This window comes from Paenibacillus sp. FSL P2-0136, from assembly GCF_037975325.1.
Classification (GTDB): Bacteria; Bacillota; Bacilli; order Paenibacillales; family Paenibacillaceae; genus Paenibacillus_AQ; species Paenibacillus_AQ silagei.
The window spans coordinates 5,994,909-6,052,579 of record NZ_CP150244.1; the positions used below are offsets into that span (position 1 = coordinate 5,994,909).

The window sequence follows — 57,671 nt, forward strand, 5'->3', positions numbered from 1 at the left end:
TCCTTGCGGATAATAATGCCTTGCCGGGAAGCCGGTCTTTCTGTATAGAGACCATAGATTCCCCCGTCCACCGAAGTCTGCTTAAGAATCGCCGCATTCAATTGACTGAGATTCGGAAATTCCGCCAGATAGGGACCAATCTCCCAAAAAGCGCCCGAGCGGATCATATTCTTGACCGGATTATAATCGGTGAATTTCACGAACGTTACTTTGCCGAGGGAGCCGGTGGTCAGTGCGGTATTCATTTTGTCCGTGTAGACGCCTTCCGGCACCCAGGTAATATCGAGCTGAGTCCCGGTCAGTCTCTCAATCTCGGCAATCAGCTCCACTGAAGGCGTCTGCGGAAAATGCAGCGGTGCCAGAATCGAGATCGGTGCCGATGCCCCCGCTGAATCGGAACGCCCAGACTCATCCCCGCTGCAAGCGCTTAATATAATGAACAATAAGAATAGGATGAAGCACCCTGCAAGAGCTTTCTTCCTGCCCGTTAACCGGTTGAACATTCCATAACCCCCTGAAGCGTAATTTTTATATTGATGAATGATCTACAATAAGAATCACTTAGGATAACAATAAAAAGCAAAGAAGCGGAGGGGAAATTTGGAACTGGAGGAGCGGTAGCGTCCGCCTTTGTCAACGGATTTCACCCGCGAAGAGCGGATTGAATCAGGAAATCTGTTGACAACAGCGGCTGGAAGTCCAAATGTTCACCGCAGTGACGATTATGCTTCAAGGTAAAATCTTTAGTGTGTCTTATGTACTCATTGAGAAATTAAACATATTAGCGAATGATTAGAGAAAATGATTATTGCGGCACCAGATGATTATTGTTATTATCCTTCGTGATGCATACACTTAAGACAGTGATTTTTCTATTTCATGCAAAGGTGCTGAACGCTGTTGAAACATCTTAGCTTTCTCAGTAAATTAACTATGTTCGCGTTCGCCATCAGCATCCTGCCGGTGCTGTTCATTGGTTCGTTCTCCTATTTCACATCCTCCAGCGAGATTCAAAAAAATGTTAATGAAAGCAAAAAGGAGCTCATTTTACAAATTACCTCAAATGTAGAGCATAAGCTGAATACTGTCAACCAGACACTGAACCAGGTCGTAAACTCTTCGGTGCTGAAGAAGGCGCTGAACAACCCGCTTAGTGAAAACGATTTCATTTTATATAACGACATCCGCAATGAAATCCGCAATATGCAGTCCTTCGATACGAAGCTGGAGGATGTCATCCTGCTCAATCAGCGCCAGAACTGGATGATCAAGAATTCAGGGCTCTACCGGCTGAATGAATACCGCAATTACGAGCAGCTGACGAATCTGCTGAATGTGGAAGGCAGCTCTTCTTGGGTGCTGAACCCCTCCTCCCTGTTCTACAGTGAAGAGAGCATTAACGTGACCGGCTGCAATTACAGCATCAGCCTGATTAAGAAGCTGCCGACCACCAAGCTGCAGAAATACGGACTGGCTCTGGCCAATATTCCGGCCTGCAGTCTCCAGGACTTCATTAATCCCGATATGCAGCCGCTGGACAGTATTATGGTGCTGGATAAAAGCGGTCGGATTCTGCTGCATCCGGACCGCAAGCTGATCGGAGAGCCTGCCACAGCGGCCGGATTCACGGGATTCGAGCAGATCGCCGCTACCACTGAGCCATCGGGACAATTCAAGACCAAGCTTAATGAAGCTGATTACTCGATCACCTATATGCGTTCCCAGTTGAACGGCTGGATCTATCTGTCGGCCACCTCCATTAAGAGTCTGACCCGCGAATCCGGCAAAATCGGCACTTACACGGTATTCGTCTGCACGTTCATGCTGCTCTTGTCTGTGCTGCTTGCCTGGCTCGGCTCCCGGCGTATGTACACACCCATCGAACGGCTGTTGACCCAGATTGGACTGCGCCGTCCCGGTCTGCGGGCAGGGCGTACGGATGAATTCCAGCTCATCGGTGAGCAGGTCCATTCCCTGTTCCAATCGAAGTCGCAGCTGGAGAAGGAGGTTAGCCAGCATCTCGGACAGGTGCGGACCTTTTTTCTGATTCAGGCGTTCGGAGGTAATCTGAGAAGACGCGAGCTGATGGAGGAGCTTGTGCAATACGGGTACGGTAAGCAAGTCGAGGAATGGAAGACGATGGCTGTCATTACGCTGAGCATCGACTTCTCCGAGGAGAATAGCTATGAGAAAAAGGATCTCAATCTGCTCTTATTTGCAGCGCATAATATGACTCAGGAGCTGGTCTCTGCGCAGCACAGGCTAACCCCTGTGATGATGGGCCATGCCCTGACTGTCGTCATAGGCAGTGAGGAGGAGAGCACGGAAGCTTTTCACCGGATGCTCTATGCGCTGACGGAGAAGCTCCAGCAGGAGATTAACGGGGTCCTGAAGCTGCAGGTCAGCATTGGGCTGAGCCTGCCGTTTCATTCGTTTGACAAAATGTCCATTGCCTACCGGGAAAGCCTGGAGGCTCTGAAGCACCGGATTACCCTGGGCAAAGGCATCATTATCCAGTACGAGAATATCAATTCCGGCAAGCATTATCTCAATTTGAACTACCCGACCCACACGGAAAATGACCTGATGGATGCCATCAAGCTGGCGGACAGCGATAAGGCGAAGGAGCTGCTGCATAAGCTGTTCAAGTGTATTTTTGCGCTGGGACTGTCGCCGCAGGAATATCAGATTCCGCTGACCCGGCTGCTGAACAATACGCTCATTATGATGCAGGAATCGGGAATTACGCTGAATCAGATCTATCACGCGGGCGGTTCCCTGTTCGAGGAGCTGACCGATCTGCATATCGTGGCCGAGATTGAAGACTGGTTCTGGACCATCGTGATCCAGCCGGTCATCGTCATCTTCCACAGCAGGCAGAACGCCCAGTATCATAATATCTCCGAGAAGCTGATCGACATCGTCCAGCATGAGTATGACCAGGATCTGACGCTGGAGGAGTGTGCTTCCCGGCTGCATTATAACGCCAACTACATCAGCAGTGTATTCCGCAAGGAGACGCAGTATTATTTCAGTGATTACCTGACCATGTACCGGTTCAAAATGGCCAAGAAATGGCTGGAGGAGACCGATATGCCCGTGAAGGATATCGCCTCCCGCCTGAGATACAATAATTCACAGAATTTCATCCGTTCCTTCCGTAAGCAGGAGGGGATGACCCCGGGGCAGTACCGGGAGAGCTTCCACACGAAGCTTAGATCGGTCCCGGGCGATGAGTAGGGGCCTTGCCTTCAGGCGGGGCCTTGAGCCTCTTCAGCTTTCTTTTTCTGATAAACCATGTAAGAAATACAGCCAGAATAAGCAAGATGCCGCCTGCAGTAATCGCAATATTCCTGATATCCGGTACATAGACTACCAGCTGAATCGGCTCGGAATCCGCAAGGGACACATGCCAGGTTAACGTGTTGCCGTCTTGCTCGGCCGCATTATTAGCCCCGTATAGATCATAGGGAATCGTTAATTTGAAATCGACGGAGAAGCTGCCCATCAGCAGCCGCACCAGGGACTTAGGCACATTCAAGCTGCCGATGCCGTCGATAATCTCATCGGAGTAGGCGTTCAGCTTAGGCTGGGCCACCACATCGTATTTGGTATACAGCCACCTGTCCGTCTGTCCCACCTTGGCCTCTACAATATCAAAGCCGCTGCTGCTATTCTTCAGCTCCTCCATCGAAGCATACGATTTATGAAATTGATATTCCGTTGATTTGCCGCTTGCTGTCTTCTTCAGCTCTATGCCTGCGGCCGCCAGCCGGGTGGTTAGAAGCTCCTCCACTTTGCCGCTGACCAGCTTCTCTGCCCGGGCATCCAGCATAAGACTGAAGGCCAGATCCAGGGAGCCGTCCTTCTTCACGGTTACATGGGCGGTGCCTTGCGCGCATCCTGTAAGCAGCAGGACAAGCATAAGCATCATCAGTATTGCCTTAATTCGAGTCCCGTTCAACCTGCGTTTCTTCAACCTCTGTCCCTCCATCCGCTGACTGTTGCTACTAGCTTAACCGTACCTTGAAGAAGCGAATCTTCTCTTATGGAGTCAAGCTTAACACATCCCGGGGAGGTACAGAAAGCCCCCAGCCTGCGGATATCCGTAAGCTGGAGGCTTCCATGTGCATAATCCTGTTATTTTTTCAAATGATAAGGGACGGTAGTGATAATTACATTGCGCCGGTACAGCAGATGCGCGCGGATCAGCAGGCTCGACTGGTTATGCAGAATGTTATGCCAGCCCTTCTTCGGTATGAATTGAGGGACAATGACGGTCACCTGATAATTCGACTCGCTGGCCTTGCGCTGAACCGTATCAATGAACTTGGTCAATGGATGAATGATGCTGCGGTAAGGTGAATACAGCGTTACCAGCCGTACTTCAGGATGGAATTTCTTCCACTTCTCTTCGAAAATAGCGTCATCCTCCCGCTCGAACGGGATGTGGACGGCGATAATCTGCTGCGCACTCAGCGACTTAGCATACCGCAAGGAATTCTCCACCACATGGGTAATCCCTGCTACCGGCAGGATGATAATATTCCCTTCAATCGCAAGCGGCGGCTCCCCGCAGGTGGCTACCCGCAATTGATCGGCGACCGATTCATAATGCTTGTAGATGCGGTAGAAGAACAGGATAATCAGCGGCAGGAAGACCAAGACCGGCCAGACCTGCGTGAATTTGGTCAGGAAGAACATCATCGTGACAATGAAGCTGATCAGCGCCCCGATTGCATTGATGATCAGCTTAGGCAGCCAGCCCTCTGGCTTGTGCCGGAGCCATTTGACGATCATGCCTGTCTGCGACAGGGTGAACGGGATGAAGACCCCGACTGCATACAGCGGAATGAGATGCTCCGTCCGCCCCTCAAAGGCAATGATCAGGATAATCGACAGGATGCCCAGGCTGAGAATTCCGTTCGAGTACCCCAGACGGTCTCCGCGCACAGTGAACATCCGGGGAATGAATTTATCCTTCGCCAGATTCACAGCCAACAGCGGAAATGCGGAATATCCCGTGTTCGCCGCCAGAACCAGAATTAAGGCTGTCGTTCCCTGCACGACATAATACATGAAGTTGCGGCCAAAGACATGCTCGGCAATATCGGACACCACCGTAACCTGTTCACGCGGAGCAATGCCGTAATAATACGCCAGGAACACGATGCCTGAGAATAACAGCGCGAGCAGAATTCCCATCGCCGCCAAGGTTTTGGCTGCATTATTCGGTGCCGGTGCCTTGAAATTGGGGATCGCATTCGATATGGCCTCCACCCCAGTCAGCGCCGAGCTGCCTGAGGAGAACGCCCGCAGCAGCAGGAACAGGCTGATTCCGGCCACCGGTGTTCCCAGTGAGGTGTGAAGCTCCGCAGGTACTCTTCCGGTCAGCACATTGAACAGGCCCAGCCCGATCATAATGAACATCGCCAGTACGAACAGATAGACCGGGTACGCCAGGAAAGAGGCCGACTCGGTGACCCCGCGCAGATTCAGTGTCGTGATCAGCAGGACGAAGATGATGGCAATTATCACATTATAAGGATGCAGGCTCGGAAAAGCTGAAGTGATCGCATCCGTTCCCGCAGAGACACTGACCGCTACGGTAAGTATATAATCAACGAGCAAGGAGCCCCCGGCAATCAGACCCGGATATTTACCCAGATTCTCCTTGGATACAACATAAGCTCCGCCGCCTTGAGGATAGGCGAAGATGATCTGCCTATAGGAGAGTATCAGGGCCAGCAGCAGCACGAGTACTCCGCCTGCAATCGGAATGGAATACCAGAATGCGGCTGTACTAACCGTGATCAGCACCAGCAGAATCTGCTCCGGGCCATAGGCCACAGAGGACAAAGCATCTGAGGACAGTATGGCTAGGGCCTTGGTTTTGTTAAGCTTCTGTTCTCCCAGCTGATCGGACTTCAGCGGCCGTCCGATCAGGAACCTTTTTACCGAAGACATCATCATCACTCACCGACTTTTTTATTGTTATATTACCCCTGGTGCACGAATAAAATCTGGACCTTTAATTGGATACAGACACTATTTTTGCTGCCGTTCGATACTACATTAATTCTTTTATCACCATCTGTATATATGCAGATATCCTAGACAAACCCCAAACCATGAATAACAAATGATATTCGCCGAAAGACACAGCAAAAGGGACCAAGCAGGCTTTCCGCTCGGTCCCTTTTGCTTATTTCAGCTTTTTTTGCTATATTCAGCCATTTTCAGGATGTCTTAGAGCCAGTCCTGTGTAAGCAGCGTCCGCAGCAGCTCCACCTGCTCCCTGCCGATCCGTGCCGTGATTTCGGCTTCAATATTCTGCTTGATCTCCAGCATACTCCGGCAAGCCGCTGTCCCCTTCGCAGTGAGCACGATAGGCTTGTCCCGGCTATTCCCTTCCTTAGCAGCAGTATCCACGTAACCTTCAGCCAGCAGATTGTTGATCGTCTTTTGCGTCCCCTGGCGGGAAATGCTGATCAGCCTGCTGATCTCCGAAATGGACAGAACGCCGTGCTGCTCCAGCATCGCCAGAATATGCGTCTCTGTCTTATTCAGCGGCTCGCCGCTCATCTGGTTCACCTTGTCCCGCAGCACCTTATGCTTCTCGCTGATCATATCGACAAGATTCAACCCGCTCATATATTCCTTCATTTACAAGACCTCCATAGATAGAAATGCAGTTCCGTCTAACCGAGAATTACTGTCGCTCCAATTGTCAACCAGGTTGACAATAATCCATCCCACTGCTACTATAAGTGAAGTTTGACAAACTTACATTTAAGGGAGTTCGGAAACATGGGCAGTAACAAAAAGGAAGCTTTAATTTTCACCAGTATGATGTGTTTTTGCATGGTCTTCTTTATGTCTTTTTACAATGTGATTATAGCGAACGGACTCAACAGCAGACTGCTCACGGATGTGGCTGTGGGCTTGCTCCCGGCACTTGCCGTTGCCCTGTTCTGCGACATTGTGGTGGTTGGCAGAATTGCCAAAGGGCTGGCCTTCAAAATAGTGAAGCCGTCCGCACCCCAGATCCGCAAAGTGCTGACGATCTCGTGCTTCATGGTCTGCGGCATGGTCATTCTCATGTCTCTATACGGCACACTAGCACACTTCGGATTCGGGGACAACTTCTTCCGTCATTACTTCGCCATCCTGGGGCTTAATTTCATCTGCGCCCTGCCGCTCCAGCTGCTGGTGGCCGGTCCGCTGACCCGCTTCCTGTTCAGCCGGATGTTTCCGGTCCGTACGGCAGCACCAGGCGTCTAGGGCTGGCTGAAACCAGTCCACCGTTTTTTACTCGAATACGGGCATGGCCTCCAGCCATGGCTGCGGTGTTCCCGCCATACCAAAAAGGGTGCTCAGCAAGCCATGACCTCATGGCTGTGCGGAACACCCTTGTCCGGGATTCATTCTATTGATTATTTATTCCATGAAAGACAGGCGCCCGCCCTGGAGCCGTACACTGCCGCCCTTAGCATAGAAGCTTAGGCCCGAGCAGATGCCTCCAGGGAAGACCAGGCTGGTGATGGCGGCAAGGCCGTCATTGGCGAATACCTCCACCGAACAGGCATCCAGCAGGATACGCAGGCTCTTCAGGCTGCCGATTCCCCCGGTGCTCTGGAGATCGGGAAATATTTCTGAGAAGCCGGTCTCGCCGGACTGATCTCTGTGCAGGGTTAGAGTGTCTTCAGCAGCAGAGTAAATGAGTTCAGTATACTCAGTAGCTGTATGATGAATAATAAGACCGAATTCTTCCGCTTCATTGTCCGTAAGCGTAAGCCGCAGCTCCAGGGCTGAATCCTTGCACTTGATATCCTGGCGCTCGCCCGGTATCAGCAGCATCTCTGGCAATGCCGCAGACTCTGCCGCGAAGTAACGATCCAGCTCTGCTACCGGCTGCTGGCGGATCATCATCCGGCCGTCTGCCGCATCATGGAGCGTCAGTACCCGCGGAATCGTCATCGCTCCGCGCCAGCCCTGGCTTGGAACCTGATTGGCATACCGCCAGTTGCTCATCCAGCCGATGAAGATCCGCCGCCCGTCCGCAGCCGGAATGTCGGAGAAGCTGACCCCTGCGTAATTGTCTTTGCCATAATCCAGCCAGCGGATGTCGCTGTGCTCCGGTGTGAAGACGGAGCCGTCGAAGCCACCGACGAAATATTGCGTCCGCGAGCCGTATCTCGCCCCGCTGTTATCACCGATGCTGACCAGCAGCACCCACTTGCTGTCTCCTGTCCCTTCCACCGGGAGCTCGAAGAGATCCGGGCATTCCCATACGGCATCATGAGAGCCTGCACCCTCACCGAATTCACTCTCCAGGCTCCACTCCCGCAGATTCGGGGAGGAGTAGAACGTGATCGTCTGATCGGTCGCCAGCACCATCACCCATTTCCCGTGAGCTTCAGACCAGAACACCTTCGGATCACGGAAATCGGCCTTGGAAGGATGCGTCAGCACCGGGTTGCCTGCATACTTGATCCAGGTCCGGCCATTGTCATGGCTGTAGGCCAGGCTCTGTCTCTGCACGGCAGGCGACGATTCCGTCGGCTCCTGATGACTGGTATAGATGGCAACGATACCCGGCTTCTCCGGGAACAGCCCGCTGGTATTATTCCAGTCAACGACTGCGCTGCCGGAGAACGCATAGCCGTGATCATCCGGATACAGCGCAATGTTCAGCTCCTCCCAGTTAATCAGATCCTTACTGACGGCATGACCCCAGTGCATCGGCCCCCAGATGGAGGAATGCGGATGATACTGATAGAACAAATGATACTCCCCTTCGTAATAAACCAGTCCATTCGGATCATTCAGCCAATGCTGCTCCGGCGTAAAATGCAGCGCCGGCCTGTGTTTGGTTCTCCCGATAATTTCCACTCCATTACCACCTTTATCTATTTATAAGTTCATCATGTTCCGCGGCTAGTGCAGTCTCAGCCTTTATTCTTGAGATAGCTGTCATATCCTCTTTGCTTGATCTCCAGCCATTTGTCCAGCCCGAGTCTGGACAGCTCTGCCTGGTAATCCTTCCATTCTTCTTCCACTTTCCCGGTCTTGGTCCATTCCGCGCGCTTGCGGTTCACATAAGCGAACAGGTCCGTCTCAATCGCGGTCAATTCCTTCTGATCCTCCAGGGAGTAGAAGACACGCGGGAAGTTGTTATCGGCCTTCATATAAGGCACCAGCTTCTCCTTCATGAGGTCCAGCCGCCAAGCAGCATCATCCGGCTTGGTAGTCACCTTACCGTAGTATTCATCGAGGATCGCCAGCGGACCGCCGATGCTGGTTTTCTGGCGCAATTCAACCGGAGCCGCGCCTTCCAGCGGCAGATGCTTCAGCATTTTGGCCGATTCATCGTATTCAAAAATATTCTGCTGTGTCTCATCCCCATACGTTCCCCAGTTGTCCTCAACCGACTGCTGCGGCTCATAGAGCTGGTCAATCCACTTGGCGGTAAGCTCCAGATTCTTGTTTGAACCGGCAATAACCATCCGTCCACGGTCAAAACCGAAGTTGTTCGTACGGGCTACATTGACCTCTCCGTCCGGTCCGGCAAGCGGCTGCATCAGATCATATTTATCGTTGAACCCGGTAATATTGGCTTTATCCCACTGGAAATAGAGACCGTAGCGCCCGCTCTGCCCTTTGGCCAGATAGGTGTTGTAATCCTGTTCAAACGCCTCTTCGTCGATCAGATCCAGCTGGTACAGCTCGTTCAGATACTTAATGCCCTCTTTATATCCATCCTGACCTGCGGTGAAGACCACTTTGCCGTCATTGGTAACCACCGTGTGATCGCCGTTATCCCCGAGACCGAACGAGCCGAACAGGAAGTTCATATCCTCATTGCCGTTATTCAGCACAAAAGACAGCGGGATCTCATCCTTCTGGCCGTTCCCGTTCGGATCATCATTCTTGAAGGCAACCAGCACCTTCTTCAGCTCCTCCGTCGTAGTTGGCATAGCGAGTCCCAGCTTCTTCAGCCATTCCACATTGATCCACGGCATCCCGTTGACCGAATGAATGCTCTCCTTGCCGGAGCCCAGCTCTTCAATCCATGGAAAAGCATAGATATGCCCGTCCTGCGCAGTCATCATCGATTTGTACTCCGGCGCGGCGGCCAGCACCTTCTGCAGATTCGGCATGTATTTCTCGATCAGCTCCTCCAGCGGCACAATCGTTCCGTCCTTGCCCAGGGTCAGCAGATCATAATCCGAATACGCGGCATCGATGATTGCATCCGGCAGGTCTCCGCTGGCTACAGCCAGATTTCTTTTCTCAATAAAAGCGTCGTTCGTGTAGTTGGTGAAATCGATGTGGACCCCGGACTTCTCCTCCAGCCGCTTGTAGATCAGCTTCTCGTTCGGATCGGCAGGCGCCAGCGCTGAGCTCTGGGACATGAAGTGCAGCGATACCTTCTCTTTAAGAGGCAGCGTCACATTCTCCAGCTTGTAATCCTCCGAAGCCGAGGAATTGTCGCCCCCTCCGCCGCAGCCCGCAAGCACGGAAGCCGAGAGTGCCAGCACAGACAAGGTTTGCAATGTTTTTTTCATATGAGATTCCCCCTAATATTATTTAATGGAGCCGACCATGGCGCCCTTCTCGAAGTATTTCTGGAAGAACGGATACATCACGATAAGCGGCAGACTGGAGATAACAATGGCAGAATATTTGATCATTTCAGACAATTTCTTAAGCTCCGCCTGGGCCAGTGCATCGGCAATCATGCCGGGCTGCACCTGATTCTGAATCAGGATCGAACGCAGCACCAGCTGCAGCGGGAACAGCCGGGAATCGTCCAGATAAATCATGGCATCGAAATAAGAGTTCCACTGCCCCACGAAGGCATATAAAGCCAGCACGAAGATAATTGGTTTGGACAGCGGCAATACAATCCGGAAGAAAATGCCCAGATCAGACGCCCCGTCGATACTCGCCGCCTGAAACAGCTCCTTGGGCAGGCCCTGGAAATAGGTCTTCGCCAGAATAATATTGAACACGCTGATCGCCCCCGGCAGGATCACCGCCCACACCGTATTCAGCATCCCCAGATCCTTCACGACCAGATAGGTCGGAATCAGACCGCCGCCGAAGAACATCGTAATCAGGAAGAAGATCATTACCGGCCGCTTCCCGGCCAGCCCCTCAATAGACAGCGGATACGCCGCGAAGACGGAGAAGAATACCGTAGCCAGCGCGAAGGCGGCAGAGTAGAACAAAGCGTTGAAGAAGCCGCGGATCATCGCGTCGTTGCTGAGAATTTTGACGTAGCCTGTAATGGTCCAGTCCGACGGCGCAATGGCCAGCCCCTTGGTAATGAGCACATTCGGTGTTAAGAAGGAGGCCAGCACGACATACACCAGCGGAAACAGAATGACCAGGATGAACAAACCAAGCAATATATACGTGATAACAACCAGAATCCGGTCCTTCCCGGAATATTGAATATCCATACTTACCTCCTTTTAATACAGCCCTTCCCCTTCGTTCAGCCGTTTGACGACCGTATTGACGAAGACCAGCAGGATTACGTTAATGACGGAATTGAATAATCCGATCGCGGTGGAATAGGCATAATCGCCGGCCTGCAGACCCACCTTGTAGACATAGGTCGCAATGATCTCCGAGGTCGGGGTATTGAGCGCCGTCTGCATCAGGAAGGCCTTCTCATAGCCGATGGACATGATGCCGCCTGCGGCAAGGATGAACAGCACGGCCATCACCGGCCTCAGCGCGGGCAGATCGATATGGCGGATGCGCTTCAGCAGGGAGGCACCGTCAATCGTCGCCGCATCATGAAGCTGCGGATCTACACCGGCCAGCGTAGCTACATAGATAATCGAGGACCAGCCTGCCGTCTGCCAGATGCCTGACAGAATATATACGGTACGGAAGTAAGCGGGATCACTCATGAAGGACACCGGCTTACCTGTAAAAGTAGTAATGAGCGCGTTCACCACACCTGTCGGCGACAGAAAGACAAACAGCATCCCTGCGACAACCACAACCGAGATAAAGTTAGGTGCATACACAATCAGCTGGATGTTCTTCTTCAGCTTCGCGCTGCGGATCAGATTCAGCATAAGCGCCAGCACAATAGGCACCGGAAAACCCAGAATCAGCCCGTAGGCGCTTAATTTAAGCGTATTCATTAGAATATCGTAGAAATTCGGCGAGGAGAGGAACCGCTCGAAATGCTCGAAGCCCACCCATGCGCTGCCCAGGATGCCTCTGCGCGGGCTGAAATCCTTGAAGGCAATAATAGCGCCGTACATTGGAACGTATTTGAATATAACGGTAAGAATTACGGCCGGAGCCAAGAATAAATACAGGATATAATTCCGGCGCAGATAGCTTAGAATTGATTTACGTGATTTGAGTTCAGTACCCCTTTGTTGAACTATCGGATTTGCCAATTTTCCCCCTCCTTACAGTGCGGCTGTGCTAATGCTGCTGCGCAGCAGGGCCGCTGCTAGCTTGCCATTCACATGGCATAGGTCCGCCCGGATCTGTCTATCCTCCTGACGGTTAGGTTACCCACCTCCGGTCTAACTATTAATTTACATTTAACAAAATGAATAGGTTTTCAAATTTACATTTGAACATGTTTTGCCTTTACAATTTATCAGAGATCGTGATTATAAGTCAATACATTTTGCACAAAAAATAATTAAAACCGTGCATTATACAGTGCAAATGTAACATTAACATAGATATTAGCACTTAAAGGTGTCTTTAATTTTTGAATTGTAAAATTAATTTGTGCATTTGTAAAATCACGTTGTCAATTTTGAGTAAATGCTATATATTAGGTAGCAGAGGTTACTAATACGGGGAAACAAAGGTGGAACACAGTGATGAAGAAAGCAAAGGTCACCATTCAAGACATTGCAGATGCGCTAGGCATCTCCAGAAATACGGCCTCCAAAGCCCTGAACGGTGCAGAGAGCATTCCTCCTGAGACCCGGGAGAAGGTCATCAACAAGGCCGTCGAGCTCAAATATAAACAATTCTCCTATCTGGAAGCAGCAGGCAGCGCCTCTGAGAATCAGGGCAATATCGCCCTTTTGACCAGCAATCTCCCCAACAGCTCCCACTTCGGTTCCCAGCTGCTCAGCGGACTGGAGAAGCGTATCAGTACCGAAGGCTATACCTTGTCCATTTATTTTGTCCGGGAGAACGATATTAACGGTATGACTCTGCCCGGCAATTTTGAGCCTGCGAATGTGGACGGCATCATTTGTATTGAAATGTTCAGTAAAGAATACAGCGGGCTGGTTACCGAGCTCGGCATTCCAACGATCTTCATTGACTGCGCGTCCGATATTATTTATCCGGAGCTGAAGGCAGATCTGATGCTCATGGAGAATGAGCACAGTGTATGTTCCATGACCCGCAAGCTGATGGATCAGGGAGTGCAGAGCTTCGGTTTTGTAGGCGATTACAACCACTGCCGCAGCTTCAATGAACGCTGGATCGGCTTCAATCGGGCACTCTCTGCGGCCGGTATTCCGCTCAATCCCGAATTATGCATTGTGGGTCAGGACCGGGACTACATGCTGGAGGCGGACTGGATGGATCAGCAGCTGGACGCCCTTGACGAGTGGCCCTCCGCCTTCATCTGCGCCAATGACTTCATCGCAATCCGTGTCATGAAGTCACTTAAGAACAGAGGAATCAAGGTGCCGGAGCAGGTTGCGGTCTGCGGCTTCGACGATGCCTCGGAATCCCGGATCATCGAACCCCATCTGACGACGGTACATATTTACAGCGGTCATATGGGGATTGTCTCTGCCGAAATGCTGCTCTCCCGGATCAAGGACCCTGCCAAGCCTTATCAGGTGACACATGTCGCTACAGACGTTGTATTCAGAGACTCTACCCCCGCTCTTAGCTAATACCAACCCATTCTGCCTGGAGGTTATTTCACAATGAAACTACATGGTTCAGTCCTTTGTGCGGGCGAGCTGCTCATTGATTTCTTTTGCACCGATGTTGATGTCAGCCTGACTGCAGGGCGGCATTTCTCTAAGCAGGCCGGCGGAGCGCCAGCGAACGTAAGTGCAGCCATCGCCCGGCTCGGCGGCCACTCCGCCTTCCTCGGCAAAGTCGGAGCCGATCCCTTCGGCTTCTTCCTGAAGCAGACGCTGGAAGAACAGAACGTGGATACCTCGATGCTGCTGCTTGATCCCGCAAGCCCGACCACACTGGCTTTTGTCTCGCGCTCAGCGAACGGAGAACGCGATTTCGTGTTCCACCGCGGGGCAGACCAGCTGCTCAGGCTGGAAGAGCTTGACCTGGCAGCCGTCCGTGAGGCGGCCATGCTTCATTTCGGCTCGGCGACAGCGCTGCTGGCTGATCCCTTCCGCGAGGTCTATATGACGCTCATGGATGAAGCGAAGGCGAACGGACAGTTCGTCTCCTTCGATCCCAACTACCGGGGCGACCTGTGGACCGGGCGGCAGGAGGAATTCATCACGCTGTCCAGAGCCGGTATCTCCAAGGCCGATCTGGTAAAGGTCAGAGACGAGGAGCTGCAGCTGATTACAAGCGAAGCGGACCGTGATGCCGCCCTTGATATGCTGCATGAGTGGGGAGCCGGAGCAGTAGCCGTTACTCTGGGCAAAGACGGCACTCTCATCTCCTCCCCGGACTCCCGGCTGCTGATTCCGAGCATCACCGTGAAGTCCATCGATTCCACGGGTGCCGGCGATGCCTTCATCGGAGCGCTGCTCTGCCGGATCAGCCAGCTGGCCCATCCGGCAGACTTCACCCGCAGCGCGGAGCTGCAGCAAGAATTCGTCACCTTCGCCAACCGGGTGGGGGCGATGGTCTGCACCAAGGTCGGGGCGATTGCCGCGCTGCCGACACTGGACGAGGTCCAGGAGTTTGCCGGGTAAGCTGCGGAGCTGCTGTTAAACCAATCTTTACCTGCTGTTTTCATCACAGACAGGGGAGCATGGCACGTAATATGATAAGCACATTATCATATGGTTGAAGGAGCAGCTTTTGCATGACGATGAAACAAGAATTCGATAATCTGATGGCGTTTGCCAAGGATTTAATCAATGAGAATCTCGGCTTTTATTATGATATCAATTATGGTTATTTCCAGCCCGAGACCCATCCGATTGTGGACTTCATCCGGCTGATAGGCAGACGTATTCAGAGCCAGCTCATGCTGATGCCCGCGCTCTACGGGGAGGTCGACCAGATGGAGCGGATGTTCTCGGACAACCTGTTCTTTGATGAATGGGCCGAGGTGACGCTGGACGGACGGAGCTTCCACTTCCTGATGCGGCAGATTGACAACAGCAGCAGAATCATCAACCTGGCACGTGACCTGGTCTTTCCCTCCCCCTGGATTCCCCGCAAGCTGCGCGACAGTCTGATCCGCATCGGTGAAGGTACCCTGAACGGAAGCTGGCGGCAGGATAAGGATCATCAGGTTACCCTCTGGCTCCCTCTTGGCATCTCCTTCGTGGAAGGCTCAGGGCATCATTCCATAACGGCGGGGATCGCCAAGGGCGAAGGGGAGCTCTACCCCACCTCGGTGTATGACATCAGCCTCATCTATGATCATGTGTATACCGACGGCAGGTATTACTACAGAACGCATGACCATTCGATTATCTCCGAGGTTCATTTCGTGGAATGCGCCGCTATCTTTGAGATCGGCCGGATCATGGCGGCGCAGAAGATTATTTTCTGAAGGACGACAAACCATAATTTCCTAAATAACAAAAAAGCCGCGAACCCGCCCAAATCGGACGGTTCACGGCTTATTCAAGTAGTAGCTCTCTGTACGAGCTGAAATTCCAGCTCCTGCTGCCCGGCTTCTGTTCCCCCCAGCTTGCCGAGAATCAGATGCAGCGCATTCTGCGCCTGTGCGCCAATCGGATTATTAATTGAGGTGATCCCCAGCGTATGGGCCAGCTCCGTGTTGTCGAAGCCGACAATCGCCAGCTCCTCCGGTACCTTCACCTTAAGCCTGCGGGCCTCGCTCAGTATCCCTGCCGCTACCATATCATTGGCGCAAAGGATGGCATTCGGAGGCCCGCCAGCAATCAGCAGCAGCCTGCGGATCAGCTCCTCACCCTGCCGGATGGAAAAGATCCCTGTCTGCGACCATTCCTGGTTCACCTCCAGATGATATTTGCGGGCAGCATCCTGATACGCCTGTATCCTCCCGAAGGTATTCATACTGGCCGGCCTGCCCCAAGCATTGGCAATCCGCGTATAACCCCGTTCGATCACATGCTCAAGTCCCAGCATGTACCCGTCATATTGATTCATGGCGACACTCTGAATCTCAGGAAGCTCCATCCGCTGCCAGGAGACAATCGGCCCGTATTTGCAGTAAGAGCCCAGGAGCGCCTGATCGTTAACGCAGGTGCTGATGACAAGCGCATCAACTCTTTTGCGCCGCATATCCTCGAAGGCTTGCAGCTCTTTGGCCGGATCACCCCCGGAGGTATAGATAATCGTCTGATATCCGTGCCGGCTCGCAGTCTCCACGAAGCTGTTCAGAAAAGGCAGCATTACCTCGTTAATCCCCTCCGTTACCATCCCGATCTGCATCGTCTCTCCTGTGGACAAGGAGATGGCATTGCCATTGGGCACATAGTCCAGCTCTTCCATGATCTTCAGGATGATCTCCCGCGTTGCCTGGCTCACATGGGGAGAACGATTCAGCACCCTCGATACTGTAGCTTTGGAGAATCCCGACAGTTTAGCGATTTGATCCAGATTCGACATGATGGCTCTCCTTACATAATTTTTCATCTTTATAATAATACTTGACATGTAACGCGTTACAACATTTAGCATTGAATTATAGGACCTATGAACAGCTTACCATATCTGAATCCATAACTAATAGAAGGCGGGATTATCAATGAATACACCATTTCCTGAAGGCTTCCTGTGGGGCGGCGCAGTCGCTGCGAACCAATTGGAAGGCGCATACAACGAAGACGGCAAAGGCCTGTCCACTCAAGACGTAGCTCCGCAAGGAATCAGGGGCCCTATCACCGAGGTACCTACCGAGGATAATATGAAGCTGGTCGGCATCGACTTTTACCACCGGTACAAAGAAGATGTTAAGCTTTTTGCCGAAATGGGCTTCAAGGTCTTCCGTACCTCCATCGCCTGGTCGCGAATCTTCCCGAACGGCGACGAGCTGGAGCCTAATGAGCAAGGTCTGCAATTCTATGATGACCTGTTCGATGAATGTCACAAATACGGCATTGAGCCGCTGGTGACCCTCTCCCACTACGAAACTCCGCTGCACTTGTCCAAGCAGTATGACGGCTGGGTGAACCGGCAACTAGTCGGCTTCTATGAACGGTATGCCAGAACGGTATTCACCCGCTACAAGGATAAAGTGAAGTACTGGCTGACCTTCAACGAGATCAACTCCATCCTGCACGAGCCATTCATGAGCGGCGGGATCTATACACCGAAGGACAAGCTGAGCAAGCAGGATCTGTACCAGGCCATTCATCACGAGCTGGTCGCAAGTGCTACAGCGGTCAAAATCGGACATGAGATCAATCCGCAGGCCCAAATCGGCTGTATGATCCTAAGCATGCCAACATATCCGCTCACGCCTAACCCGGACGATGTCATTGCGGCAATGAAGTCAGAGCATATGAATTACTTCTTCGGAGATGTGCATGCGAGAGGTGTGTACCCTGGCTATATGAAACGTTACTTCAGAGAGCACGGCATTGAGATTCACATGGAGCCTGGCGATGCGGACATTCTCAAGCATACCGTTGACTTTATCTCGTTCAGCTATTATGTGAGCATCTGTGAGACCGGAGACAGCAGCAAACGTACCCAGGAAGGCAACCTCATCGGGGGCGCACCTAATCCATACCTGAAGGCTTCCGAATGGGGCTGGCAGATTGACCCGCAGGGTCTGCGCTATGTGCTGAATATGTTCTATGACCGTTACCAGAAGCCGCTATTTATTGTGGAAAATGGACTCGGAGCCAAGGATGAGCTGATCACCGGCGAAGACGGCGTGCCAACCGTCAATGACGACTACCGGATTGAGTACCTGAATGACCATCTGGTGCAGGTGGGCGAAGCCATCGAGGACGGCGTTGAAGTCATGGGCTACACCTCTTGGGGCTGTATTGACCTGGTCAGTGCGTCAACCGCTGAACTAAGTAAACGCTACGGCTTCATCTATGTAGACCGCCACGACGACAATACCGGAACCCTGGAGCGCTACCGCAAGAAATCCTTCCACTGGTATAAGGATGTTATTGCTACCAATGGACAGAGCCTGCGGCGCTCAGGCCAATAGAATAGCCAGACAATACAGGTTGTCCCGAAAGCCATAAAAAGCTGATTGGGACAGCCTTTTTTTCATAGGGAAAGATAACATCTTGCGTTCTTCATGCGCCCAACCGGGTTGGACTGTAAGAATGGTAGCGACAGCGCCCCATTCTGCTGGTCTTTGCCTGCCCCTCCCCCCGATAACTGAAGATATCAATTTCAGTTGAATAAGCCATTAACAAAAAGCAGGGAAGGAGCGGAGGGGAAATTTGGAACTGTAGGAGCGATAGCGTCCGCCTTTGTATACGGATTTCAACCGCAAACAGCGGCTTGAATTAAGAAATCTGTATACAACAGCGGCCGAAAGTCCAAATGTTCACCGCAGTCGACGAGTTTAAGCTTTGCGTTACTGCCATTCCATCTCATATTCCATCTCATATTTCATCTCATATTAATATCTTCAGTCAGCTCCTTTACCATTTTGAAACTAATTGCCCGAAAGGTTAGGATATACTAGCCACAGATGAATCCTAAGGAGCGTAACTGTAATGAACAAATATACCTTCGGCCTCAGCAGCCTCTTATTCTTAAGCCTGATCGCCTCCGGCTGTGGCACCATGAAGACACCGAGCGATCTGCTTCAAGCCCCGGCACAGGGGAATAGCGACGGCAATCTTACCGGAATCGTCAAATCCTTTCTACCGGCCAACGCGCATTTAACGGTTCCCATCCACTCGGAATCCGGCAGTGCGATTCAATTACAGGATCTGGACAAGGACGGGCAGGAGGAGCTTCTGGCCTTCTACAAGACAGACAAAACCGATTACGAGATCAACACCCTTCTCCTCTCACAACAGAACGGCAAGTGGACCAAGCTGGCTAACCTTACCGGGGTAGGCAGCGAATTGAATGAAGTGTCCTTCACAGATGTTACCGGTGACGGAGCGGAGGAGCTGCTGCTCGGATACGGCGGCGGGGAGGGCTTAAGCAAAGAGCTGGCGGTCTACAGCCTAAGCGGCGGCAAGCTGACGGAGCTGCTTAAGCAGCCTTACGACCAGTTGGTCCTTGGCGACCTGACCGGGAGCGGCCATACCGACATTGCCTTGCTTCAGAGTACCTACACCACAGATAACCTCCGTGAGACCCATCTCCTGTTGCTCCGGCTCAAGGACGGTACGCTGCAGACCTTATCTGACCAGAAGCTCGATGGTAATGTCATCGAAGCCCAGTTCGGCAAGGCTTCCCCTACCCGGGAAGCAATCGTCATCGATGCCGCCATTGGCGCACATGCCTCCTATACTTCACTGCTAACTTGGGAAAAAGACAGGTTTACTGATATACTGGCTACAGATGATTATCAGCGTACTGCGCTCGCTGCAAGCAAGGATCTGGTGCTATCTCCGCCAGCCGTCTCTCCTGACCTGCTTGGCAGCAGCAGTATTGCAATTAAGGACTACCCGCAGTCCAGCCTGGATGTGAATAATGACGGGATCTTGGAATTCGGCTTCCTGGTGCCGCCAGCCGGTACGGAGAGCATGGCTCCCTTGGCGACCCCATTCATCACCAAATATTATCAGTGGGACGGACAGACCGGCCTGACCTTCGTGCAGGAGCAGTTCGACCGCTGGGGCTTCAACTTCCGTATTCCCAAGTCCTGGGCGGGCCAGACCCTGCTGGAGGTTCCGGAAGAATCACCCCAGCCCTGGGAGAAGCTCCAGTTCAGCTACAAGAATACCGGGTCTGCTGTGAAGGCTCAGCTGCTGGAGCTTCGCCTGCTGACGAAGAAGGCCTGGGCTGCCGCAGAGGTCCAGCTGAAGGCTGAGAATAGAGAGTATAAGCTGCTGTATGAGCAGGGGAACTCTAACAATGACACGGAGCCTACCCTATTCGTTGCCGTAATGCCCGCAGCGGATGCCGCCAGCAAGCTGCAGGGGGCCGATCTGCAGAATTATAATCAGCTGAAGCTGACATTAGATGAAGTCGTTCAGCTGGCCGGCACACCCCAGAAGCCCCGGCAATAAGAAGGAGAGCTGTTCATGAAAGTGCTGATACTGGAAGATGAGAAGCCTATCCGTGATCTGCTGTGTATCAACCTTAAGCGGGCAGGCTTCGAGATCGCGGAGGCTTCTACCGGTGAAGAGGCGCTGCGCATTGCAAGAGAACAGAGAGATTTTGACATCGCGATTCTCGACCTGATGCTGCCCGGACTCAGCGGGTTCGAGGTGTGCACCCTTCTGCGGACACACTTCCCCCGGCTGGGAATCATTATGCTCACCGCCAAAAGCCAGGAAATCGACAAGGTCATGGGCCTGGAATCCGGCGCAGATGACTATGTGGTCAAGCCCTTCAGTCCGGTAGAGCTGGTCGCCCGGGTGCGCTCGCTCTACCGCCGGATGTATCCGGGAGAAGTGCTGCCGCAGGAGAATCTTATCGAGCTGCCGCCTTTTACACTATTGCTGGATGAACGGAAATTATTGAAGGACGGGCAGGATATCCCGCTGACCCCAACCGAGTTTATGATCGTTAAGCTGCTGATGGAACAGCCGAACAAGGCCATGAACCGGGATGATATTTTGACAGCCGTATGGGGGCAGTACTTCATGGGGGATCTTAAAATTGTAGATGTGAATATCAGCCGAATCCGCCAGAAGATCGGACAGGAGTCCTCCGGGCCGCAGTTCCTCGAGACCGTGTGGGGATTCGGATATATTTGGAGGGGCTAATTGTGCTGAAGGGAATCAGGTCCAGACTTATCGTCTATATTACCCTTGTGCTGCTCCTGATCGTGCTGCTGCTGGAGGGAGTGTTCATCGCTGCTGTCCACTATTATTATCTGGGCAGTGCGATGGAGACATTGAATACAAGGGCCACGACTTCAGCGACCTTTTTCAATAAGTATCTGGAGAGTTATAGCTTGAATGAGCGGGCGCGTTATATTCTGGAGAATCTCTCCCCTGAGGAGAGCAGTAAGGTGGAAGTGCTGAGTCCAGCTGGGCACGTGGTCATTAATTCCTTCGGCTTCTCCAGTACAGAGCAGGTGAGTACCCCTGATGTGAGAGCAGCTCTAACCAGCGGCAAAGGAAGCTTTCAGAGCATCAAGCCAGTGAACGGGGAACGAATTATGGCAGTCTCTATCGCGCTGAAGGAGTCGGGGAGCACAATCGGCTTGCTGCGGTACTCGGTCTCGGCAGAGCCTTTATATCATGTTATAATCCGGATCGCACTCAATGCAGCCGTCATCGGGCTACTCGTCATTGGATTCGGCTTCATGCTCAGCCTGATTATCGCCAAACGGATCGTAGGGCCGATCCAGCAGCTGACCGGGGTCGCCAAGGAAATGGCCACCGGTAATTTTGCCGTCCGGGCAGCGAGGCGCTATGACGATGAAGTCGGCACACTTGCGGTAACGCTGAATTATATGTCGGAGGAAATTCTCAAGAGCGAGAAGCTCAAATATGATTTCATCTCCTCCGTCACCCATGAACTGCGGACCCCGCTTACCTCCATCAAAGGCTGGGGGGAAACGCTGCTGGTCGGTGATTTATCAGATAGGCAGGAGATCTTGCAGGGGCTTGAGGTCATGACCGGGGAGACAGACCGGCTGATCGGACTGGTGGAGGATCTGCTCGACTTCTCCAAATTTCAGGCCGGAGAGATCCGCATTGTGCGCCAGCCGTATGATCTCAGAGGCCTGCTGGAGGATCTGCTGCTGCAATTCAGATACCGGGGGCAGACGAAGCAGATCCGCCTCTACGCCGACCTTCCCGATCAGCCGCTGCCGGTGGACGGTGATTTTAACCGGTTGAAGCAGGTGTTTGTCAATTTGCTGGATAATGCTTTCAAGTTCACCCCTGCGGAGGGTGAGATCCGCCTTACCGCAGTGCTCGAAGGCGAACGGATAAGCGTCACCGTGGCTGACAACGGCGAAGGCATCGAGGCCGCGGATCTGACGCAGCTTGGCACCAAATTCTTCAAAGGCCGCTCCCGTCAGTCCGGCAGCGGCCTGGGCCTCGCCATCTGCAAAGAAATTATCGAGCTGCATGACGGGCGTCTGCGGATCGAGAGTGAGTTCACCAAAGGAACTTCGGTAATTGTTGAGCTGCCGCGCTACGAGGTGGAGCAGCATTTTGCATCACCAGTGCAGCTCTAGCTCTGTATCCCCCTGTGCTACTATAACTCTACCCGGGCTTGTCCGCTCCCGTGCGCGATTTCCACAACTGGCTTAGTCTCTATAGAGACGTTACCGGCCACGGCTCTGGAGATCATACAGGAGGCTTCAGCCTTATGTGCCAGCCGCTCTGCCATCTTCAGCTGCGCCGGTGTCGCACCAGCCTGGAGCACAATGCTAGGCTTGTGCACGATCTTTTCGTACGTGAACACATTATTCGTGACATCTACTGTCGCTTCAGACGCCAGGGTCAGGGCCTCTGGAACAATCTCCGAACGCTCCAGCATTGCGGCCAGAGTAATCAGGTAACAGGTCGCTGCTGCACCCAGCAGCATCTCATCCGGGTTCGTGCCGGTTCCCGGCCCGCCCATCTCCTGAGGAATCGATATAACCGTCCGCAGTCCGCCCGCATCAATATGCCCTTCGCTGTTCCGCCCTCCATTCCATACCGCCTTCAGGTGAAAAGGATGCTTCATCTCACTCCGTCCTTTCTTTTCTGCTTAGCTGATTTTACAGCCATCTCTACACTCCTACTGCAACTTAATCTCGTCAAAAAGCCCCGTCTGCTGATCAGGCTGATCCAGGTATGCAGTCTCATTCGCTGGACAGCTTCCGCCCAGGTACGTAGCAAAAAGCGCCTCTACCTGGGCCATAGTGACTGGCTTTGCGGAATCCTGCAATTCATATCCGAGCTGGCCGTTAGGCTCAATCGTCGCTGTTTTGACATCGCTGAGCCTGGAGATCCCCTGTCCCCGCAGGCTCATCTCCAGCTCATCGACGGTTAATCTAAGCTTCCTCAGATTCTTAGGCTGAAGCTGTCCCTCCGCAATAACAATAACCGCAGGCCCCTTAATTAGCCGCTCAAAAGCATTCCACCGTACCTGCAGCCATTCCACTAAAATTAACACTATGATGAATACGGCTGCTGCAACTATAGTAATCAGAATACTATGATCGGCGATCGGCTGCACAATAATCGTCCCAATTGAGATCATGGCGATCGTCGTAGGAATCGTCATCTGCGAGATCGATTTGCGGCCGGCCAGCCGCAGCACCAGCATCCCGACAATGATCAGCACCAGCGCCTTCCAGATTTCGCTCCAGATTTCATTCATCGCTCCGTCTCCTTTTGACAGTAGATAGGCTAGCTTTTGTCTTACAGGAGGCGAATATGCATATCTAGAGAATCGGAGCCCGGCACACGCCCGCCGGAATCCCCAACCGGTTGTAATGCTGCTTGATGTTGACAAGCGCATGCCCGCTGAACACCTGCGCCACTATGTCCTCCAAAGGTCCAGCCTCCACCTGCTCCTTCCGCAGCAGACGCTCCACCGCGCTCTTGATCTCCAAGGGGTATAGATTTCCCGCCACACTGGAGAGGCCATTGCAAGGGCCTGCGGCGAAATTCTCCACAAGCCTCATATCCCCTGCTGCAAAAAGAATGAACCCCTCCGGATACTCCACTCCCACATGCCGCTGCAAATCGCCTGTTTCCTTGTAGCCGACAATATTCGGATGGCGCAGGATTAACGTGTACAGCGACTCCGGGGTCAGATCAAATCCGGTCCGGCCGGGATTATTATACAGCGCTACGGGCTTGCTCGTATGACTAAGCAGTTCCTCCACATAAACAACCGCCTGTTGCTGCGTAGGCCGGATATACGGGGGAAATCCGATCAGCAGCACATCCATCACTGATGTCTCCACCGCCTGCACCAGCCGGACAGCATCACGGGTTCTTATCGCGGACACGTCGAAGATCAGCTCCATCCCCGGAGAACGCTCTTGATTGAAATAATCAATAATTTCTAATCTTTCCTCAATACTCAGCGAATGCTGCTCGCCAGTGCTTCCCGAGATAAGCAGCGATTCGATGCCGTTTTGCTGCTGGTAAGCCACGATAGGCGCAAATCCGTCTGTATTCAGACCCTCATCCCCATGAAAAGGCGTTGGAATCGCCACATTTAATCTTTTCATCCCCTCACCCCTTTCTGTCTTCTCTCTAATGTAACAAAAAATCCCGATGAATCAAGAGAGACTTGATCATCAGGATAAATTCAGTTCTATAGCAACACGGCTTCCCGCTTACTTAGCCTTACCGGCAGGCTCATAGATCAGACAACGCAGCTGTTTACCCGGATAGCGTAATTCCGCATTATATTTGCTGCCGTCTTCCAGCAACACATCCACGGCCACCATCCCGCGTGTATTGTTTACCTCAGTGCCCGTCAGATACGCCTTCACTATCTTTCTTTTCTCTCCCTGCTTGTCCTTTACAATCCGGGTAGCTTCCTTTACCCAGCTGTCATCCTTCTTCATGGCAGCCGCAGCTGCCGCGTCGATAGGGGTTCTTTTCATCACAGAGTTAAAAGCTGTCGTATCTACCACCACCCCGGTGTCAGGATCGATCTGCACACTATATTGCCAGTATTCCTGACCTTGTCCAAGCAGAGTAAGCGACTTATATGGTTCAGAGTGAACCGACCAAAATGAGGGTATGCCATAGCCCGGTTCATGCAGCATAACATTTGTTTTCAGCTTGGAGATATCGGCATCGAACAGCTTGCGCACACTTTCAGCCGCCCGTGCCTGTACTTCAGCCTTGCTGAATTTCTCCGGTACGGCAACGGCCGGAGCAGTTATATTACGTTTGGATGCCACAAGATTAACCCGGTAGGACCAGTCAATCATTTGCAGCAGCTCTTCATCCGTCCAGGTGCGCTCCGGTTGATAATACGTATTGGTCTTTATATCGAAATACACTTCTCCCTGCCCCGCCTGTAGCGGCAAAGGCTTCTGTGGCCGCACACCATCATAGACATATTGATCTTCCAGCACCCGCCTGCGATTGATCTCCGCTTCGGTCATTTCCCGGCCTGAAGTGTTCGGATCGCCCGGTAGCTCCATATAGTCGTAGATTTGCTGGATCTGCTCCTCTGTCATCTGCTTCAGCAGCAGATCATCATTCACGGTAGATACCGGCACGGGTGCCTCCACCTTCAGCACAGGAACGGCGCTTCCTGCCGGACTTGCCTTAGCACTGACCGGAGTTGCCGTACTGTACTTTGCGATGACTGCTGAGTTCGCCAGACTGGGGACAAGGAGTCCGCTGAATGCGAACATACCGCCTGAGCATAGGACAACTGCCATAGTAACAGACCACTTTTTCTTGTTCAATTGTATTACCTCCATCGGGATTCAGGATATTAACTCTATCCATAGCTTAATCCCGGGATATTATAGAGTAGAGGAGCAGTTGTTATGGAGTTGTAAAATAGCTTCACAAAGTGGAGCTTAAAAAAAGCCGGATGCTCGTCCCCTCACCAGGAGCAGATTGCAGCTCAACTCTGCCCTGATGCGCTTCGGCAATCTGGCGGCATAGAGATAGACCCAGACCTGCGTTGCCATAGGCCCGTGAACGGGATTGGTCTACACGGTAGAACGGCTCAAATGCCCGCCTGCTCTGTTCTTCTGTCATTCCACTCCCGCTGTCCTGTACTTCAAGTACCCCTTCTCCGTCCTGCTGATAGGCCAGCAAGCGGATTGTGCTGCCTGGCGGGGACGCAGGAATGGCATTCTCAATCAGATTCACCAGAAAAGCTGCCAGCAGATCCGCATCTCCCCATACGGCAGGAATGGTGCTATCCAGCTCCAGCCGTAATCCGTTATCTGTTACCCTCTGCTGCTCGGTCTGGGCCACTGTGTCGAACAGCGAAGCCACATCTACCTCTGCCAACACCAGCGGCTGATGCCGCAGAACGGACAGATCCAACAGTTTAAAAGCTAGATTCTTCAACCTCACCGTCTCGCTGAGAATATAGCGCCCCGCTTTGACCTGATCCTCCTGATCTATGTTAGCCGTGGTCAGCAGCTCCGCAAATCCCTGCATACTGGTTAGCGGTGTCCGCAGCTCATGAGCTAGATTATCGACCATCCGCTGTTTATCCTCAGCCATGCCTGCGAGATCGCTCATCCGCTGCTCTATCACAGTAGCCATCTTGTTAAAGTTGAAGGCCAGCTCTCCGAATTCATCCCTGCTGTTCAGCTCCACACGATTGGAATAGTCGCCTTCGGCAATCGTCTTTGTCGTCTCCGACAACAGCTTGAGTGGCTTAGTCAGATGCCGGATCAAAAGGTAGAGCAGTACCACAAGAAGCGGCCCTACAATCCAGTTAATCATCACAAAAAAACGGTTAAGCTCCTCCTGCTGAGCGTACAGCCCGCTGATATCGCGCTTGTATACCAGTTCCAAATGTTGATAGGGAGCCGGGAGCGGCATCGCTAACGTCATGATATGTTCTTCCTGTGCTGCACGCGTCTCCTCCTGACCGGGACTCACCCCGTCCTCAATGGGATACAGCAGCCGACCATTCTCACGTAGTTCCAATCCTATTCCCTGTTTGCGGTAATGCTGACCATAAGATTGAGTCACGCTTACCAGCAGTTCAGGGTTGAGCGACATCCCTCTGAACCGATTGGATTCCAGATTCTCATATATACTGTTTGTAATCAGCAGTTGCTCGCTGGCCGCGCGTTTACGCTCACTCGCCATGTTCAGCTGCCAGCTTTTTTTCAACACCATCACGACACTCACATCAAGGGCCGCTATAAACAGCACCAGGACAGCAAGAAGAATCTTATGCCAGAACCGCATGGCTAGACCTGAACTTCCAGCCGGTAGCCCAGCTTGAACACGGTTTTGATCCGTTCTTCCCAGCCCAGCTTTTTGCGCAGCTGCCGGATATGTACATCCACAGTACGGGTATCACCCGCATAATCATAACCCCATGCCAGTTCCAGCAGCTTCTCTCTGGAAAGAGCAATATTCCGGTTACGGATCAGCACTTCAAGCAGTTCGAATTCTCTGGCCGTCAGATCCACCAGCAGCTGATCCACCCACACCTGACGCTCCGTGAACCGGACTTCAACCCTATCGCATACAAAAGCAGAGGCGGCCTGTTCATTCCTCCGCAGCACGACATTAATCCGGGCCAGCAGCTCCAGAATCTCAAAAGGCTTAATAATATAATCATCCGCACCCAGCTCGAAGCCCCTGATCCGGTCAGAGAGTGCACCCCGGGCCGTAATCAGAATCACCGGAATCCGTAGTGGCGCAATCTGCTCCATCACCCCGAACCCGTCCAGTCCGGGAAGCATGACATCCAGCAAGATTAGATCCGCACGCTCCTTCTCCAGCATGTCCGCTACCTCCGAGCCGCTATAGGCTTTGGCATACGTATGTCCCACCAGCTTAAGATTCATCGTTATTAAATCATTAATCGCCTGTTCATCCTCAACAACAAGTATATGAGCCATCTGTCGAATATCCTCCTAACTCTGTAGCCACAGAATACCCTTTCATAGGTAACCTAATCTTAATCATACCAGATTCCAAAGCATCCATAACCTATAAGCCGAACCTGACCTTACACAACCGCCTGCCAAAAAATCCTGACAAATCAAGAACTGCTTGATCGTCAGGACTAGTTTGTTCATTGAACATAAGCTTCCCGCTTATTTCCCCTTATCGGCAGGCTCATAAATGAGGCAACGCAAAATCATACTCGGATAGCGAAATTCCGCATTATATTTGCTGCCGTCTTCTAATAACACATCTACCGCAACCATTCCGCGCTTATTGTTCACCACGGTATCAGTCAGATATGCCTTTGCGATTTTCCTTTGCTCACCTTGCTTATCCTTAACAATCCGTATAGCTTCCTTGATCCAGCTAGGATCCTTTTGGACTGATTTAGCCGCAGCCTCATCAATAGGCGTTCTTATCGCTGCCAAATTAACTGCTGTCGTATCCACTACCACTCCGGTTTCTGTATCGATAATCACATGGTAATTCCATACCTCCTGTCCTTGTCCCCGCATGGTCCGCTCCTTGTAGGGAGAAAAATACACCCACCATTGGGAAGGAAAGCCATATTCCGCTTTTCTCAGATTAGTTGCCATTTGCATCTTAGACACATCGGCATCGTAGAGCTTACGCACACTTTCAACCGCACGCATGATGAATTTAGATTCGCTGTACTTTTGAGGAAGAACAGGTTTTTCCGGAAAGCGTAGAGAGGCTGCAGACGCCTGGCGATAGTTCCAGTCTATAAGCTGCAGCAGTTCTTCATCGGTCCAAGTTCTATCTGGAACGTAGAGCGTATTGGTCTTTAGATCCAGATATAAATCTCCTTGTCCCGCCTCGAAGGGCAGGGGCTTCTGAGGCCGAAGGCCATCATACTCATACTGATCTTCCAGCACCCATTGACGCTTAGTTCGAAGGTTAAGCTCAGATTCGGTTTGATCCTGGCCGCCAACTACCGTGGGCTCAGGTGCTTTACTCAGAGAATCATAAATTTGCTCCATTAGCTCCTTGTTCATATTCTTCCGCAGGTAATCATCGACAGTAGATACTGGCACAGGTGCCGCTACTTTCAATACAGGAACTGTACTCTCCGGCAGTGTCAGTCTGAGATCATTCTGTGCTGCTGCGCTGCCTTTGGTGACAACAGCAGAGTTCACTAAGTTTGGGACGACAACAGCACTGATGGCGAATAACCCTCCTGCACATAACAGGACTGCTATAGAAGCAGACCACTTCTTCTTATTCAACGGGATAACCTCCACAGGAGTATAGTATTTTCTCTACCATTACCCTACTCTCAACATGTTATAAAGTAGAGTGACAGTTGTTATGGAGTTGTAAAAAGAGACCCTCGCCCGGAATAGAACAAACTCACCCTGCGGGTGAAAAATGCTGGTACCTCAACGCCTTCTGGTAGAATACATCCAGCCCATAGGCTATTTTCTCTCTCATCGGCCGCTTGTAAGGAGCAGCAATATTGCACTTTTTACAAGAATTCTTTAAAAAAGTTACGGGCTACGCTACATTGTTGCATTATTTGCACAAATTTCGGTGGTTAGAGCAAGTTAGCGCTGAATTTGTTGCATTTCGTGCAGGATTTCAGCATAGACCGCTTCTACGGGGCAGCATTGTTGCACTTCTTGCAGGATTTCTTTATAAATGTTACTGGCTGTGAAGCATGGGACCCATCCCTCGGCGCAGCAGCACCTATTGTGTTCAGATTTCCTAAAAAAACAAAAAGACCACTGTCGATTTCTCAACAGTGGTCATGTGTGCTTGGCAACGTCCTACTCTCCCAGGACCCTTCGGTCCAAGTACCATCGGCGCTGGAGGGCTTAACGGTCGTGTTCGGGATGGGTACGTGTGGAACCCCTCCGCTATCGCCACCAAACGGGCATTTGAATATCAAATGCTATTATTCAGGTCTCAGCATCGCCAAATGCTGAAAACAAATCTTCTTTACAGAGCTACTTGAGCTCCATAAATTACAATTTGATTCCTGAAAACTGAATCCGAAACGAATCTGCGAATTATTTTTTGGATAAGCCCTCGACCGATTAGTATTGGTCAGCTCCATGCATTGCTGCACTTCCACCTCCAACCTATCTACCTCGTCGTCTTCAAGGGGTCTTACATGTTGGGAAATCTCATCTTGAGGGGGGCTTCACGCTTAGATGCTTTCAGCGCTTATCCCGTCCGTACGTAGCTACTCAGCCATGCTCCTGGCGGAACAACTGATGCACCAGCGGTACGTCCATCCCGGTCCTCTCGTACTAAGGACAGCTCCTCTCAAATTTCCTGCGCCCACGACAGATAGGGACCGAACTGTCTCACGACGTTCTGAACCCAGCTCGCGTACCGCTTTAATGGGCGAACAGCCCAACCCTTGGGACCTACTTCAGCCCCAGGATGCGATGAGCCGACATCGAGGTGCCAAACCTCCCCGTCGATGTGGACTCTTGGGGGAGATAAGCCTGTTATCCCCAGGGTAGCTTTTATCCGTTGAGCGATGGCCCTTCCATGCGGTACCACCGGATCACTAAGTCCGACTTTCGTCCCTGCTCGACTTGTAGGTCTCGCAGTCAAGCTCCCTTATGCCTTTGCACTCTGCGAATGATTTCCAACCATTCTGAGGGAACCTTTGAACGCCTCCGTTACTCTTTAGGAGGCGACCGCCCCAGTCAAACTGCCCGCCTGACACGGTCCCCGTACCCGATAAGGGCACTAGGTTAGAACCTAGATACGATCAGGGTGGTATCCCAACGGCGCCTCCGCAGAAGCTTGCGCTCCTGCCTCCACGGCTCCCACCTATCCTGTACAGATCGTACCCAAATTCAATATCAAGCTGCAGTAAAGCTCCATGGGGTCTTTCCGTCTTGTCGCGGGTAACCTGCATCTTCACAGGTATTAAAATTTCACCGGATCTCTCGTTGAGACAGCGCCCAAGTCGTTACGCCATTCGTGCGGGTCAGAATTTACCTGACAAGGAATTTCGCTACCTTAGGACCGTTATAGTTACGGCCGCCGTTTACTGGGGCTTCGGTTCACAGCTTCGGATTGCTCCTAACCGCTCCCCTTAACCTTCCAGCACCGGGCAGGCGTCAGCCCGTATACTTCGCCTTGCGGCTTCGCACAGACCTGTGTTTTTGCTAAACAGTCGCTTGGGCCTTTTCACTGCGGCCCCCTCGGGCTATTCACCCTACCGAGGCACCCCTTCTCCCGAAGTTACGGGGTCATTTTGCCGAGTTCCTTAACGAGAGTTCTTCCGCGCGCCTTAGAATTCTCTTCTCGCCTACCTGTGTCGGTTTGCGGTACGGGCACCTTCTCCTGGCTAGAGGCTTTTCTTGGCAGTGTGAGATCATGACCTTCGCTACTATAATTTTCGCTCCCCATCACAGCCCAGCCTTAACGATGTGCGGATTTGCCTGCACACCAGCCTCACTGCTTAGACGGACATCCATCAGTCCGCGTCACTACCCTCCTGCGTCACCCCATCGCTCATAGCGGATTACGGTGGTACAGTAATTTCAAACTGTTGTCCTTCGACTACGCCTGTCGGCCTCGCCTTAGGTCCCGACTTACCCTGAGCGGACGAGCCTTCCTCAGGAAACCTTGGGCTTTCGGCGGATCAGATTCTCACTGATCTTTTCGTTACTCATACCGGCATTCTCACTTGTATGCTGTCCAGCGCTCCTTACGGTACACCTTCAACCCACATACAACGCTCCCCTACCCCAGATGCAAAGCATCTAGCCATAGCTTCGGTGGTGTGTTTAGCCCCGTTACATTTTCGGCGCAGAGTCACTCGACCAGTGAGCTATTACGCACTCTTTCAATGGTGGCTGCTTCTAAGCCAACATCCTGGTTGTCTGTGCAACTCCACATCCTTTCCCACTTAACACACACTTGGGGACCTTAGCTGATGGTCTGGGCTGTTTCCCTTTTGACAATGGATCTTAGCACTCACTGTCTGACTCCCGGCAAGAAGTAAATGGCATTCGGAGTTTGACTGAGCTTGGTAACCCTTGCGGGCCCCGCACCCAATCAGTGCTCTACCTCCACCACTCCATTCACCGAGGCTAGCCCTAAAGCTATTTCGGGGAGAACCAGCTATCTCCGAGTTCGATTGGAATTTCTCCGCTACCCCCACCTCATCCCCGCATTTTTCAACATGCGTGGGTTCGGGCCTCCAGTGCGTGTTACCGCACCTTCACCCTGGACAGGGGTAGATCACACGGTTTCGGGTCTACGTCCACATACTCAGTCGCCCTATTCAGACTCGCTTTCGCTGCGGCTCCGGCTTCTCACCTTAACCTTGCATGTTAAACGTAACTCGCCGGTTCATTCTACAAAAGGCACGCCATCACCCGTGCTGGACAAGTCCAGCATAGGGCTCTGACTTTTTGTAAGCACACGGTTTCAGGTTCTATTTCACTCCCCTTCCGGGGTGCTTTTCACCTTTCCCTCACGGTACTGTTTCACTATCGGTCGCCAGGTAGTATTTAGCCTTAGCAGATGGTCCTGCTGGATTCATACGGGGTTTCACGTGCCCCGCACTACTCGGGATCCGTCTCGGAGGGAACACAGTTTAGGCTACAGGGCTTTTACCTCTATCGCGGGCCTTTCCAGACCTCTTCGCCTACCCTATTCCTTTGTAACTCCATGTGAGACGTCCCACAACCCCAAGAGGCAAGCCTCTTGGTTTAGGCTGTTCCGCGTTCGCTCGCCGCTACTGACGGAATCACTATTGTTTTCTCTTCCTCAGGGTACTTAGATGTTTCAGTTCCCCTGGTCTGCCTCTGCATTTCCTATGTATTCAGAAATGAGTAACTGCGAATTACCACAGCTGGGTTTCCCCATTCGGACACCCCCGGATCAAAGCTTGCTTACAGCTCCCCGAGGCAGTTTCGTTGTTCGCCACGTCCTTCGTCGGCTCCTGGCGCCTAGGCATCCTCCGTGTGCTCTTAGTAGCTTAACCAATGCGTTCTCCCTAAGGAAAATCACGGTAGCAACTAATAACTATTTCCACTTGCTTACACAAGTTTCAGCTAAAAGATGTTCTAAAACGCAAATTCGTTTCGGTATCCAGTTTTCAAGGATCAAGTTGCTGTTATTATGAAACAATCACGACTGTGATGTTCGGAATAACAGACAGTGTTACTTGAGAGTTTGAGCTCTCAAAACTGACCAACGAGTGAGCAACTAGCCGACCGGCTAGATTTAAGATTTGAATGTCTTCATTGCAGAAGACGATTCTCCATAGAAAGGAGGTGATCCAGCCGCACCTTCCGATACGGCTACCTTGTTACGACTTCACCCCAATCATCTACCCCACCTTCGGCGGCTGGCTCCCTTGCGGGTTACCCCACCGACTTCGGGTGTTGTAAACTCTCGTGGTGTGACGGGCGGTGTGTACAAGACCCGGGAACGTATTCACCGCGGCATGCTGATCCGCGATTACTAGCAATTCCGACTTCATGCAGGCGAGTTGCAGCCTGCAATCCGAACTGAGACCGGCTTTGCTGGGATTGGCTCCACCTCGCGGCTTCGCTTCCCGTTGTACCGGCCATTGTAGTACGTGTGTAGCCCAGGTCATAAGGGGCATGATGATTTGACGTCATCCCCACCTTCCTCCGGTTTGTCACCGGCAGTCACTCTAGAGTGCCCAGCTCAACCTGCTGGCAACTAAAGTCAAGGGTTGCGCTCGTTGCGGGACTTAACCCAACATCTCACGACACGAGCTGACGACAACCATGCACCACCTGTCTCAACTTTCCCCGAAGGGCACCTGATGCATCTCTGCTTCGTTAGTTGGATGTCAAGACCTGGTAAGGTTCTTCGCGTTGCTTCGAATTAAACCACATACTCCACTGCTTGTGCGGGTCCCCGTCAATTCCTTTGAGTTTCAGTCTTGCGACCGTACTCCCCAGGCGGAGTGCTTACTGTGTTAACTTCGGCACCAAGGGTATCGAAACCCCTAACACCTAGCACTCATCGTTTACGGCGTGGACTACCAGGGTATCTAATCCTGTTTGCTCCCCACGCTTTCGCGCCTCAGCGTCAGTTACAGCCCAGAAAGTCGCCTTCGCCACTGGTGTTCCTCCACATATCTACGCATTTCACCGCTACACGTGGAATTCCACTTTCCTCTTCTGTACTCAAGTCACCCAGTTTCCAGTGCGACCTCAGGTTGAGCCCAAGGTTTAAACACCAGACTTAAATAACCGCCTGCGCGCGCTTTACGCCCAATAATTCCGGACAACGCTTGCCCCCTACGTATTACCGCGGCTGCTGGCACGTAGTTAGCCGGGGCTTTCTTCTCAGGTACCGTCACTCCGGCAGCAGTTACTCTACCGGACGTTCTTCCCTGGCAACAGAGCTTTACGATCCGAAAACCTTCATCACTCACGCGGCATTGCTCCGTCAGGCTTGCGCCCATTGCGGAAGATTCCCTACTGCTGCCTCCCGTAGGAGTCTGGGCCGTGTCTCAGTCCCAGTGTGGCCGTTCACCCTCTCAGGTCGGCTACGCATCGTCGCCTTGGTGGGCCGTTACCCCACCAACTAGCTAATGCGCCGCAGGCCCATCCCCAAGCAGCAGATTGCTCCGCCTTTCATTCTTCTCTCAGGAGAAAAAAGAAATTATCCGGTATTAGCTACCGTTTCCGGTAGTTATCCCAGGCTTGAGGGCAGGTTGCCTACGTGTTACTCACCCGTCCGCCGCTAAGTCTGAAAGGAAGCAAGCTTCCTCTCAAACTCCGCTCGACTTGCATGTATTAGGCATGCCGCCAGCGTTCGTCCTGAGCCAGGATCAAACTCTCCAAATTGGTATTTAGAAAGAGCGATTGCTCATTTTGAAACATCTGACGAGAATTTACATTCTCATTTTTGGATCTCGCCGAAGCGATCTCCGATACTCACTCGTTGTTCAGTTTTCAAAGATCAAGCTCGTTGTCAGTGTCGATCAGCTCGTCACCAGCAACTTTTATAATATAACATGGATCAGACAACTATGCAACTATTATTTCAAAAGTTCTTGCTGAAGCAATACCATCAGCTCTTCCGCAGTATCCCAAACCAGAGGACGTATCTCCTGAAGATGGATCCTTAATGTATCTGCCTCATCGCTTCTGACTGTCCAGATTACCGGAATATTCAGTCCAAGCGCATAGCCCGCTGCCAGATACACCTCAGATGACTGGCCTGTGAGGTCCGCAATAACCAGCTTACTGTCCGCCACAGGCTCCAGCGAATTCGCAGCTTCGTTCTTGCTGGCAAGCAAACGGGGGAAATAGCCCAACTGCTCGATTTTGGCCCACAGCTTGTCCTGCCACTCCGCCTGCAGCTTCTCATCATCCGGCAGAAGAACGGTGCATTGCTGTAAGGTCCGGCCTCCTGAGGCAGCCACTGCTTCCTCCCACCCCAGGGAGGTCAATGTGAAGTTCATGCCTTCCCGGACTAACAGATTCTCACCTTGCAGCCTGTCAATAATATAGACCAGCTCCTGCAGATTGGGAGAGTATGTCAGATTGTAGCTGCGGGACAGGGGATGAATCACTACGGGCTCCCCGGGGCCACTACAATGCCTATATATATACAGCAACAGCCGGGCTCCTTTATCCTCAGCCGTTACCGGAATACCCGGGGCATTCACAATATCCTCCAGATCGCCGAACGCAAGGATCACCTTCTCGCCACAATCCGTCTTTTCGCGGATATAACCTGAGATCAGATGCAGCATGTCCCGCTTCTGTTGGAACGAGAGCGCAAGAATTGATTCATAGCTGTCTCTAAGCAGGCCGTAGCTTCCGCCAGGAGAGCAGGAGCAGTCGATATACTGATCGTACTCACCGTCTGCTGTAATGCGGACAATCTGATCGCAGAATGCACAATGTTTCTTTTGCATAATTATCACCTCTTCAGAATAGCAGTCCCCCTACCTTACCAAGAATGTATTGAAAAGTGGACCGGAAATTCCTTCCTCCCCGACAGCTTGGCATGCCTGATTTCGGAATTATGCCAAGGAGATTGCCGAAGCGGAGCATGCGGAGTTCACCACATTTTAATTAAACTGCCAGCAGCTCAAGCTTAGATTGCCATACTGATAACTCCGGTGAAGCAGCTGCGCATTACGCCCCGGGTCTCCCGCTCCCATAGCGATGAACAGCGGAATAAAGTGCTCACTCGTTGGGACCGCCATCTCTGCATAGGGAGCAAGCTCATCATATTGGAACAGCGCTTCTGTATCCCATGCTTCCACCTTCTCCTGAATCCAGCGATCGAACTGCTCAGCCCAACCGTTGACCTCATCCGAATTCCAGTTCAACCTCCGCAGATTATGAACGGTTCCCCCGCTGGCGATGATAAGCACATCCTGTTCACGCAGCGCCGCCAGCGCCTTGCCGATCTCATACTGCTGCGCATTAGGCAAATCACGATTCACAGACATCGCCACAACCGGAATATCCGCCTCCGGGTAGAGGAGCTTCAGCACAGCCCATGCGCCGTGGTCGAGTCCTCTGGTCTCATTCCGTACACTCTCAATCCCGTGCGCAGTAAATAAATTCTGGATTTGATCCGCAAGCGCCCGGTCACTCTTTGCCGGATACGTCATCTGGTACAGCTCATCCTGGAATCCGCCAAAGTCATAAATGGTATCATACGTTGCCGCCGCGCCCACGGACTGCACGGGTTCCTCCCAATGCGCTGAGAAGAGAACGATAGCTTTCGGTTTGGGCATATGGTCCTTGAACTCTTTTAACAGCTTGGTGTAGGTATTATCTTCAAGAACGATAGATGGAGCTCCGTGTGCAAAAAAATAGGAAGGCATCATAGTCAATCACTCCTTATTAATGGTTAATCCGGCATCCTGCTTGAGCCATTGCAAGAAATCACGCTGGTTCTCTTCAGTTACGCCATGGTCGGACGGATAGAGTTTGAAGGTCAACCGTTCGGTTTGCCCCTCCAGATAGGCGGCAGTCTCATGTCCAATGCGCACCGGGAACACCGAATCGTATTCACCATGTGAAGCGAAGACAGACACGTTCTTAAGGCTGCGGAGGTTATACTCCATTTTCACAAATTCAGGAATATATCCATTCAGTGCTACAATCCCCTTCAGCTGATCTCCCATCGTAAGCGCAAGCGTCATAGACAGAATGGCCCCTTGGCTGAAGCCGAGCAAATAACGTTTGTCCGGATCGATCGGATACTGCTGCGTTGCATAGTGAATGAAGGTCTCAAGATCGCTGACAGCTTGGTCAAACATCTCGCGGATAGGGTTGCCCAGGCTTTTCAAATCATAATATTGATACCCCATACCCAGTGGCAGATTCCCGCGAACCCCGATAATAATGAACTCCTTAGCCAGCGGGGCCACCAGACCGAACATATTGCGCTCATCAGAGCCTTTGCCGTGAAAAGTAAAGATCACCGGGTATTTCCTGCCCTGCTCCAGCCCATCCGGTAGGTGAACATCATATGAATACTTAGGATTCATCTTATTTTCCTCCATAACTGAAGATTATCACTTGAATATTAGTTATAATAATATATTTTCTATATGAGTAATTTATCGCAATGCACATTGACTTGTCAACAATAAAATTGTTAATATGAAAATAAGTTTAGTATTACAAATATTATAGAGGTGTGATCCTATGGATATCGGCGCTACAATACGGGCAATCCGCAAGCGGAAAAATATCACCATCGCGCAAATCTGCTACACTACCGGCCTCTCCCAAGGCTTCATGAGCCAGGTCGAAACCAATAAGACATCACCTTCCATCGCTACACTGGAGAATATCGCCCAGGCTCTGAAGGTCCCTCTTGCTTATTTGCTGCTCAAAAAAGAAGAACGCATGCAGATTGTCCGCAAGGATGAACGGAGAATCACCACCAGCGGCGCAGCCGAGCTAAAGGTCGAACACCTCAGCTCCACCCAGAACGTCCGGATGTCAATCGTCGAGTTCCCTCCCGGTGCCATGATTGGAGATGCCCCCCATGCACATGAAGGACAGGAGGTTCATGTTGTCATTAAAGGAACCATCTATGCACAGCAAGGGGAAGATGGAGCTGAATTTACTGAGGGTGATTCCTTTAGCTGGAATGCCTGCACCCCCCATTCCGTCAAAAATACGGGAGAGGACACCGCGATTGTGCTAATCTCCATCTACACTGAAAGCGAAAACGGACAGGATGTCCTCTGAACATTCAAAAGCCCGTACTCTGGCCGGATAGGCAGAGTGCGGGCTTTTATTCACATATTCGCTATCTCATTATATTCAGCATGCTTCTCAATCTCCGTCACGATCATCTGCTGATTAATCTCTTGAATCTTATAGGCCTTGGCCTGTTCTCTGGAAGAGATCACTTTATACCCATCATCTTTATAAATAATGGCACAGTGATTCTCAATGGCTATGCCTGTTGTATCCATTCCCTTAACCATCTCCAAGAAATCTGCCTCGCGGTTGTCTTCATTATAATGAGGACAGTGAATTCCTGGTAAGATCCCCATCGCCTTCAATTTGATATAGATCCATTTCCCTTCATTATCGAACGCCTCTGAGTCACTATGACCGTATTCGTACCAGCAGATCGAACCCGCACTCATTCCTGACAGCACAACCCCCGAGTCGTACGCTTGCTTCAGCAAAATATCCACACCATGCTCCCGCCAGATGTCCAGCATCTTTCTCGTATTACCGCCACCCACATAGATTAAATCGGCGGATAAGATCATGTTTTCGATCTCTTCTGGTGCATATGTATTCTTCGTCAGTAGTAAATGCTGGACCTCACACCCTAAGCGGTCACCGTACACTAATTGAAAAGAGTCACAATACCCTTCCGCATCCATACTGGCTGTAGGAATGAACAACGCTTTGGGATTCTTTTTGTTCGTTAGATCTACAATCGTTTGATCGATTGCCAAAGTCTCCAATTCGCTAATCTCTCCTCCGCCAATCGCCACAATAATCCCCATCTTCATCACTCCTATTTATAATATTGAAGCAAAAAAAGAATACAAAAAAGTCCCGGATGCATTACGTCTTATTCAGACACACCGGGACTGACTTTGTTGTGAAAGTTATATAGGTTGGTTAAGATAATTCCCCCGCTGCCGCATCCCCTCAAACAGCAGGATCGTTGCGGCCATCGCGGCGTTCAGTGATTCGGCGCGGCCGGCCATCGGGATGAGGATGCTTTTGTCGACTAGACGGGCTGTCTCAGGTGAGATGCCTTGGCCTTCGCTGCCGATCAACAGCCACTGGCTGCCGTGAAAATCATGGGTGTAGCAAGAATCCTCCGCCGTCAGCGAGGTGCTGACCAGCAGCGCGCCGCGCTCCCGCGCCTGCGGCAGAATCGTGCCGAGCTCCCCCTCCACTACCGGGAGATGGAACATTGAGCCCATCGTAGACCGGATGGTCTTCGGATTGAAGAGGTCGGCGCAGCCTTGGCCGAGAATCACGCCGTCAGCACCGGCCGCATCCGCGCTGCGGATGATGGTGCCCACATTGCCGGGGTCCTGGACCCCGTCCAGCACCACAACCAGGCTGTCCTGCTTCGCCAGAATGGCCTCTATCCCCTTCTGCTCCTTCCGCACAATGGCGAACACCGGCTGCGGGGTGCCCGTGCTGCTGCACTTGGCAACCACCGCTGCCGACACGCCGATGACCTCCATACCCTGCACCGCCTGAAGCAGCGGCTTCAATTCAGACGGCATTCCTTTATCGAGGTCAAAGGCCAGGCATTCCACATCCGCTTCCGCCTGCAGCGCCTCCTGCACCAAATGAATGCCTTCTACGATATATTTACCGGACTTGTCGCGGTGCTTCTTCTCCTGCAGTCCGGCCCATTCCTTCACCCGCGTGTTCTGCGGCGACATAATTTCCATAGGGTCCTACCTTTCTGATGCTTACAGATTCCTATTGATAAGCCATTTCCAGCTTCGTCAGGTTATCCTTCCGTCCGACAATGACAAGGACATCACCATCGGTCAGGCGGTCCTCCGCTCTGGGGGATATATTCATTTCCTCGCCCTGACGGATCGCCATAACATTGCACCCATATTTGGCGCGTATGTCAAGCTCCTGCAGGTTCTTGCCCAGCATCGGTCCTGAGACCTTCATGTCGAGAATGCTGTACTCCGGTGACAGCTCGATGTAATCGAGGATGTTCGGAGAAGCGAGATGATGCGCCACCCGCATCCCCATGTCCCGCTCCGGGTAGATCACCTTATCTGCTCCGATTTTACCCAGCACCTTGCCGTGCAGCTCACTTTTGGCTTTGGCGATAATGGCAGGTACGCCCAGATCCTTCAAGATCAGCGTTGTCAGAATGCTGGCCTGAATATCCTCCCCGATGGCGACTACCACCACATCGAAGTTACGGATGCCAAGCGCACGCAGCGCCTCTTCATCCGTGGAGTCTGCAGATACGGCATGGGTCACAATATTGGAGATTTCCTGGGTGCGCTGTTCATCCGCATCAATGGCCAGCACCTCATAGCCCATCCCGCTGAGCGCCTTGGCCACACTTGAGCCGAAGCGGCCCATGCCGATGATCGCATACTGTTTTTTTGCCATTAAGCCTTGTCCCTCCCGCCCATATAATACATCTCACACAGTATAGCATAAGCCGTTATAAACTTGAATGTTCAGCGCTCCCGCAGGGCACCTTATAAGAAGGCTGCTTACCTGTCTAAGCCCCTGCTTTCGAAGTCAGTTTTGCGATGCTGATTCAGGAAGCAGATGCTCACAAAACTTTAAGGAGGCCGATTATGCCAGTCACCCTTGATTTGCGCCAGGCCATCATTCACAAGGTGCACGGCCAGTCCGAAGAAGGTCTGCGGGAGGTTATTGAGAATTCCGTGGACGGGCCGGAAGCCGCGCTTCCCGGACTGGGTGTCGTCTTTGAGATGATCTGGAAGGACCTCGACCCTGCGAAGCAGGACCGGGTTCTCTCTATGCTGCACAGACATCTGGACAAGCTTACCCCAGGGTCCATCACCTCCTAGAGGAGGCCCATCCCGTCAAAAACCTCCGCACCCCACCGTGCTGCTGCACAGGTGGAGCCGGAGGTTTTTTATAGCCTAATTGTACATATGCTTAACTGTTCATCTTACTTCTATTACACCCATCAAGGTGCAGTCTCCAGGAACTTCGCGGTCGGATTCTTCTCCATCGCGGTCCGCATAGCGTATTCGTTCTCGAACAGCACTACGTAATTACCCTTTTTGTCCGTAACCAAAGTGGAGTTGATCCGGAACTTGCTGGCATCCGGCTTGTTCTCATCCACGATCCAGCGTGCGAACTGGTAGCTCATGCGCTGAAGCTGCACGTCCACGCCATACTCACCCTTCATGCGGTATTCGAACACCTCGAACTGCAGCTGTCCGACTACACCCAGCAGAATATCGTCGAAGTTGACGGTACGGAACACCTGGATCATACCCTCTTCGGTCAGCTGGTCGATCCCCTTCTGGAATTGCTTCGACTTCAGTGCATTCTTGATGGTGACTTTGGAGAAAATCTCCGGCGAGAAGGTCGGCAGCTCATCGAATTCGATATCTCCGGCCTGACTGAGCGTGTCGCCAATCCGGAAGATGCCCGGGTCGAACAGACCGATAATATCCCCCGGATACGCCTCTTCAACAATGTCCCGGTCCTGGGCAAGGAACTGCTGCGGCTGGGATAGCTTGATGTCTTTGCCGGCACGTACATGCTTCACACTCATCCCGCGCTCGAACTTGCCGGACACGATACGCAGGAAAGCGATACGGTCGCGGTGTGCGGGATTCATGTTCGCCTGAATTTTGAATACATAGCCAGTGAATTTCTCATTCGTCGGTTCTACAGCACCTGCTGTACTGCGGCGTGGTTCAGGCTTCGGCGCAAGCTCCAGGAAATTATCCAGGAACGTCTGCACACCGAAGTTGTTGATAGCACTGCCGAAGAATACCGGAGTAATCTCCCCGCGCAGCACCTTCTCATAGTCAAAAGGATCGCCCGCTACATCCAGCAGCTCCAGATCCGCGCATAGCTGATCATGCAGGTACTCCCCCGCCATCTCACGGATAATCGGGTCGCGGTAGCTCTCCACCTTCTGTACTTTAATTACGGAATGGTCATCGCCCTGGAACAGCTCAACCTGATTCTTCATCCGGTCATAGACGCCGCACAGCTCACGGCCCATCCCAATCGGCCAGTTCATCGGCACCGAGCGGATGCCCAGCACATTCTCCAGCTCCTCCATCAGATCAAACGGGCTGCGGCCTTCGCGGTCCAGCTTATTAATGAAGGTGAAGATCGGAATGCCGCGCTTCGCGCAGACCTGGAACAGCTTGATGGTCTGTGTCTCCACACCCTTGGCTACGTCGATCAGCATGACCGCGCTATCAGCCGCAGTGAGCGTACGATAGGTGTCTTCACTGAAATCCTGGTGACCCGGAGTATCCAGAATGTTCACCCGGTGGTCCAGGTAATCAAACTGCATCACAGAGGACGTAACCGAGATTCCGCGCTGCTTCTCAATTTCCATCCAGTCACTGGTGGCGTGCTTGCTTGCCTTACGGGCTTTGACTGTACCTGCCAGACGGATGGCACCTCCGAAGAGCAGCAGTTTCTCTGTCAGTGTAGTTTTACCCGCATCCGGGTGGGAAATAATCGCAAAGGTTCTGCGTTTGTCGACTTCACTCTGAAGCTTATGGTCCGTTGCTTTATTCATTGCACATATCCCTTCATCTATAAATTCATGCTTACTCCTGCCTCTATTACCGGATCAATCAAATCGGACTATTCATGGATTCAGATCCTTTCCTTAGAGAATCAACAGAGAATCAACGTCTATTTCTTGAACGTAACGTTTACCATGTATAGGATCATCTATAGCGCTAGGCTTAGAAATCTTTATGTTGAAAGCATCCTTCTCAGTATAGCAAAATCCGGCAGAGATTATCTACAAAAAAGCGCCTGTAGTGAAATATCTTGTAATATAAATTCACGATTCATCAAAAAGATCCCCCCGCAGGCGAGATGCAGGAGGATCTGTAACAGTTCTTCTTCAGGGACTAGCGGTTAACCTGCCAGACCACATTGTCTTCATCCTGGCCGTTGACCGGCCACCAGTGGAAGCCTTCTCCGGCAAGCAATTGGTCGGCTTCAACCGGGCCCCAGGAGCCCGCAGGATAGGAAGCCAAGTCGTTGCTCTCTTCCTTCCACGCCTTGGCAATCCGGTCCACGAAGGACCAGGCCGAGGACACTTCATCCCAGCGGGTGAAGTAGGTGGAATCGCCGCGTGCAGCATCATGCAACAGACGCTCATACGCCTCCGGCGAGTTGATGCCGATCATGCAGCTCTGGCAGAAATCCATGGCCAGCGGCTGAATCTCGGATTCCGAGCCCGGCTTCTTCGCATTGATCTTCACGTAGATGCCTTCCATCGGATTGACGCGGATGACGAGCAGGTTCGGCTCGAGCTTGTGCTTCTGGCCCAAGTAGACGTTGGTCGGCATTCCTTTGAATTCTACAACCACTTCGGTGGTCTTCACAGGCAGGCGTTTGCCGGTACGGATATAGAAAGGAACTCCAGCCCAGCGGAAGTTATCCACGAACACACGGGCTGCGAAATACGTCTCTGTATTCGATTCCGGGTCCACTTTGTCTTCCTGGCGGTAAGCCGGAAGCGTCTTGCCCTTGTAGAGACCTTGAGTGTATTGGCCGCGGACTACGTTCTCGCGAACTTCATCAGCGGTCGCATAAGGACGCAGCGAACGTAGAACCTTGACCTTCTCATCACGGATATCTTCAGCCAGCAGACGGCTAGGCGGTTCCATAGCGATCATCGTCAGCAGCTGCAAAATATGGTTCTGGCCCATATCGCGCAGCGCCCCCGCATGATCGTAATACCCGCCGCGTTCTTCCACGCCCACCGTCTCGCCGAGTGTAATCTGAATGTTGGCGATATGCTTGTTGTTCCACAATGGCTCAAAGAAGGCATTGGCGAACCGGATCACTTCAATATTCTGAACCATTTCCTTACCCAGGTAGTGGTCAATCCGGTAGATCTCCTCTTCCTTGAAGACTTGGCGGATCTGTTCGTTCAGTTCCTCAGCGGATTCGAGATTATAGCCGAACGGCTTCTCGATGACCAGACGGTTCCAGCCTCTGGCCTGCAGCATCCCGCCTGCCTTGAGGTTGAAGGATACGCTGCCGAACAGCTCAGGCGCAAGCGCCAGATAGAACATGCGATTGCCCGGAATATGGAATTTCTCTTCCAGCCGCTCCGTCTGCTCATTCAGCTCACGGAAGCCGTCAATATTATTGATGTCGAGTGACTTGTATTCAAAATGCTGTACGAACTCGTTCCATTCCGCAGCATCTCCTGCCTGATAACGGCAGAACTCGCGAATGGATTCCTTCACATCTTCCCGGAACTCATCCTGGGTACGGGGACGCCGAGCCACGCCAATGACCGCAAAATCTTGGGTCAGCTTGCCTTCACGGTACAAACTGTAAATCGCCGGGAAAAGCTTACGCCGGGCCAGATCTCCGGTTGCCCCGAAGATAAAGAATACAGCACCGGGTGTATGCAGTGCATCAAGGGTTTGATTTTCAGCCATGGCTCCTCATCTCTCTGTATGTAATATAGTTGACATTCATTCTCATCGCCTGGTATGAAACAACATACGACTATAGGCGTGATGTCATTTTATCATAATTGCACGGAGGATGCCATCACATTCCTGACAGTTTTTCTCGGGATTTCGCACTTTTTCATTACTCTTTCTTATGCCTTCCCCGGATTACGCTTATATTAAGTCATTTAACTTCAGTATTCGATTGTAATTAATGGCATTCCAAGGGTTATCCGGTTCACGTCTGCATTGACGTTCTTGTGAACTGCCAGCTGGAGGGCCAGGCTGTGGCTACCGCTGCTGACTGTGCGTTGAAGACCCGGCACACTATACGAATGACTGGATGTGGAGACATCGGCGTAACTCTCCTCTGCCCGAATACCGGGGAGCGGTGCAGCCAGTAGCTGCTCCGTAGCAAGGAGTGCTGCCTGCGTTCCGCCCTGCTCCTTCGCAGGTGCCTGCAGCGAAGCATTCCATTCCGCAGCAATTCCCGCCTGGAGCATCGCTTCTTCGGTGTCCGCTGCTGCGGCTGGCAGCTCCGGGGAGCCCAGAAGATCCGCCGTCTCCAGCGTAACAATACAGTAGCTGCGCCCGCCGCCAAGCTCACTCCAGAACAGGGAGACCTGTGTACTTCCACTGAGCTGCGCGGCAGAACGCCAGGCCCGGTGCCCTTCCTCATCTGCGCTGCTCATTTCACCCAGCCCCAGCCGGGTGGCAAGGCTCTGTACGGCAGCTTCAGCAGCCTCTTCGCCGCTGTATTCCCCCTGCCATTTCAATACGAGCCGGAGCGGTGCGCCGGGAGCGGAAACCTGTCCGCCCAGTGTGGTCAGCAGGGCAAGGGATTCCTGAAGCTCTCCGGCAGCGGCAGAAGCAACATTACTCTGTACATCGCTTCTTCCTGCGGTTTCCGCGCTGCGGAACCCGCTCAGCAGCATCAGCGCACATATCCCTGCCAGCACCAACACCAGTATCCCCTTACTCTGCCCTTTATTCCCCACTTCGCATCTCCCTCTCAACCGATCTAGTAATCTACTAGACAGGTTATCCAATTTCAGAGAAAGATATACGAACGCATGCAAAAACACTTCCAAGATCGTCCGGGCGGACTCGCTTGAAAGTGCTCCATGGCTTCCATAGACCGTGCTTACTCCGCCAGTCCATTCTTATATGCATAAATAGCCGCCTGAGTCCGGTCTTCAACCCCCAGCTTGGCAAGAACATTCGTGACATGGAATTTCACCGTCTTGATTCCGATAATTAATTGATCAGCAATATCCTGGTTGGATTTGCCCTGGGCTAACAGCTTCAGCACTTCCATCTCGCGTTCGGTAAGCTCTTTGTAAGCCGGTGCCTCTCCTCTTGCATTGGAACGGAACCGGTTCATCATCTTGGACGCCACCTGCGACTCCAGCACGGACTGGCCTCTGGCGGCTGCCCGGATCGCATCTGCAACTTCGCTGGCCCGTGAGGTCTTGAGCAGGTAACTGAAGGCTCCCGCTTCAATCACCGGATACATCTTCTCATCATCCAAATAACTGGTCAACACAATCACCTTGCAATCCGGGTACAGCTTCAGCAGCTGTCTAGTCGTCTCGATTCCGTCCATGCCGTCCATCACCAGATCCATCAGCACCACATCCGGCGTATACTCCTGGGCCAGACGGATGCCCTCCTCGCCGCTTCCCGCTTCGCCGACGACTTCAATGCCATCCTCGGTGCCAAGCACCGCAGCAAGTCCGATCCGGACCATCTCATGATCGTCTACAAGCAGGACCTTGATTGCATTATCTTCTTCTATCTCCATCGTTACACCTGCCCCCTATTCATTGACTACCGGTACGGTAATATCAATCCGCATGCCTTTGCCGGGAGCAGTGATGAACTGGATCGAGCCCCCGATCTCTGTAATCCGCTCCTGCATATTCGACAGACCGTAAGAGGTCTGCTTGCTGTCATCCATCTCGAACCCGATTCCATCATCGCGCAGCGTGAGCCGGACGGTATCACCCCGGCGGTGCAGGCGGATCTCCATCTTCTCCGCTTTGGCATGGCGGAGCGTATTGGAGATAGCCTCCTGCACAATACGGAACAAATGATTCTCCACGCCCTTCAGCAGCTCTACTCCCTGATCCATCTCGAACAGAATATCAATCGGCACCTTGATCTTCAGTTCTTTAATCAGCTCCTGCAGACCTTCTTCCAGCCCCTTACCTTCCAGGTACACCGGTCTCAGGTGCAGCAGCAGCGCCCTCATCTCGGACTGGGCTACTGCAGACATCTCCTCGATCAGCGCGATTTGCCGCTGTGCCTTGTCGAAGTCCTTCTCCAGCGTCCGGCCTACTGCCGTTGCCGTCATCGAGATGGCGAACAGCTGCTGCGATACCGCATCATGCAGCTCCCGTGCCAGCCGCTGCCGTTCCTCGATGATTGCCGTGACCCGGGCCTGCTCGGCAAGCTTCGCGTTATTGGTGGAGAGCCGTTGCAGCGTATTAACCTGATTCTCCCACTTGCCGCTGATCCGCCCGAGCTGTTCCCCGAGCCGCCCCAGCTCATCGTTGCCCAGGTCCGGCATAGCCGGGGTAAGATTGCCTTTCTCCCAGGCGACCAGGGTAGCCCGCAGTAATTCCAGCTTGCGCTTGCTGCGGAAGCCCTGATAGAAGCCGTACCCGATTCCGAAAGCCATCGGCAACAGAATCAGCGTCAATCCTGTCCTTATGCCAATCCGCCAATCCTCGAACGGCCGTAGTAGCCCATATGTATACATAATATATGTAATAACGAGCAGCATGAACAAAGAGAACAGAGCTCCCTCACCCATACTGCGCGTTACCATATTACTGCTTTTTTTGTCCATGCCGGGAGCTCTCCCTTCTCTCTTGGCCCTAACATACTCTTAGGGGAAGCGTATGTCCAGATCCCCCATCAGATAAGAAATGTTAAACTTCACTTTATGCTCGCAGCTGTCATAGTTAGGTGACTTCCAGTTCAGCCGGTTCAGCATCCCCGTATCGCGGTTACTGCCGGACTCAATCGAGCCGAACAGTACGAATGCCTCAATCTCCACTCCGTAATCCTCAGACAGCAGAATGTCCACATCGCCAAAAATCCCCTGATACAGCATAATCGTCTCCTGCTCTTCCGCCATGGCCAGTGAAAGATCCACATCCACCTCGCCCAGCACATGCCAGGCGCTCAGACTGCGCATCACCCACGGCGAGAGATCCCAGTCGAATCTGGAAGAAAAGCTTTGCTTCTGCACAAACCCCGCCTTGCGCTGCATTCTTTTCGATTTGACAAAGAACATCCCCAGCGAAAGCAGGCAGATGCCAAGCACCAGCAGCAAATGATCCAGCAACAGCAGGACTGCTCCGACTCCCATTAGCTTATAACCTTGCTTGACCTTGCCCGACGTCGTCTGGTAGATTCCCAGCAGCAGGAACAGGAGTGCGACAATGGAGAAGAAGCCGATCCATTTGCCAAATATCATCAAGCAGCCTACACCAATCAATCCGATGGCAATCAAACGGTTCCGTTTATCCATTTCCGCACCTCCTGCACAGCATATCAATTCTTATATTTGAAGCAAAACTGACCTCGTAAGCCTTAGCTGAAGTATCGCGAAGCTACATCTTCAACATACTGCATCCGCTACAAAAGCCATACCGGTATGGAGAATCCATACCGTATGGCTTTACCTTGATCAGCATATCATATCCGGCTGCTCTTTAGGAACAGGGATTATTGTTCTTTTTTATTCAAAGGAGGGGCTGCAGGAGTTGAGTTCAGCTTGTTCTTGAGTGCGGCAAGCTGCTCCTCCACTTTCAGTTCCTTCTCAGGATCTACCGGCTTAGCATATGCGGTTGCCGAAGGGCTATACGGAGCGCGCATCACATCTGCTTCCGCTTCGAGCTGCATGATCTTTTCTTCCATGCGGTGGAAACCAAGGGAGGCACTTCCGCTTTCGATGGAATGTACGTTGCTGATCTGGGACATTTGCTTCTTGGCCTTAGCCATCTGAGCGCGGGATACCAGTTCATTGCGTTTGTTGCGCATTTTGTAGAACTCATCCTTCATATCATGAAGCTGCTGCACCAGTTCCTTGGCCTGTACTTCAGCCTGTGCGTGAAGCTCGCCATACTCGGTAAACTTCTGGTCGAAGTAGATTTTCTCTTCCAGCAGCTTGCGGGTAACTTCCTCCTGCCCGTTCTTCAGCGCAAGCTCAGCCTGTGCAGCACGTTGTCCGGCAACCTTGGCAGCTTCGTCCACACGCTGTTTCATACGGCGTTCATTAGCCATCTGCTTCGCTACCGTTACTTCAGCCTCATGAATCTCAGCCTCCATATCGCGCAGATACTGATTCAGCATCACAATCGGGTCCTCTACCTTATCCAACATATCATTTACCGACGCCTTAGTCATATCTTTAATCCGTTTGAATACTCCCATAATTTACACTTCTCCCTTCTCGTATTTAGCAAGTTTTTGTTTGAGCTCTTCCACTTCTTTTTGCAGTGCCTTCTTCTCGATATCCTTCATCATGGCATCCAGGCCGGAATCAGGAGCCGCATGAGCGCCTGCCTTCTCATAACCGGGATTGTAGCCCGGCTGTCCGCCATAGGGGCCATATCCCTGAGGTCCTTGGTGCGGAGCCTGTGGTCCGCGGCCATATTCAGGTCCGCCGGAGTAGGGTCCGCCGTACGGGCCGCCCGGCCCACCCGGTCCGGGACCGAAGGGATTGTACTGGTTAGGCTCCTTGGCAATCACCATTGCTGCGATAAAGTATACGAGAATTGTAGCTCCACCGCTAAATGGAATACTGATCACCAGCAGAATCCGGAACAGTGTAGAGTCAATGCCGAGAGTCTCGGACAATCCGCCTGCCAGCCCAGTCATTACTTTGTCTCTTGTTGAACGATACAATCGGGTCATACTACTACTCCTTTCTGCCATCATTGTTCAGCTTCTCCTTTAGACGGGCCATTTCTCTTTCGAGTACGGTTGCCACGGTCTCTCCGGCCTGCACCGCATATTCCTGTCCCATCCGGCGCAAGTCGCTCAGGCTTTTGGCTTCTAGCTCCCAGTCGTTCATCTTGTCTTCCAGACGGCCGAACATTTTGGGAACATCTCCGCCGCCATAAGCACCGGCTCTTTGATTCATGCGCTGCTGCAGCCGCAGCGACTCCATCCGTGCTGCATAGAACTGGCGTTTGCTATATACCGTCTGATACTCCATTTTGAGCTCGTTCAGCTGGGATTCCAGTTCGAAAAGTGATTGCTGGCTCGTCTCCAGCAGCCCGCTGTATTGCTCCAGCTTTTCCTCGTGGATAATTTTCTCCTGCAATGCCAGCTTGGCCAGATGATCTTCGCCTGCCTTGAGTGCGAGGAGCGCCTGCTCTTCACGTTTGTTCCTCATGGCGGTGGCCTGATTCACCTGCTGCTGCAATTGCTTCGTATGAGAAGCGTACTGCTGGTACAGCCGTTCGGCCTCCCCGATCTCTTCACGGGTTGAATGTAGAAATTGATCAATCAGCTTCACCGGATCTTGGCTCTGCTCCAGTCGTTCATTCAAGTTGGCTACGGTGATGTCCCTCATTCTGCGAAAAACACTCATGATTTCCTGCTCCCTCCCTGCTTCTTAATAAGTATGGACTGTGTGTATTAGTATGTTCTGCTTTGTTTGCCCCTGAGTACCGAGATGCCCCACACTACCAGAGCAATACCCAGCAGCGGACCGATAATCCAGGAAAGCTTGGAGATCAGGGACATGACACCGATGAACAGCACCACCCAGCCGATAATCTTGCGGCCGCTCTTAATTCCGTAGTATCCGAGCACCACCAGCACTGCCGGGAACAGGATACCGAAAATTCCTGAAATCAAGTGAGGCAGAATGCCAAGCAGCATTACCGCTCCGATTACAATCAGCGCAATCGCAAGTCCGTTACCTTTGTTTCTTTGCATTTGTTATCACCGCCTTTCGCTGCTCTCTTTCTTATACCCTTATTCTAGGGCAATCCCGCATCTTTCAAAACAGACTGTGGACGGTTTTATGTACTGGACCTTAGTCGGGGATGGTTGCAGGACTGGGGGCGGCTATATATCCTGAAAGTTTAGCATGCTGAAGAGAAAAAAAGGCTTCAGCGATGTAAGCAACAGCTCATGGATGTACAAATATGTAATGAAGATCGCTGCACTGGGGTTTGCTGAGGGAGATACAAGTAGTCCAAGGCTTTGGGGACAAGAAGTTCAAGGTAGATTTCTACCATGGAGATGCCTTTTTATTGTCCGACGAATCAAGACTGCACCGCCCCACTTGCAGGATATTCCAGGGTTGGCCATAATATTGGGAGAATGCCTGATTACTAAAGGAGTCATGCCCATGAAGACACTACTCATCGTTGAAGACGATCAAAGCTTGAACAAGGGGATAGCCCTGTCACTTGCCCATAATGAATTGCATATTGAACAAGCCTATTCACTGGCAATGGCTGATCAGATTATCTCCTCAACCCCAATCGATCTCATTCTGCTGGATGTGAACCTTCCAGACGGAAGCGGACTGGATTACTGCGAAAGAATCCGCGGAACCTCGCAGGTGCCGATTATCTTCCTGACGGCCAACGACATGGAACCGGATATTGTAACCGGATTTGCTCTGGGGGCTGATGATTATATTACCAAACCGTTCAGTCTGATGATTCTGCGGGCCAGGGTAATGGCCGTTCTGAGAAGAAGTGATGCGCTTACCAGTGAGAGGATCGTTGTAGGCCTGCTTGAATTTGATTTTGGCAAAATGGAGTACTTCAAGAACGGCCGGCCGCTGCTGCTGAGCAAATCCGAACAGAAACTGCTGCGCATACTGGTAACGAATAGGGGAAACATTCTGACCCGTGAGCAGCTGATCGACAAAACGTGGAGCCAGGAGGCGGTATTCGTGGATGAGAATGCACTAACGGTAGCCATCAAAAGATTGCGGGCCAAGATCGAAGAGGATCCCTCTTCGCCTCAATATATCAAGACTGTATATGGTTTAGGGTATACATGGACAGAAGGTCCTGTTCTATGAAGAGACAAGAACGGCTGCCGCTTAACCAATTGGTGAATCTGGCATTTGCTGCAGCTTTTATCATTCTGGTGCTGGTATATGCGACTTGTATTATATTACTGGAGATCACTGGTTCATCGCTGCTTGGACTCTCTCTTCTATTCATAATCTGCATGCTGATCCTAGGAGGTGCCTGGTTCCGGTCGCTCCGGAATATGGTTACTTCTTTCATGGGAAAGGTAGAGACATTGGTAGACAATGCTACTCACGGGCGTGAGCCCACCTATAATTATGAAGAAACCCTGCTCTCCTCCATAGAACATAAATTAATGCGGTACATAGAGATTGCAAGAGTGAACGGACAGAATCTGGAAACGGAAAAGAACAAAATTAAAGAACTGATCTCCGACATCTCCCACCAGACCAAAACGCCCTTATCCAATATTATGATCTACAGCCAGTTGCTTGAGGAAAGTCTGGTGAATGATGAACATGCGCTTCAGCTTGCTGTACAAGTTAAAAAACAGTCGGAAAAACTCGACTGGCTGATCCAATCCCTGATCAAACTGTCCAGGCTGGAGACGGGCATGATCTCTTTGCGCCTGGAGCCTTGTCCTGTGATCCGTGCGGTTTCTGAAGCAGTCTCCCAGATCCTAATCCAGGCAGAGAACAGCCGCATCACTATCAGTATAAACTGTGAACCTCACATCACAGCGTGCTACGACCCCAAATGGACAACCGAAGTGTTATTCAATCTGCTGGAGAATGCTGTGAAATATTCAGAACCAGGGGGCAGTATCCATATCACTGCGGAAGCAAATGAGATGTTTATACGCCTGGATATCGCAGATACCGGCCGTGGAATCTCCCAGGAAGAGCTGCCCCAAATTTTCAGGAGGTTCTACCGGGGAAAGAATGTGTGCGATTCAGAAGGTGTGGGAATTGGGCTATTCCTGGCCCGGGAGATCATCACCGCTCAAGGCGGACATATGAAAGCTGCTTCTGTTCCCGGACAAGGCACTGTGTTCTCGATCTTCCTGCCGCTATTCTGAATATGTCCATTCCGTCAGATTTCAGACACTCTCCTGTTAGATTTGTCTGATACCTTGTAGAGGTGGATACAAACATACGCACAGGAGGAATATAACATGTCTATTCTACGAATAGAGAATCTCAAGAAATATTATGGAAAAGGAGAGCATACGGTCAAAGCCCTGGATGACGTGTCTATAAATGTAGAAAAAGGGGAGTTCGTGGCAATCGTCGGGACGAGCGGTAGCGGAAAAAGCACGCTGCTTCACATGCTTGGCGGTCTGGACCGGGCTACAGAGGGCAAGGTTTATGTCAACGGGCATGATATTTTTCAGATGAGTGATGAGAAACTGACCATCTTCAGACGCCGTTCTGTAGGATTTGTCTTCCAGAGTTATAACCTGGTGCCGATCCTGAGTGTGCTGGCAAATATCGTCCTGCCCATTGAGCTTGACGGCGGCCAGATTGACCAGGAATATCTGAACCTGATCATCACAAGTCTGGGGCTTCAGGAGAAAGTTGGTAACCTGCCTTCTGCGCTCTCCGGAGGCCAGCAGCAGCGTGTAGCTATCGCAAGAGCGCTTGCCACCAAACCTTCCATTATTCTGGCCGATGAGCCCACCGGCAATCTGGACAGCAGGACCAGCCAGGAGGTACTTATCCTGCTGAAACAGCTCAGTGTCAAATTCGACCAGACCATTGTAATGATCACACATAACGAGAGCATTGCACAGATGGCGGACCGGATCATCCGCATTGAGGACGGCAGGCTTGCCCTGGGATCGGCGCAGGCCCACGGGGAGAGCCGGTTATGATCGCGACGAACAACCGGAAGACCATATTAAATCTGGCGATGACTAGCCTGAGAGCCAACCGGCTGCGGAATCTGGCTGCCATCTGCGCCATTATACTGACTACACTGCTCATCACCTCCATTTTCACCATGGCTCTAAGCCTTAACCAATCCATGCAATACGCACAGATGAAGACAGTCGGAAGTGACTTTCACGGAGGGTTTAAATATCTTAGCCCGGAACAAGTGGAGACGCTGCTGAAGCACCCTTCCATTAAACAATCCTCTCTCTCCCTTAATTCCGGCATATTACATAATAAAGTGTTCGACCAGGACCGGGTTGAGGTGCTGCAGGTTGACCAGAATTACGCTGATCACGGCTTCATAGAATTTGTTGAAGGGGGATTGCCTGCCGGAGAGAATGAGGTTGCCCTGAATACCTGGGTTCTGGGCAAGCTAGGGGTGCAGCCGGAGCTCGGGAAGGAAATCACACTGCAGATCGATACCGGAGAACGGATCATTAACCGCAAATTCACCTTGTCGGGCTATTATGAAGCGGACAAGCAATTGGCGATGGCGGGTCTGGCTTTTGTCTCCAAGGCCTTTACCGATAAAAACCTCTCAGACATTGATCCCGTACAATCGAAGGAAAGCGGATCCTACGTAAACACCTCAGAACTGAGTGTCATGTTCAACAATTCATTTCATATTGAGAAAAAAATGAACAGGATTCTAGCTGATACGAGTATTACGGCTCCTATCGGGATCAATTGGGCCTACTCCAGCGTATCTTTGGCGGAAAATGTTGAGAATATCCTTCCATATGCCGCAGTTATCTTTATCATTATGCTTAGCGGCTACCTGCTTATTTACAATATTTTTTATATTTCGGTGGTCCGGGATGTGAAGTTCTACGGCCTGCTGAAAATGATTGGCACCACCCCGAGACAACTGAGGAGAATCATCGCTATTCAAGCCAGGCTGCTGTACCTCATTGCCCTGCCGTTCGGCCTTAGCTCCGGCTATATGACCGGCAGATGGGTTACACCTCTGACCACTTCGCTATCCGGGGAGTTAAAAGGAAATTCTCTTTCATCCAGTCCATGGATATTTGCAGGGGCAGCCCTCTTCTCCTTCCTGACCGTGTGGATCGCAGCGCATAAGCCGGGCCGGCTGGCAGCGGACATCGCCCCGGTGGAAGCCGTTAAATTCTCAGGCGTTCAGAATAGCGGAAAAAGAACCCTCAAGCCATCCAGGCATGGAGCCAGACTATACCGGATGTCGTTCTCCAACCTGTTCCGGAGCAAGAAGAAGCTGAGCCTGATGCTATCCTCGCTCTTCTTAAGCATTCTGCTATTTAACACGATATTTACGGTGATCTCCTCTATGGATGTCAATAAATATCTCAGTGCATATATTCATGGAGATTATATGATTCACAACAAGGGAATTGTCCAGCAGGAGGGGGAACGCTCAGTCAATGAAACCGAGTTGTCCGAGGAACTGTGTGCGAAGCTGAAGCATCTGGACGGTGTGGAAAGTATCGATAAAGTATATTATACCCTCTTCTCTTATCCTCCGGATGATTCTGTCCGTGCTTCAGCCGAGTCTTCAGCCACTCCTTCTGCCCTTCCCGCCAAAGTGCATACCCAACTCTACGGGCTTGATTCCGGTTGGTACGATCTCGCAGATCAGGATATACTTGAAGGTCACTTTAACAAGGAACAATTCGATTCCGGAGATTACATACTGGTGGCGGAGACTCTTACAGGGCCAGGTTCTTATACAAGCTACTATCATCCCGGGGATACAATCAGCTATTCCGGATTAAAGAGGAGATACGAAGTGATGGCCGTGCTGAAATATAATGCTTTCTATGCAGCAACCAGTCAAACGTATTTCGGTAACGGCTACAATGCCTTTTTGCCTGCAGCCGAACTCCGGCAAGCCACTTTGGAGAGCGGGACTCCAGCAGACATCCTCTCGCTTACCCTGAATGCAGCCCCAGGCAAGCTTGACGAAACGGGGCAATTGATCAGGGAGGCTATCCGCCCGCTGGATGCTCTGCAGCTGAAATCAAGAGAAGATTACAGGGAGGAGTTAAGTGATAATATCCATATTTTTCAGATTATAGGGTATGGACTGAGTCTCGTAATTGCACTTATTGGCCTGCTTAATTACATTAATTCTGTCCTGACCGGAGTGATCGCACGCAGGCATGAATTTGCCGTTCTAGAGAGCATTGGAATGACCAAACAGCAGCTCAAGCGTATGCTCGTCTACGAAGGCATGTACACCGTGCTTCTCACTGTGCTGCTTACCTCTACTATAGGTGTGCTGCTGACTTACTGGACGGCAAGGGGCATTACCGCAGGGATGGCCTACATGGAATTCCGGATGATGTGGCTGCCGTTTATTCTGATCATCCCTATCCTGGCAGTCCTCTCTTATCTCATCACCTTAAGCGCCTATAAGCCGCTCGCCCGCAGCCCGATCGTCGAAAGGCTCCGTGAAATGGAATAAAGGCATGCTGAAACAGCCGGATGCTCTAATAGAGTACCGGCTGTTGCTGTTATAAGATATGAAATACAGCTTAATAATAGCGTACCTGAACAGTCAGCAGAATGTGGTTATTCGCTCTCAGTGTACCGACTGCTGCGGCGGTTGTATATCAAGCGCTGCTTGAGTAGCCGCCGGCTGTGGCTTACTTCGGAAAAGAGTCACCAAAACCACAGCCCCGATAATGATCACGGCAGCGATCAGGGTGTTCAAGGTAAGCTGTTCGCCTACCAGCAGCCAGCCAAGCAGCACAGCGACTACCGGATTCACGAAGGCATACGTGGAGACGAGGGTAGCGTCAGCATTCTTAAGCAGCCAGATATAGGCTGTGTAGCCGACAATGGAGCCGAAAGTGATCAGGTAGGCCAGAGCCAGGTAAGAGCGCATAGAAATGCCGGAGAGTTCAAACCGAGACCAGTCGCCGGTAAAATAGGAGAAAATCACCAGCAGCGCGCCTCCTGTTAGCATCTGAGCAGCCGTTGACATCAAAGGTGAACCCGGCATGGTTGCGCTTCGGGAGTACATAGACCCTGCCGCCCAGCTTATGGAAGCTGCCAGCAAGGTAATAATGCCAATCATATCGGTAGCGGTACCGCCCTCTCCCTTCCCCGGCTGGAAGACCAGCACGGCGATGCCGAGCAGTCCAAGAACAATTCCTGCGATGACTCCGGTATTCGGCCGTTTGCCGCCGCGTCCAAGCCAACCCATCAGCATCATCCAGACAGGCACCGCCGCTACGATGAGCGAAGCGATGGAGGAAGAGACTCTTTGCTCTGACCAGGCTACTACCCCGTTGCCCCCAAGCAGCAGCAAGGCACCTACAATCGCGGAGGATCGCCATTCACGCCCGGCCGGACGCTTCGCTCCGCTTACTCTGGCAATGAGGTACAGGACCACACCTGCCGTGAAAAAGCGGACCCCTGCCATCAGAAAGGGCGGCATCGTCTCGATGGCAATCTTCATGCCGACATAGGTGCCTCCCCAAAATAAATAAACAAATAAGAGTGCTATTCCCACCACATATAACTGATTCATTTTCCCCTTATGCTTCAAGCCGCGTCATCCCTTTTCCCTAAAAACAGGTTTATGAGGGGTCTCCCGTTCTATCATTTATAAGAACATCCCCTGGGCAATATTATAGCATGATCCCTCCCCGTACATTGACTAATCGTTAGAGTATCTCAATGTTAGCGGCTGGTTCTCGTCAAGCCCTACTTTCTCAATATCTCCCTCTTCAATAGTATTATTAATAAAAAGTTTCCAGTGCTTCTCTTTATCATTTTTTATATCACCTACCTTAATTATTTGTCCTTTCTGATCCTTTTCGATTAGCATCCCCTGTTCAGCATTGTCTGAAATGGCCTGAAGTGCTTTCCAGACTGTGGGGTTATCATCAATAATCTTAACGGTCTGAAGAAACAAAATATCATCTTCATTATAAATAACCACATTAACTTTTGTTTCCACATCTCCTTGACCTGTGTATTTTACGCCATGATACTCAGGAGAAATCCCATCCCCCTTTTTACTTCCGCATGCTGTTAACGATAATGCAATAACAATTACCAAAACTAATATACTGTAAATGGGTTTTGTAGAATTCACTTTAGGTTGAAACACTATTATTTCCCCCTTCAAGATTATATTAAACTATTTGCTGTCCCTCGCTCATTCACTAAACCGGATTCGTTCCATCAAGCTCTCCTTGCTTAAGCGCCACTGCATATAAAAGGTAGTCCCTACTTGAACTATAAAATAGGC

Annotated in this window: 50 protein-coding genes and 3 rRNA genes (2 of these 53 cut by a window edge); 15 read left to right on the top strand and 38 right to left on the bottom strand. The window is 51.7% G+C overall.

Features of this window, described 5'->3' with window-relative positions; translation table 11 throughout:
* Positions 1-443 carry the beginning of an extracellular solute-binding protein gene (locus tag NYE26_RS25415; RefSeq protein WP_339251041.1) on the bottom strand. It extends 1,027 nt beyond the left edge of the window, so the window shows 443 of its 1,470 coding nt (coding positions 1-443); the start codon lies at positions 441-443; its stop codon lies beyond the left edge, outside the window.
* Between the two features lie 457 nt (positions 444-900).
* Here NYE26_RS25415 and NYE26_RS25420 point away from each other — a divergent pair, with 457 nt between their 5' ends.
* Positions 901-3,240 (top strand): AraC family transcriptional regulator, encoded by a 2,340-nt coding sequence (locus NYE26_RS25420; RefSeq protein ID WP_339251042.1) that lies wholly within the window; start codon positions 901-903, stop codon positions 3,238-3,240.
* Here NYE26_RS25420 and NYE26_RS25425 read toward each other — a convergent pair.
* The 3 genes from NYE26_RS25425 to NYE26_RS25435 form a co-directional block, all read right to left on the bottom strand.
* Positions 3,215-3,979, bottom strand: coding sequence for a hypothetical protein (locus tag NYE26_RS25425; protein WP_339251044.1), 765 nt, complete (start codon positions 3,977-3,979; stop codon positions 3,215-3,217). The genes NYE26_RS25420 and NYE26_RS25425 overlap by 26 nt on opposite strands.
* Before the next feature lie 161 nt (positions 3,980-4,140).
* Entirely contained in the window at positions 4,141-5,970 is a 1,830-nt protein-coding gene (locus NYE26_RS25430; protein WP_209879170.1) for an APC family permease, read from the bottom strand.
* A 279-nt stretch (positions 5,971-6,249) separates the two neighbouring features.
* Positions 6,250-6,666, bottom strand: a complete 417-nt coding sequence (locus NYE26_RS25435; RefSeq protein WP_036732520.1) for a MarR family transcriptional regulator — start codon at positions 6,664-6,666, stop codon at positions 6,250-6,252.
* 144 nt (positions 6,667-6,810) lie between these two features.
* On the opposite strand from NYE26_RS25435, the gene NYE26_RS25440 reads away from it, so the two are divergent.
* The gene (locus NYE26_RS25440; protein WP_339251046.1) at positions 6,811-7,284 is read left to right on the top strand and encodes a DUF2798 domain-containing protein; all 474 of its coding nucleotides are present in this window, start codon (positions 6,811-6,813) and stop codon (positions 7,282-7,284) included.
* A 156-nt stretch (positions 7,285-7,440) separates the two neighbouring features.
* On the opposite strand, the gene NYE26_RS25445 is transcribed toward NYE26_RS25440, so the two are convergent.
* The 4 genes from NYE26_RS25445 to NYE26_RS25460 are packed head-to-tail and all read right to left on the bottom strand — an operon-like array spanning position 7,441 to position 12,434.
* Positions 7,441-8,895 carry a glycoside hydrolase family 32 protein gene (locus NYE26_RS25445; RefSeq protein ID WP_339251048.1) on the bottom strand — a complete coding sequence of 485 codons (1,455 nt, stop codon included), beginning with the start codon at positions 8,893-8,895 and terminating at the stop codon, positions 7,441-7,443.
* Positions 8,896-8,951: 56 nt separating this feature from the next.
* Positions 8,952-10,571 (bottom strand): extracellular solute-binding protein, encoded by a 1,620-nt coding sequence (locus tag NYE26_RS25450; protein WP_339251050.1) that lies wholly within the window; start codon positions 10,569-10,571, stop codon positions 8,952-8,954.
* 18 nt (positions 10,572-10,589) lie between these two features.
* Positions 10,590-11,471, bottom strand: coding sequence for a carbohydrate ABC transporter permease (locus tag NYE26_RS25455; protein WP_036732509.1), 882 nt, complete (start codon positions 11,469-11,471; stop codon positions 10,590-10,592).
* 12 nt (positions 11,472-11,483) lie between these two features.
* The gene (locus NYE26_RS25460) at positions 11,484-12,434 is read right to left on the bottom strand and encodes an ABC transporter permease subunit (protein ID WP_339251052.1); all 951 of its coding nucleotides are present in this window, start codon (positions 12,432-12,434) and stop codon (positions 11,484-11,486) included.
* Positions 12,435-12,875: 441 nt separating this feature from the next.
* Between NYE26_RS25460 and NYE26_RS25465 the strand changes: the two genes are divergently transcribed.
* The 3 genes from NYE26_RS25465 to NYE26_RS25475 all read left to right on the top strand — a co-directional run bounded on the left by NYE26_RS25465 (position 12,876) and on the right by NYE26_RS25475 (position 15,730).
* Positions 12,876-13,916, top strand: coding sequence for a LacI family DNA-binding transcriptional regulator (locus NYE26_RS25465; protein WP_036732508.1), 1,041 nt, complete (start codon positions 12,876-12,878; stop codon positions 13,914-13,916).
* A 33-nt stretch (positions 13,917-13,949) separates the two neighbouring features.
* Complete coding sequence (locus NYE26_RS25470) at positions 13,950-14,918, top strand: carbohydrate kinase (protein WP_339251055.1); 969 nt, start codon at positions 13,950-13,952, stop codon at positions 14,916-14,918.
* Positions 14,919-15,031: 113 nt separating this feature from the next.
* Entirely contained in the window at positions 15,032-15,730 is a 699-nt protein-coding gene (locus NYE26_RS25475) for a DUF6710 family protein (protein WP_051478692.1), read from the top strand.
* A gap of 74 nt (positions 15,731-15,804) precedes the next feature.
* Here the strand turns inward: NYE26_RS25475 and NYE26_RS25480 are convergent, their stop codons facing one another.
* Positions 15,805-16,776 (bottom strand): LacI family DNA-binding transcriptional regulator, encoded by a 972-nt coding sequence (locus NYE26_RS25480; RefSeq protein WP_339251057.1) that lies wholly within the window; start codon positions 16,774-16,776, stop codon positions 15,805-15,807.
* A 139-nt stretch (positions 16,777-16,915) separates the two neighbouring features.
* On the opposite strand from NYE26_RS25480, the gene NYE26_RS25485 reads away from it, so the two are divergent.
* The 4 genes from NYE26_RS25485 (at position 16,916) to NYE26_RS25500 (ending at position 22,459) form a co-directional block, all read left to right on the top strand.
* Positions 16,916-18,337 (top strand): glycoside hydrolase family 1 protein, encoded by a 1,422-nt coding sequence (locus NYE26_RS25485; protein ID WP_339251059.1) that lies wholly within the window; start codon positions 16,916-16,918, stop codon positions 18,335-18,337.
* 520 nt (positions 18,338-18,857) lie between these two features.
* On the top strand, positions 18,858-20,330 hold the full coding sequence (locus tag NYE26_RS25490; RefSeq protein ID WP_339251061.1) for a hypothetical protein: 1,473 nt from the start codon (positions 18,858-18,860) through the stop codon (positions 20,328-20,330).
* A gap of 15 nt (positions 20,331-20,345) precedes the next feature.
* The gene (locus NYE26_RS25495) at positions 20,346-21,032 is read left to right on the top strand and encodes a response regulator transcription factor (RefSeq protein ID WP_209879141.1); all 687 of its coding nucleotides are present in this window, start codon (positions 20,346-20,348) and stop codon (positions 21,030-21,032) included.
* Between the two features lie 2 nt (positions 21,033-21,034).
* Positions 21,035-22,459, top strand: a complete 1,425-nt coding sequence (locus NYE26_RS25500) for a HAMP domain-containing sensor histidine kinase (RefSeq protein WP_339251064.1) — start codon at positions 21,035-21,037, stop codon at positions 22,457-22,459.
* A 20-nt stretch (positions 22,460-22,479) separates the two neighbouring features.
* Here the strand turns inward: NYE26_RS25500 and NYE26_RS25505 are convergent, their stop codons facing one another.
* The 13 genes from NYE26_RS25505 to NYE26_RS25565 form a co-directional block, all read right to left on the bottom strand.
* The gene (locus tag NYE26_RS25505; protein ID WP_076085265.1) at positions 22,480-22,953 is read right to left on the bottom strand and encodes an OsmC family protein; all 474 of its coding nucleotides are present in this window, start codon (positions 22,951-22,953) and stop codon (positions 22,480-22,482) included.
* Positions 22,954-23,007: 54 nt separating this feature from the next.
* Positions 23,008-23,592, bottom strand: a complete 585-nt coding sequence (locus NYE26_RS25510) for a DUF421 domain-containing protein (protein ID WP_339251066.1) — start codon at positions 23,590-23,592, stop codon at positions 23,008-23,010.
* A gap of 64 nt (positions 23,593-23,656) precedes the next feature.
* The gene (locus tag NYE26_RS25515; RefSeq protein ID WP_339251068.1) at positions 23,657-24,454 is read right to left on the bottom strand and encodes a dihydrodipicolinate synthase family protein; all 798 of its coding nucleotides are present in this window, start codon (positions 24,452-24,454) and stop codon (positions 23,657-23,659) included.
* 108 nt (positions 24,455-24,562) lie between these two features.
* Positions 24,563-25,654, bottom strand: a complete 1,092-nt coding sequence (locus tag NYE26_RS25520) for a hypothetical protein (protein ID WP_339251070.1) — start codon at positions 25,652-25,654, stop codon at positions 24,563-24,565.
* Between the two features lie 103 nt (positions 25,655-25,757).
* Complete coding sequence (locus NYE26_RS25525) at positions 25,758-27,131, bottom strand: HAMP domain-containing sensor histidine kinase (protein ID WP_339251072.1); 1,374 nt, start codon at positions 27,129-27,131, stop codon at positions 25,758-25,760.
* A 2-nt stretch (positions 27,132-27,133) separates the two neighbouring features.
* On the bottom strand, positions 27,134-27,793 hold the full coding sequence (locus tag NYE26_RS25530; RefSeq protein ID WP_209879156.1) for a response regulator transcription factor: 660 nt from the start codon (positions 27,791-27,793) through the stop codon (positions 27,134-27,136).
* Positions 27,794-27,991: 198 nt separating this feature from the next.
* Positions 27,992-29,089 (bottom strand): hypothetical protein, encoded by a 1,098-nt coding sequence (locus NYE26_RS25535; protein WP_209879159.1) that lies wholly within the window; start codon positions 29,087-29,089, stop codon positions 27,992-27,994.
* Positions 29,090-29,616: 527 nt separating this feature from the next.
* Positions 29,617-29,733, bottom strand: a 5S ribosomal RNA gene (gene rrf, locus NYE26_RS25540).
* Positions 29,734-29,879: 146 nt separating this feature from the next.
* A 23S ribosomal RNA gene (locus NYE26_RS25545) occupies positions 29,880-32,820 on the bottom strand.
* Between the two features lie 285 nt (positions 32,821-33,105).
* A 16S ribosomal RNA gene (locus tag NYE26_RS25550) occupies positions 33,106-34,666 on the bottom strand.
* The 16S, 23S and 5S rRNA genes sit together here, the layout of an rRNA operon.
* Positions 34,667-34,860: 194 nt before the next feature.
* The gene (locus NYE26_RS25555) at positions 34,861-35,745 is read right to left on the bottom strand and encodes a hypothetical protein (RefSeq protein WP_339251075.1); all 885 of its coding nucleotides are present in this window, start codon (positions 35,743-35,745) and stop codon (positions 34,861-34,863) included.
* A 156-nt stretch (positions 35,746-35,901) separates the two neighbouring features.
* A complete protein-coding gene (locus NYE26_RS25560; protein WP_339251077.1) occupies positions 35,902-36,672 on the bottom strand; it encodes a class III extradiol ring-cleavage dioxygenase in 771 nt (256 codons plus the stop codon).
* 6 nt (positions 36,673-36,678) lie between these two features.
* Positions 36,679-37,338, bottom strand: coding sequence for an alpha/beta hydrolase-fold protein (locus tag NYE26_RS25565; RefSeq protein WP_339251079.1), 660 nt, complete (start codon positions 37,336-37,338; stop codon positions 36,679-36,681).
* 160 nt (positions 37,339-37,498) lie between these two features.
* On the opposite strand from NYE26_RS25565, the gene NYE26_RS25570 reads away from it, so the two are divergent.
* Entirely contained in the window at positions 37,499-38,050 is a 552-nt protein-coding gene (locus tag NYE26_RS25570; protein WP_339251081.1) for a helix-turn-helix domain-containing protein, read from the top strand.
* A gap of 50 nt (positions 38,051-38,100) precedes the next feature.
* Here NYE26_RS25570 and NYE26_RS25575 read toward each other — a convergent pair whose 3' ends face one another.
* The 3 genes from NYE26_RS25575 to NYE26_RS25585 all read right to left on the bottom strand — a co-directional run bounded on the left by NYE26_RS25575 (position 38,101) and on the right by NYE26_RS25585 (position 40,432).
* Entirely contained in the window at positions 38,101-38,829 is a 729-nt protein-coding gene (locus tag NYE26_RS25575) for a peptidase E (protein WP_339251083.1), read from the bottom strand.
* Between the two features lie 105 nt (positions 38,830-38,934).
* Complete coding sequence (locus NYE26_RS25580) at positions 38,935-39,741, bottom strand: RNA methyltransferase (protein ID WP_339251085.1); 807 nt, start codon at positions 39,739-39,741, stop codon at positions 38,935-38,937.
* Between the two features lie 31 nt (positions 39,742-39,772).
* Complete coding sequence (locus tag NYE26_RS25585) at positions 39,773-40,432, bottom strand: TrkA family potassium uptake protein (RefSeq protein ID WP_036700269.1); 660 nt, start codon at positions 40,430-40,432, stop codon at positions 39,773-39,775.
* Between the two features lie 194 nt (positions 40,433-40,626).
* Between NYE26_RS25585 and NYE26_RS25590 the strand changes: the two genes are divergently transcribed.
* Positions 40,627-40,863, top strand: a complete 237-nt coding sequence (locus tag NYE26_RS25590; RefSeq protein WP_036700271.1) for a small acid-soluble spore protein SspI — start codon at positions 40,627-40,629, stop codon at positions 40,861-40,863.
* A 122-nt stretch (positions 40,864-40,985) separates the two neighbouring features.
* On the opposite strand, the gene NYE26_RS25595 is transcribed toward NYE26_RS25590, so the two are convergent.
* The 10 genes from NYE26_RS25595 to NYE26_RS25640 all read right to left on the bottom strand — a co-directional run bounded on the left by NYE26_RS25595 (position 40,986) and on the right by NYE26_RS25640 (position 50,442).
* Complete coding sequence (locus tag NYE26_RS25595; RefSeq protein ID WP_076082003.1) at positions 40,986-42,572, bottom strand: peptide chain release factor 3; 1,587 nt, start codon at positions 42,570-42,572, stop codon at positions 40,986-40,988.
* Positions 42,573-42,915: 343 nt separating this feature from the next.
* On the bottom strand, positions 42,916-44,466 hold the full coding sequence (gene zwf / locus NYE26_RS25600; RefSeq protein ID WP_036731156.1) for a glucose-6-phosphate dehydrogenase: 1,551 nt from the start codon (positions 44,464-44,466) through the stop codon (positions 42,916-42,918).
* A 209-nt stretch (positions 44,467-44,675) separates the two neighbouring features.
* A complete protein-coding gene (locus tag NYE26_RS25605; RefSeq protein ID WP_339251089.1) occupies positions 44,676-45,479 on the bottom strand; it encodes a hypothetical protein in 804 nt (267 codons plus the stop codon).
* 146 nt (positions 45,480-45,625) lie between these two features.
* Positions 45,626-46,285: a response regulator transcription factor gene (locus tag NYE26_RS25610; RefSeq protein WP_036731152.1), complete on the bottom strand. Its 660-nt coding sequence runs from the start codon at positions 46,283-46,285 to the stop codon at positions 45,626-45,628.
* A 15-nt stretch (positions 46,286-46,300) separates the two neighbouring features.
* Positions 46,301-47,335 (bottom strand): sensor histidine kinase, encoded by a 1,035-nt coding sequence (locus tag NYE26_RS25615; protein WP_036731150.1) that lies wholly within the window; start codon positions 47,333-47,335, stop codon positions 46,301-46,303.
* 39 nt (positions 47,336-47,374) lie between these two features.
* A complete protein-coding gene (gene liaF / locus NYE26_RS25620) occupies positions 47,375-48,022 on the bottom strand; it encodes a cell wall-active antibiotics response protein LiaF (protein WP_209878920.1) in 648 nt (215 codons plus the stop codon).
* Between the two features lie 197 nt (positions 48,023-48,219).
* Positions 48,220-48,927: a PspA/IM30 family protein gene (locus tag NYE26_RS25625; RefSeq protein WP_339251092.1), complete on the bottom strand. Its 708-nt coding sequence runs from the start codon at positions 48,925-48,927 to the stop codon at positions 48,220-48,222.
* A gap of 3 nt (positions 48,928-48,930) precedes the next feature.
* Positions 48,931-49,410, bottom strand: a complete 480-nt coding sequence (locus NYE26_RS25630; protein ID WP_036731142.1) for a PspC domain-containing protein — start codon at positions 49,408-49,410, stop codon at positions 48,931-48,933.
* 4 nt (positions 49,411-49,414) lie between these two features.
* Entirely contained in the window at positions 49,415-50,092 is a 678-nt protein-coding gene (locus tag NYE26_RS25635) for a PspA/IM30 family protein (RefSeq protein WP_036731140.1), read from the bottom strand.
* Between the two features lie 47 nt (positions 50,093-50,139).
* Positions 50,140-50,442, bottom strand: a complete 303-nt coding sequence (locus NYE26_RS25640; protein ID WP_036731138.1) for a hypothetical protein — start codon at positions 50,440-50,442, stop codon at positions 50,140-50,142.
* Between the two features lie 418 nt (positions 50,443-50,860).
* Here NYE26_RS25640 and NYE26_RS25645 point away from each other — a divergent pair, with 418 nt between their 5' ends.
* The 4 genes from NYE26_RS25645 (at position 50,861) to NYE26_RS25660 (ending at position 55,874) form a co-directional block, all read left to right on the top strand.
* On the top strand, positions 50,861-51,547 hold the full coding sequence (locus NYE26_RS25645; protein WP_339251096.1) for a response regulator transcription factor: 687 nt from the start codon (positions 50,861-50,863) through the stop codon (positions 51,545-51,547).
* Complete coding sequence (locus tag NYE26_RS25650) at positions 51,544-52,578, top strand: HAMP domain-containing sensor histidine kinase (RefSeq protein ID WP_339251098.1); 1,035 nt, start codon at positions 51,544-51,546, stop codon at positions 52,576-52,578. Before NYE26_RS25645 ends, NYE26_RS25650 begins: the two co-directional genes overlap by 4 nt.
* Positions 52,579-52,674: 96 nt before the next feature.
* Complete coding sequence (locus NYE26_RS25655) at positions 52,675-53,373, top strand: ABC transporter ATP-binding protein (RefSeq protein ID WP_339251100.1); 699 nt, start codon at positions 52,675-52,677, stop codon at positions 53,371-53,373.
* Positions 53,370-55,874, top strand: a complete 2,505-nt coding sequence (locus NYE26_RS25660; protein ID WP_339251102.1) for an FtsX-like permease family protein — start codon at positions 53,370-53,372, stop codon at positions 55,872-55,874. The genes NYE26_RS25655 and NYE26_RS25660 overlap by 4 nt, the downstream gene beginning before the upstream one ends.
* A 117-nt stretch (positions 55,875-55,991) precedes the next feature.
* On the opposite strand, the gene NYE26_RS25665 is transcribed toward NYE26_RS25660, so the two are convergent.
* The 3 genes from NYE26_RS25665 to NYE26_RS25675 all read right to left on the bottom strand — a co-directional run.
* On the bottom strand, positions 55,992-56,945 hold the full coding sequence (locus NYE26_RS25665) for an EamA family transporter (RefSeq protein WP_339251104.1): 954 nt from the start codon (positions 56,943-56,945) through the stop codon (positions 55,992-55,994).
* A 129-nt stretch (positions 56,946-57,074) separates the two neighbouring features.
* The gene (locus tag NYE26_RS25670; RefSeq protein ID WP_339251106.1) at positions 57,075-57,530 is read right to left on the bottom strand and encodes a hypothetical protein; all 456 of its coding nucleotides are present in this window, start codon (positions 57,528-57,530) and stop codon (positions 57,075-57,077) included.
* 48 nt (positions 57,531-57,578) lie between these two features.
* Positions 57,579-57,671: the final stretch of an FtsX-like permease family protein gene (locus NYE26_RS25675; RefSeq protein WP_339251108.1), read on the bottom strand. Its footprint extends 2,337 nt past the window's final position; only the last 93 of its 2,430 coding nucleotides appear in the window; its start codon lies off the right edge, out of view; it ends in the stop codon at positions 57,579-57,581.

Coding starts and splice junctions, on each gene's coding strand:
- NYE26_RS25430 (WP_209879170.1), bottom strand. CDS start 5,970: ATGATGTCTTCGGTAAAAAGGTTCCTGATCGGACGGCCGCTGAAGTCC.
- NYE26_RS25435 (WP_036732520.1), bottom strand. CDS start 6,666: ATGAAGGAATATATGAGCGGGTTGAATCTTGTCGATATGATCAGCGAG.
- NYE26_RS25440 (WP_339251046.1), top strand. CDS start 6,811: ATGGGCAGTAACAAAAAGGAAGCTTTAATTTTCACCAGTATGATGTGT.
- NYE26_RS25450 (WP_339251050.1), bottom strand. CDS start 10,571: ATGAAAAAAACATTGCAAACCTTGTCTGTGCTGGCACTCTCGGCTTCC.
- NYE26_RS25455 (WP_036732509.1), bottom strand. CDS start 11,471: ATGGATATTCAATATTCCGGGAAGGACCGGATTCTGGTTGTTATCACG.
- NYE26_RS25465 (WP_036732508.1), top strand. CDS start 12,876: ATGAAGAAAGCAAAGGTCACCATTCAAGACATTGCAGATGCGCTAGGC.
- NYE26_RS25470 (WP_339251055.1), top strand. CDS start 13,950: ATGAAACTACATGGTTCAGTCCTTTGTGCGGGCGAGCTGCTCATTGAT.
- NYE26_RS25475 (WP_051478692.1), top strand. CDS start 15,032: ATGACGATGAAACAAGAATTCGATAATCTGATGGCGTTTGCCAAGGAT.
- NYE26_RS25480 (WP_339251057.1), bottom strand. CDS start 16,776: ATGTCGAATCTGGATCAAATCGCTAAACTGTCGGGATTCTCCAAAGCT.
- NYE26_RS25485 (WP_339251059.1), top strand. CDS start 16,916: ATGAATACACCATTTCCTGAAGGCTTCCTGTGGGGCGGCGCAGTCGCT.
- NYE26_RS25490 (WP_339251061.1), top strand. CDS start 18,858: ATGAACAAATATACCTTCGGCCTCAGCAGCCTCTTATTCTTAAGCCTG.
- NYE26_RS25495 (WP_209879141.1), top strand. CDS start 20,346: ATGAAAGTGCTGATACTGGAAGATGAGAAGCCTATCCGTGATCTGCTG.
- NYE26_RS25505 (WP_076085265.1), bottom strand. CDS start 22,953: ATGAAGCATCCTTTTCACCTGAAGGCGGTATGGAATGGAGGGCGGAAC.
- NYE26_RS25510 (WP_339251066.1), bottom strand. CDS start 23,592: ATGAATGAAATCTGGAGCGAAATCTGGAAGGCGCTGGTGCTGATCATT.
- NYE26_RS25515 (WP_339251068.1), bottom strand. CDS start 24,454: ATGAAAAGATTAAATGTGGCGATTCCAACGCCTTTTCATGGGGATGAG.
- NYE26_RS25525 (WP_339251072.1), bottom strand. CDS start 27,131: ATGCGGTTCTGGCATAAGATTCTTCTTGCTGTCCTGGTGCTGTTTATA.
- NYE26_RS25530 (WP_209879156.1), bottom strand. CDS start 27,793: ATGGCTCATATACTTGTTGTTGAGGATGAACAGGCGATTAATGATTTA.
- NYE26_RS25555 (WP_339251075.1), bottom strand. CDS start 35,745: ATGCAAAAGAAACATTGTGCATTCTGCGATCAGATTGTCCGCATTACA.
- NYE26_RS25560 (WP_339251077.1), bottom strand. CDS start 36,672: ATGATGCCTTCCTATTTTTTTGCACACGGAGCTCCATCTATCGTTCTT.
- NYE26_RS25565 (WP_339251079.1), bottom strand. CDS start 37,338: ATGAATCCTAAGTATTCATATGATGTTCACCTACCGGATGGGCTGGAG.
- NYE26_RS25570 (WP_339251081.1), top strand. CDS start 37,499: ATGGATATCGGCGCTACAATACGGGCAATCCGCAAGCGGAAAAATATC.
- NYE26_RS25575 (WP_339251083.1), bottom strand. CDS start 38,829: ATGGGGATTATTGTGGCGATTGGCGGAGGAGAGATTAGCGAATTGGAG.
- NYE26_RS25580 (WP_339251085.1), bottom strand. CDS start 39,741: ATGGAAATTATGTCGCCGCAGAACACGCGGGTGAAGGAATGGGCCGGA.
- NYE26_RS25585 (WP_036700269.1), bottom strand. CDS start 40,432: ATGGCAAAAAAACAGTATGCGATCATCGGCATGGGCCGCTTCGGCTCA.
- NYE26_RS25590 (WP_036700271.1), top strand. CDS start 40,627: ATGCCAGTCACCCTTGATTTGCGCCAGGCCATCATTCACAAGGTGCAC.
- NYE26_RS25595 (WP_076082003.1), bottom strand. CDS start 42,572: ATGAATAAAGCAACGGACCATAAGCTTCAGAGTGAAGTCGACAAACGC.
- zwf (WP_036731156.1), bottom strand. CDS start 44,466: ATGGCTGAAAATCAAACCCTTGATGCACTGCATACACCCGGTGCTGTA.
- NYE26_RS25610 (WP_036731152.1), bottom strand. CDS start 46,285: ATGGAGATAGAAGAAGATAATGCAATCAAGGTCCTGCTTGTAGACGAT.
- NYE26_RS25615 (WP_036731150.1), bottom strand. CDS start 47,335: ATGGACAAAAAAAGCAGTAATATGGTAACGCGCAGTATGGGTGAGGGA.
- liaF (WP_209878920.1), bottom strand. CDS start 48,022: ATGGATAAACGGAACCGTTTGATTGCCATCGGATTGATTGGTGTAGGC.
- NYE26_RS25625 (WP_339251092.1), bottom strand. CDS start 48,927: ATGGGAGTATTCAAACGGATTAAAGATATGACTAAGGCGTCGGTAAAT.
- NYE26_RS25630 (WP_036731142.1), bottom strand. CDS start 49,410: ATGACCCGATTGTATCGTTCAACAAGAGACAAAGTAATGACTGGGCTG.
- NYE26_RS25635 (WP_036731140.1), bottom strand. CDS start 50,092: ATGAGTGTTTTTCGCAGAATGAGGGACATCACCGTAGCCAACTTGAAT.
- NYE26_RS25640 (WP_036731138.1), bottom strand. CDS start 50,442: ATGCAAAGAAACAAAGGTAACGGACTTGCGATTGCGCTGATTGTAATC.
- NYE26_RS25645 (WP_339251096.1), top strand. CDS start 50,861: ATGAAGACACTACTCATCGTTGAAGACGATCAAAGCTTGAACAAGGGG.
- NYE26_RS25650 (WP_339251098.1), top strand. CDS start 51,544: ATGAAGAGACAAGAACGGCTGCCGCTTAACCAATTGGTGAATCTGGCA.
- NYE26_RS25655 (WP_339251100.1), top strand. CDS start 52,675: ATGTCTATTCTACGAATAGAGAATCTCAAGAAATATTATGGAAAAGGA.
- NYE26_RS25660 (WP_339251102.1), top strand. CDS start 53,370: ATGATCGCGACGAACAACCGGAAGACCATATTAAATCTGGCGATGACT.
- NYE26_RS25665 (WP_339251104.1), bottom strand. CDS start 56,945: ATGAATCAGTTATATGTGGTGGGAATAGCACTCTTATTTGTTTATTTA.